Origin of the sequence: Atopobium sp. oral taxon 199 str. F0494 (genome assembly GCF_000411555.1) — a bacterium.
Lineage (GTDB): Bacteria > Actinomycetota > Coriobacteriia > Coriobacteriales > Atopobiaceae > Lancefieldella.
In genome coordinates, this window is record NZ_KE150487.1 from 56,386 (window position 1) to 114,056 (window position 57,671).

Genomic DNA, 57,671 nt, shown 5'->3' on the forward strand with positions numbered 1-57,671 from the left:
TATCGAAATACACACTTCTTATCTGCGTATTTACTACTTATTTTTAAATCGTTTCACAAAATCGGTACCGTTCACGTAATACCTCTTTTGTATTCTTTCCAACGGAAATAATAGAGGTGTAGTTTTTAGACAGCAAATGAATCATATTGCTTTACTAAGTCCCTAAATTAAGGTTCTCGCACTTGATGTAACCCGGGACTGAAAGTGCAGACTCAACATAGGATTCGTTTGAAGATCTGCACAGTAACGATTGAGGGTACAAAAGACTATGCGTAAGTTAATTCTATATTGCTGGAATTCAATAAAGAACAAAGCAACGTATACAGGATATATGGCTCTAAAGTTGCTTAAAGCCCTTACAGATGCGTCCCTTCCTTTTATTACCGGGTGGGTTATTAATCTACTTGTTGCCCAAACGAGCTTCTACGAAACTTTTGTTCCCTGTGCCCTCATTGCTTTTTTGGGAGTATTGTCAGCTCTTTTGGAATACTTTTCTGACCTTATATATACCTATCTACAGTCAGACTCATCATTTGTGCTAGAAGCTGATGCTATTAAAAGGATACAGTACACGAGGCAAGACTTTTTCTCTTCCTATGATCCTGCTTACTATCATCGCAGTGTTAACAACGATGCAAGTACCATATCAATTTTCTTTTTAATATCCGGTTCGCAAGTCATAACAAGCACAGTAACTGTTGTGGTCATTATTGGAATAGTTGCCTCAATCAATATCCTTCTCGCCTTCGTTTGTTGTCTTCTGACGCTTTCAGTGGGATTTGTATACAGTTATTTCCATAATGAGATTTTTAAAAAGAACTATGAGTGCAAAGAAGAGCTTTCTAAATATGCTTCTTGTGAGTTCAGCCAATTTAGCCAAGTTGATTTCATTAGGCGCCATGTATTATTTAGCCACTTCGCCCATGCACTCAAAAAAACCTATCAGAAACTTCGCACCGCTGTTTACAGCAGCAATAAGTTGATTGCAAAAGTTAAGGCCCAAAATGGTGCATTAACCGCCTTTTTCCAAGCAATACTGTTTGCACTAGGAGTCTACCAAATTTCTTTAGGGAATATGCAGGTAGGATATCTTGCTACTATAGCCAGCTACTATTCAATGCTTACCTCTGCCGCAATGTATTTCACGGAATTCGGTCTTGAATATCAAAGCAGCCTCGTGAGCTACGAGCGTCTTATGAAAATTTCCACACTGCCGACAGAACCAAGCGGAATGCAGGTACTTGATACTAAGATCGAATCTCTTGTTTGTACAGACGTAAGCTTTACCTATCCCAATAATACAAAGCCAGTTCTTACCAAAACAAACGCTGCCTTTGAACCGGGAAAATTATATGCACTCACGGGTCACAATGGCTGTGGAAAATCTACTCTACTTAAACTTATAGATGCTGAATGGAGCGGACTATACGATGGAGCAATAGATTACAATTCGACCGAACTAAGTAAGCTTGATCATTATGTACTCAGAGAGGACATAGTTGGATTCACCGAGCAAGAACCGATGATTCTTGAAGATACAATCTGGAATAATCTTACGCTTCTTTGCAAAGATGAGCCCTCTAAAGAGAAGGTCGTGAGCCTTGTTGAGCAGTTAAATCTCAATCATCTGATAGATTCTGCTCCTCAGGGATTTAATACGATACTTGATGATTCCCATCCAAGTCTTTCAGGTGGCGAGAAACAAAAAGTTGCCATTATTCGTATGATATTGAAGAACCCACAGGTAATGCTCCTTGATGAACCAACTTCGGCTTTGGATAAAAAGAGCGTAGGGCAGCTTATTTCGTTACTCAATAATCTCAAACAAAATCATATCGTTATCGTAGTTACACATGATCAAAGGCTACTAGATTCTTGTGATTCCATTGTTGAGTTTCCTGTGAAGAAAGCTTAAGACTCCAAAATCACAACTGCCCAGGCGGCGATTCCCTCGCCTGCGCCGACAAAACCAAGCCCTTCGGTGGTGGTGGCCTTCACACCCACACACGCCTTGGATACCTCCAAAGCCTCAGCCATCCGCGAACGCATGGCATCACGATATGGCATAAGCTTTGGTGCCTGAGCAGCGACTGTACAGTCGCAATCCACAATATGATAGCCTGCTTTTCTCACCCGCCGGGCAACAGCAGCGAGAAGATCCATGGAATCCGCACCCGCATACGCGGGGTCGCTGTCAGGAAAAAGCTGGCCGATATCACTCTCACGAAGTGCTCCCAAAAGCGCGTCCATCAGAGCGTGCGCAAGGACATCTGCATCCGAATGACCCAAAAGTCCCCGCTCAAAGGGTATCTCTACACCGCCCAGCACGAGCTTTCGCTCCGGCACAAGTCGATGCACATCATATCCGTGTCCAATGTGAAGTGCCACCTTATGCCTCCCCGCCGTCAAACAAAATACAGGAGTCGGCACCATCCATGAGATGCTTGCCGAGAAGCGCTTCACAGATGGTAAGGTCAGAAGGATAGGTTACCTTGATGTTGTCATTTGATGACTCCACCACTTCAACCACGCCACCCAAATGCTCAACAAGCGAAGAATCATCCGTTGCCGCTATCCGTTCTTGAAGAGCTCTTTCATGGGCTTCAATCAAAATCTTCTTGCGAAAAACCTGCGGTGTTTGAGCAGCCCACAAAAACGAACGGTCAGGCGTACTTACAATGGTAGAACCTTCAACGCGCTTGAGCGTATCCACGGCACGAGTCGCACAAATAGCTCCTGCAAGAGCAGCATCTGAGCGCACGCGAGAAATAACGCGTTCAATGGTCTCCACTTCAATGAGCGGACGTACCGCATCGTGTACGGCCACCAAATCAAAGCCGCGTGGAGTTGCCTTAAGCGCAGAATATACCGATGCTTGGCGCGTCTTTCCTGATGCAGCAAAGGTAATTGGCTTATGCAGCTTAAGGCCTGAAAGCACTGACTCTCGCACGGCATCCGCTTTTTCCGGAGAACATGCAATGACCACGTACGCAATACTCGGCGCATGATCAAACGCCAAAATGGACCAGCTCATCAAAGGCAGTCCGCAAAGGTCAATGAACTGTTTACCACCCGGATAGCCAAAGCGCTCACCGATACCGCCGGCAACAATCACGGCCACGGTATCGGGGCCATTGTTCTTCTCGACAACTTGGGCGCAAGAATTCTTGGTTTGTGTGCAGGCGCCTGAAATGTTCATTCGGACTTACCCCACATGCGACGGAGCGCATTTGCCAGAGCGCCGGGATTTTCTATACCCAAATCACCAAGGCGGTTGGGATTGGTTTCAGCGACGTTCAGAAGCTCCTGCAAAGAATCGTATTCGTCAACGATCTTTGCTGCCATATCGTCTCTGACCATCGAGACACGCGAAAGCGTTCGAAGTCCCAAAGGAACCATAGCCGCATCGGTTGGAAGATCCTCGCTGTAGCCAAGAATATGGCCTACAACCTGAGATGATCTGAGCTCCGTGTTCTCTGTTTCATGGAACGCACGGCGTATCGCCCGCGCGTTTTCAACCGAGGAGTCCTTAGCATAGTCACGAATCATAAGGTCATACGCTTCGTTCACACCGCCCAGGTATTCTTCACGCTGCATGGACGTTATCTTGCCCTCGGTACCAAGCTCAAGAATACGCGCATCGAGCTGCTCCGCCACTTTCATGAGCACCTCAAAGAGATAAAATGTCTCGGCGACATCTCCAAGTGTTACATAATTGTCCAACTCAAGAGCGGTAAGACGCAAAAGTTCACGGTCAAGCGCTTGGCGCGTGTTTTGCATGGCAACCGAAAGCTGGCTGACGGCCGTCATAATCGCAGGAACAGCCTTTAGTTGAATGGCGCGACCATCAACGTAAACCGTAATCAGTGAGCGACGAGAAGAAACGGCCACCACAATCGATTTGGTCAGCAGGCTCATGCGAGCCGCTGTGCGATGCCTTGTGCCTGTTTCGGCAGTTGGCAGCGAGGCGTCCGGGTTCAGGTGAAAATTGGCGCGCACGATGCGGGTAAGGTCCTTATCGATGACCACGGCACCGTCCATCTTGCAGAGCTCAAACAGGCGGTTTGCGGTAAATGAAACGTCCAGAGCGAAGCCGTCACTGCCCGCCGCAAGCACGTTCTCACGATCCCCCACGCAAATGAGAGCGCCGAGATGTCCCGCGAGAATCATGTCAAGCGCCATGCGCAGCGCCGTTCCCGGAGCGGTCATCTTGATAGCAAGCGCCTGCCGAGCGTCCGTATCATCAAGTGTTTGTGTAAGCTGTGAAGACTCCATAACGCTCTCCCGTATGAAAGCCGGCTCCGAAGAGCCGGCAGTCCGTCACAGTAAAGTATACGGGTTTTTATCAATCACGCCGCGAGAAGTGCAGGCCGCTTGGACATCAGGTTCTTCTCGCGCCCCGTCAAAGCGCTTCTCGCCGTATGTTTAGTCGGCAGACGATGCCAGACCGGAACCTTGCGCAGGCGTCTTTGGCTCGGGCATTGCAGGAAGGTTGAACGTATCCTCAACGCGCGCCATGCTTTCACGCTTGCGCGGCGCGGGAATCTCTCCTTTGGTCTTCACAAACGAGAGGCTTTCCCCCGTATCGTCCACATCAACCAGTACGATATCGCCGGCCTGCCACTTTCCTTCAAGCAGCTCTTCTGAAAGAGGGTCTTCAATCATTGCCTGAATGGCGCGGCGAAGCGGACGAGCTCCGTAGACGGGGTCGGTTCCGTTTTTAGCGATAAGGTCCGCAGCGGCATCGGTAAGCTCAATGGACATGCCGTTCGCAATCAAACGATCGCGGAGCTCAAGAACCATCAGGTCAACAATGCTACGAAGCTGTTCTTTCGTAAGCGACTTAAAGACCACAATCTCGTCCACGCGGTTCAAAAACTCAGGACGGAAACTACGCTTGAGCTCACCCATCACGCGACTTGAAATCTCTTTATCGGAAAGACCACCGGAGCCTTCAGCCGAGAAGCCCATGGTGTTGGTCTTTGCGATTTCTCGCGCGCCGATGTTGGACGTCATGATAACGACCGTGTTAGAAAAGTCCACATGGCGGCCTTGACCATCCGTCAGACGACCCTCGTCCAAAATCTGGAGCAGTACATTGAACACATCGGGATGAGCCTTTTCAATCTCGTCAAAAAGGAGAACGGAGTACGGACGACGACGCACCGCTTTAGTAAGCTCGCCGCCTTCGTCGTATCCCACATATCCTGGAGGCGCGCCCACGAGCTTAGCCACGGTATGGCGCTCCATATATTCAGACATATCAAAGGATATGAGCGTATCCTCGCTACCGAAGAGGAACTCCGCCAGCGATTTTGCAAGCTCCGTCTTGCCAACGCCCGATGGCCCCAAGAAGATGAACGAACCGCCGGGACGGCGCGGATCCTTGAGCGGACTGCGGGAACGCCTGATTGCCTTGGCAACCTTTGCCACGGCTTCTTCCTGACCAATAACGCGCTTGTGCAGGATATCTTCCGTGCGCAGCAGGCGCGAAGCTTCGGTTTCAGTCAAGCTCGACACCGGAACGCCTGTGATGCTGGAGACTACTTTGGCTATATCATCTTCATCAACGGTTACGATATGCTCATCAAGCTCCGCACGCCAATTCTTCTCAAGTTCGTCACGTTGAGCGAGAAGCTTTTTTTCTTCATCGCGGAGCTGCGCTGCGCGTTCAAATTCCTGAACGGAAGCGGCTTTTGCCTTGTCTTTGCTCACGCGCTCAAGATCGGCGTCTACCTGAGCAATTTCAGGCGGCAGCGACATCTTGTGAATGCGGGCGCGGGCGCCAGCCTCATCCAAGACATCAATAGCTTTATCAGGCAGGAAACGATCTTGAATGTAGCGATGGGAAAGCATGACCGCCGCGTTGATAGCGGCTTCGGTATAGCGCACATGGTGATGCTTCTCATAACGATCCTGCAGACCGTAGATGATGCTGATGGTGTCGTCCGTACTCGGCTCACCGATGTTCACAGGTTGGAAACGGCGCTCGAAGGCCGCATCCTTCTCGATATGCTTGCGATATTCTTCCGCTGTAGTTGCGCCTATGACCTGAATCTCTCCGCGCGAAAGAGGCGGCTTCAAAATTGAAGCAGCATCAATGGAGCCTTCCGCTGAACCGGCACCGATAACGGTATGAATCTCATCTATAAAGAGAATGTCGTTTTGAGATTGCTCCAGCTCCGCGACGACCTTCTTCATGCGGTCCTCAAACTCACCACGATATTTGGAGCCTGCTACGAGACTGGCAAGGTCAAGCGTCCATACCTGCTTACCGCGAAGAATATCTGGCACATTACCTGAGGCGATAAGCTGCGCTAACCCTTCAACAATGGCCGTCTTGCCTACTCCCGGGTCGCCAAGGATAAGCGGATTGTTCTTTTGGCGGCGCGCCAACACCTGCATAACGCGCTCAATCTCGCGGTCGCGGCCGATTACGGGATCAAGCTTTTCGTCTGACGCAAGTTTGGTCAAGTTGCGGCCAAACTGTTCAAGCATAGAACCATCACCGGAACTGGAAGTAGCACGCTGGGGTCCTCCAACAGGCATGCCAAAAATGCTCGGATCCATGCGAACATCTTGTATGGCCGGACCTGACCCGTCAGGTGCGCCGGACTCAATCAGATTTTCAACGGCGGTACGCACGGCATCACCGGAAACGCCCATCGTACGCAGGGCGTCCATAGCGCGGCCGTTGCCCTCGGATACGATGCCTAAAAGGAGGTGCTCGGTGCCGATATAGGTTTGCCCATGCGTCATGGTCTCACGATACGCGTCTTCAAGTACGCGTTTAGTGCGCGGAGTAAAGGGAATGTGTCCTCCGGGAACAGGATCGCCCGAACCTGTGGTCAGCTCTTTTACCGTTGCAAGGGTCTCCTCGTACGTCACGTCAAGCTTGGCGAGCGCTTGAGCCGCAATACCCTCACCCTCTTTTATCAGAGCAAGAAGCAGGTGCTCCGTACCAACATACAGCTGGTCAAGATTGCGCGCCTCATCTTGCGCAAGACTCATGACCTTACGGGCTTTGTCTGTGAATTTATCAAACATTGCAGATAAACCTCTCTGTCGCTTTTCGGAGGTTTATGTACCCAGTATCGTCGGATGCAAACATAGCGCCGGTTGTCGGGTCAGGTTAGGTCAGTTCCACTTCCTGGTATCCCATACGCTTCAGCTTCTGTTGTAGTTTCTGTTTCAGTTCTGCGCACATTGAGCTTCTACTTCAGTCCTGCGCACATTGGCTCACACCGCCCGCGTATCATTTTCCGCTGCATCGTATTCTTGGTGCAGCTGCTCCCAGGTAGGCATCATGTTTCGCAGCTGATCAAAGGTTGTCATGGCAAAGGACGGGTTCTGCTCCCGTAGCCTATTAAATTCCTGATCCAAAAACTGCATTTCTGTGACAGCATTCCTGCAATGGTCGCTGGCGGCAAGATCTCCAAACTTCGTTTTAGCGGCAATCCACATGACCGCCGTTAGCAGCAATCCACGTATTCCGGAAAAATTCCGATCCTCATGTTTAGGACGAATTGTAGTTCCGATAGACTTCAAAAAATCATACGCTTCCGCTCCGGCGCGGATGTATGCTTTCGTATCGCGGTAGGTACAGGTTCGCAGATTGCAATGATGCAGATAACAAAGGTATGCAATTGGAAGAACGAATGCCACATGGCAGCGATACCAGCTTTGCATATCGTTCATAAACGTTACCTTCATGTCGGAGGTGGCAAATATCTGCTGAAAGAACTCTTTTTCTTTGCCACTTACATCACTGCTTACATGACCAATGGTTAGTTCCGGAGTACCGAAGGTAATTACCTCCGTATAGTCTTCATGGCGCACGCCCGCACTGGTCTGAAAACCAAATATAATTTGATTCGCATTCCAGCCGTAATCAATCAGCCGCTGCTGCATTTTTTCACTCTGCAGATTGTTTCCTACAAGCACAACATACTTTGCCTGAACACGAGCTAGTGTATCCACTATTTCGGTCTGCTGCTGATTTTGCATGATGGAAAAAACAACATCATAGGTATTTCCATCGTACTCACCCAGCACCTCGGGATAATCTATCCACTCTTTGTTACCAGAATATGCATGAATTCGAAGTCCCTGTTGCTCCAGAACCTCTTTCCACCGACCTCTTGCGATAACCGTAACCTCATTTCCAGCGCGGCAAAGCTCATGCGCTGTTAATGAACCGATTACACCAACGCCATAGAGTAAGACCTTCATAGCCTGCCTCCTCTGGTACAAGTTTGATGCGCCTCTGTCGGATTAGTACAGTTTGGCGCCTGCCGGAATGCGGTTATCCACCATCAGAAGATGCAGTTCTTCCTCGCCGTTTCGCTCGTTCACGGCAGAAAGCAGCATGCCACAAGAATCAATACCCATCATGGCTCTGGGCGGGAGGTTTGTGATAGCAATCAAAGTCTTTCCAACCAATTCGTCCGGCTCGTAATAAACGTGAATTCCGCTTAAAATCACGCGGTCCGTATCCGTTCCATCATCCAAGACGAACTTGAGGAGCTTCTTACTCTTTGGTACAGCCGAGCATTCCTTGACCTTGACGGCGCGGAAATCACTTTTGCTGAACGTATCAAAATCCACAAAATCAGTGAACAACGGTTCAATTTTCACTCCGGAGAAGTCAATCTTCTCGTTTGGCGCGAAGAAGCCGCTTGCCTCAGAAGCAGTCTCTGCCGCGACCTCAGACGTGGCCTCAGACGCGGTTTCAGATGCGCCCTCTTCTTTGGCTCCTGCATCCTCATGCACTTCTGTATTGTTCGGCCTTGAGGGTCTCATTTGCGGGAAGAGCAGAACGTCGCGAATCGAAGGCTGATCACAGAAGAGCATAATCATGCGATCGATTCCGTAACCGACACCGCCTGCGGGGGGCATACCGTACTCAAGAGCGCGGATGAAGTCGTAATCGTACTCCATGGCCTCATCATCACCCTGACGCTTGGCCTCCATTTGAGCGGCAAAACGCTCTTCCTGATCCACGGGGTCATTAAGCTCAGAATAGGCGTTTGCATATTCAGCGCCCTTAATAACCAGCTCAAAACGGTCAGTCAGACGAGGGTCATCTTCCTTGCGCTTGGTCAAAGGAGAGACCTCCGCCGGATAATCACAGACAAACGTTGGGTTTACGATACTCTTCTCGCCAAGCTCGTCATAGATTTCAAAGAGGAGCTTGCCTGCCCCCCACTCAGCATTCCACTCAATGTCATGGTTGTCGAGCACAGCGCGCAACTTCTCAACGGGGGTGTCAATGGAGAGATCCTCACCCGTAACCTCAGACGCTATCTCTGAAAGAGGCGCCACACGCCACTCACCCGACAGGTCAATCTCGGTACCCTGGAAGGTAATAACCTCGTGACCAGCTTCGCAGCCGCAGGCACGGCGAGCGATATCCTGGAAAAGCTCTTGAGAAAGTTTGCGCATACCGGCCAAATCAGAGTAGGCAGCATACGCTTCCATGGAGGTAAACTCGGGGTTGTGCGTAAGATCCATACCCTCGTTTCTGAATTGACGACCAATCTCAAAGACGCGCTCAAGGCCGCCAACAATCAGACGCTTGAGCGGTAGCTCGGTAGCAATGCGCAGATAGTTTTCGGTGTTTAAGGCGTTGTAGTGCGTGATAAACGGCTTGGCATTAGCGCCACCGAGAATCTCCTGCAAAACGGGAGTCTCTACCTCCATATAACCATCGTCTTCCATATGCTGGCGGATGATGGAAATGATTTGAGAGCGCTTACGAAATACCTCACGTACCTCAGGATTCATAATAAGATCAACGTAGCGCTGGCGATAACGGACTTCGCGATCAGTAAGACCGTGGAATTTCTCTGGCAGCGGGTGCAGCGACTTAGACAACAACCTCAGGTGAACAGGCGCGATGGAAAGCTGGCCGCGGCGAGTGCGCATCACCGTACCGGTGGCACCGATAATATCGCCCAAATCAAGCATGCCGAGAAGATCCCAACTTGCTTCATCGAGATTATTGATACGGCAGAACAGCTGCAGCTGACCGGTATGGTCTTCGATAACGACAAAGGCAATCTTGCCCTGATTGCGAATAGCGCGGACGCGGCCCGCAACAGCGTATTCGTCTTCAGTGCTCTCGCCGTTCTCAAGCGCGGCGTAGCGTTCTTCCAGTTTGGAAACGTGCGCGGTAACCTCAGACTGTATAGGATACGGATTGATCCCGGCGTCAAGTAAGGCTTGGCGGCGAGCCCTGCGCTGGGCGCGCTCGTCATTGACTGACACTTCAGCGCTGTTTTTCTCGGCGGCATTGTTCTGCTCGGCAACACCATTCTTTTCGACAGCGTTTTGCGCGTTTTCCGACATGCATCCTCCTGGGATTTCAATAAATAAGCCCCGCGCCGGACAGACACGGGGCAAACTCTTGTATGTTCCGGCCGGTCTAGCGGGTAATTGCGGTAATGGTGTATTTCTTCACCTTGCCGTTTGGCGTGGTGAATTCTACCTTGTCGCCCTTTTTATGGCCGATAAGCGCCTCTCCTGCGGGTGATTCGTTTGAAATCTTATGTTCAAGCGAATTGGTCTCGGTGGTGCCCACGATAATGTACTTTGCCGTCTTTCCCTTTGCGTCTTCAAGCTCAACGGTAGTGCCAATGGCTACCGTGATTCTGCGCTTGCTGCCGCCTTCAACGACTTTCGCGACAGAGAGAATCTGACGGATCTCATTGATGCGGGATTCGTTGTGCGACTGCTCTTCCTTGGCGGCGTCGTACTCGGAGTTTTCGGAAAGGTCACCAAAGCCGCGGGCTTCCTTGATGCGTTCTACAATCTCGTCATGCTTTTCGCCCTCGCGATACGCGAGCTCTTCAACAAGCTTTTGACGACCTTCGGGGGTAAGTACAATCTCTTTGCTGGTATCCATCGGATTCTTTCTGTTAATAGGACTGGTGCAGGGTTGACTGGATGTGGTCTGGCGTTGCGCGAGAAGCGCGTTTACTCGGCCTTCTTCTCGTCCTCGACGATTTCCACATCAACGTCATCGTCCTCCTTCTTGGAAGACTTCTTGGCGTCTTTGTCGTCGTCAATATCTTCTTCCATACCCTCGCGAACAGACTTGACTGTCTGACCTAACGACTTGCCGAGCTTCGGAAGGTTCTTCGGCCCAAAAATCACAAGAACGACCACGAGAATAATGAGGATCTCAGGAATGCCAAGACCAAGAATCATAGGAACTACCTCCGTGACAATTTAAGTGTATATCGCTCATTCACGCGTACGCGCGATGTCGCATCCGCTAGTATAACCGAGAAAGCAACGGAATAACAAGGAATTAGTATGCTCACATCTGATCTACAAGCGCTTCTACTTTGGTCGCTCATCATTTGTCTTGCGATTATCGGTATTTACCTGCTGTTTTTATGGGTTCTTCGACTTCGCGGCATTTATGTCACGCGTACGAAATTTGGCGTCACAATGGTGTTTGACTCCGTCGACGCCGACAACACTCCCGTGCGCCTTCTGAATGTCAACGGAACGTACCAGTCGGTAAGCTACACACCCAAACAGCTCCGCGCCGAGCTGGCAGTTGAGTATCATCGCCTTATGGCACGCTTGATTGAGGAGGTCACCGCCACGCCGCGAGAAGAGCCGCGCGACCGTGTGCTCGTCTTGGGAGGCGGTGGATTTTCGCTCCCGAAATATCTCATCGCTCACTGCCCTCAGCTGGATATCACTGCCGTAGAGATTGATCCCAAGATTGTCGCAATTGCACATGAGCGTTTCTTTCTTGATGAAGCGCTCGCTCAAAGCAACGCTGATCACGGTGGCAGAGTGCATATCATCACGGACGACGCCTGGAAGGTTCTTCAAAACGAGAAAGCTGACTCGCTCGCTGTTATCGTAAACGAGGTGTTTGCAGGTAAAAAACCTCTTGGCCCCATGGAGACCGCTCAAGGAGCGGCGCTGGTACATGAGCGGCTGCGCAAGGGTGGCCTTTACCTGGCAGACATCCGCTGCCCTTTGGAAGGCCCCACGTCAGCGCCGCTTGCTGAAGTCGCTAAGGAATTTGGAAGCGTTTTTGCCCATGTAGTCTACATTCCGGAATGGCCCAGCACGCCAAAGACCGCGGGAAACAACGTATTTCTCGCTACAGACGCGGATATCGCGTATCCAAAAGGTACTATTGTTGTGAAATAAAACCGACGTCGGGAGGCATCATGAAGCGCGGCCTTGACCTTTTGAACGACCCTTTTCTGAACAAGGGAACAGCTTTTACAGCTGAAGAGCGCGCAAAGTACAACCTTGTGGGACTTTTGCCTCCACATATTCAAACCATTGAGGAGCAGGTCAGACAAGCCTATGAGAACTATTCGACAAAGGCTGATAGTGAGGCTAAACGCCACTATCTGATGCGTTTGTTCTCAAAGAACCGGACTCTGTTCTATAACCTCTTCTCCAAGCATCTTGAGGAATTCATGCCCGTGGTGTATGACCCCACCATCGCGCCCGATATCGAGAAGTACTCTGAGCGCTACGTCGATTCGCAATATGCCTGCTTCCTGTCTGCTGACCATCCCGAAAGCATCGAGGCGTCGCTGGTCAATGCCGCCGCCGGCCGCGATATCGACCTCATTGTGGTTACCGACGCCGAAGCAATTCTCGGCATCGGCGACTGGGGCACAAACGGCGTTGAAATCTCCGTTGGCAAGCTCATGGTATATACCGCGGCCGCCGGTCTTGACCCTAGCCGCGTCCTTCCAGTTGTTATCGACGCGGGCACTCATCGCCAAGAACTTTTGGACAGCGATCTTTATCTTGGCGAGCGTCACGGACGCTTTGATGACGAGAAGTACTACGAGTTTGTTGACCGCTTTGTCACCTGCGCTGAACAGCTGTTCCCCAACCTCTATCTGCACTTTGAGGATTTCGGGCGCAGTCATGCGACCGTATTGCTCGACAAATACAAAAATACCTATCCCGTGTTTAATGATGACGTTCAAGGCACCGGCATTGTTACCCTTGCTGGTATTTTAGGCGGTCTGAATATCACCGGCGAAAAGCTCGCCGACCAGATCTATCTCTGTTTTGGCGCCGGCACCGCAGGCTGCGGCATCGCTAATCGTATTCTGCAAGAGTTTGTGGACCAGGGTATGGACCGAGAAGAAGCACGCACGCATTTTTACCTGGTAGACCGCCAGGGGTTGCTTTTTGACGATATGAATTCCTTGACGCCTGAACAGCGTCCCTTCGCCCGCAAACGCTCCGAGTTTGAAGACGACGCTGACCTTACAACGCTTCTGGACGTAGTACGCGCCGTTCATCCCACCATTATGGTAGGAACGTCTACCGTCCACGGGGCTTTTACCGAAGACGTTGTCAGAGAAATGGCCGCTCACTGCAAGCGTCCTATGATTTTCCCGCTCTCTAACCCCACAAAGTTAGCCGAAGCCACAGCCTTTAATGTGCTTACGTGGACCGAAGGACGCGCGCTGGTAGCCACCGGAGTTCCATCCGATGATGTCACGGTCAACGGCGTCACCTACCAGATTGGTCAGGCAAATAACGCCCTTATCTACCCCGGTCTTGGTCTTGGCGTTCTCGCCTCAAAAGCACGTCTTCTAACCGATCAGATGATTTCTTTGGCAGCTCACTCCCTGGGCGGCATTGTCGACACTACACAACCTGGAGCCGCAGTTTTGCCTCCCGTTTCCCGCATCACCGAGTTCTCGGAACGTATCGCCACAGGCGTTGCTAAAGAGGCTGTCAAGCAGGGGTTGAACCGCAAGCCAATCACGGATGCCTCAGCTGCCGTCCATAACCTCAAATGGGTTCCGGTCTATCAGGAACTTGAGGTGCACTTGTTGAGCTGACCGTCTATCTGCCTGTATTTACGCAGCGTACCCATTACCTCAAATCCGCGCGACGTACTCCGAGCGCAAGCGTGTAAAGATTGATCGCCCTCCTATGGTCAGCATGAACAATGAGCTGCAGGAAAACTTCCGTGGCACAATCACAATGGCTCAGCGAAGCCCTTGACCTTTGCAGAGTATATCGCTACGCTACTGCCAGAAATGGCTTATGGACGCGTTGTCTTTATGCATCGATTATCAGGTAGTTTTAGGCAGTTTGATCTCCCGTATAAGGAGGTGCTTTATGTCCGATCACAGTCGAAGTCCCCGTTCAAGCGCGGAGCCCCGTCTTTACGCGTTGTGGCTTTCCTTCGGCATAAAGCGCTGCGAAACTTGCCGCGTTCTTCTCGCCCGCCAGTCCTTCGTTTCTTACCGATAAGAACGACACAACTTATGTGAAGCATATGTTCCGCGCCAGGTTCTCACCCACCGGCCGACGCCGACACGCTCGGCATGACTCCGAAACGGAGGTGCGCAATGTCTTCAACCAGGCGCGCAATTCACAACCACAGCAACCGTACGCTCACGAGCGGAGACCTCGGAACTCTGCTGACCTTTGCTGCCGCCCACTCCGAACGCAGCGTCTGTCACAAAGCACACACTACGCCCCAGGGGCTGCCGATTGACATCGCTCAGGCCAAGCTTGACCTCAATGGTCCCAACGCTATCTCGGAGGCCGTTGAGGATCCAGCGGTTATTCGATTTATCAAAAGCTTTGCAAGCCCCTTTACACTCATTTTGGTAGTGCTCGCCGCAATCTCCTATGTCACCAACGTTATGCTGGCGCCACCCGGAGAAAAAGATCCCTCTACGGTCATCATCATTGCCGTTATGGTGCTCATCTCAGGCATCATTGATTTCGTGCAAAGTTCAAAAGGCGCTTCTGCAGCCGCGGCGCTCTCAAAGATGGTTACCGCCACCACATGCGTAATCCGCCAGCCAATCAGCTTTGACAGCTTCGATGATGAGGCTGCAGCTGCCAAAGACAGCAACGGCTCCGGCAATCATACTGAAGCCGCCGGAGATAACGACAGCTTTAGCACGGAAATCCCTTTTGCTGAGGTAGTCGTTGGAGACGTAGTGCTTCTCGCCAGCGGAGACATGGTACCTGCCGACTGCCGCGTGCTTGACGCCAAGGATCTCTTTGTAAACGAAGCTGCCCTGACCGGAGAATCCGAGCCTGTCGAAAAGCTGACGGGTGTTGTTCACGCGCGGCGGCGAGCCGATGGAACACGCTATCCGCTTTCCCTCTCTGAGTGCACAAATCTGCTGCTCGCAGGTACCACCGTACAATCAGGCAGCGCTCGCGCCGTTATAGTGGCCACAGGAGACGAGACCTATGTAGGGCGCATTTCAAAGGCGCTCAGGCAGCCGCCTGCCGAGACAAGCTTCGATGCGGGTTTGAAATCGGTCTCTAAGGTTCTTGTCGTCTTTATGCTGGTCATGTGCCCGATTGTGCTGCTTGTCAATGGCATCATGAAAGGAGACTGGCTGGACGCACTTTTGTTCAGCGTCTCGGTTGCCGTCGGCATTACGCCGCAGATGTTGCCCGTCATTGTCACCACCTGTCTCTCACGCGGAGCCACGCGGATGGCAAAACAAGATGTCATCGTCAAGAGCCCTTCTGCCATTCAAAATCTCGGCGCCATCGATATCCTCTGCACCGACAAGACCGGCACCATCACGGCAGACGAGGTCATACTTGAGCGTCATCTGAACGTTCTCGGCGAGGAGGACGAATCCGTTTTACGCCATGCTTTTTTGAACAGCTATTTTCAGACAGGGCTTCGCAATCTCATCGATAAGGCCATCATCAAAGCTACTAGGCGCCTTACTGATATAGACCATCTGACCGGCGATTACCTCAAAATCGATGAGGTTCCCTTTGATTTTGAGCGTCGCCGTATGAGCGTGGTGGTCAAGGACGACTCGGGCAGAACCCAGATGATTACCAAGGGCGCCGTCGAGGAAATTCTCACCGTCTGCACCTCCGTTGATCTTGGCAGCGAGGTGTCTCCCTTGACCGAAGCGCAGCGCCGCGAAGTGCTTCGACGCGTGCAACATCTCAACGCCGAAGGCATGCGTGTCATAGCGGTAGCGCAGAAGAACGACCCGCGGCCGGTAGGTGAATTTGGCGTCGATGATGAGTCCGAGATGACTCTCATTGGCTATCTGGCATTTCTTGATCCGCCTAAAGCAAGCGCTGCTGAAGCTGTCAAAAAGCTTGGCGAGAGGGGCGTCAGCGTCAAAGTCCTTACGGGCGATAATGAAGGCGTCGCGGCGGCCGTTTGCGAAAAAGTCGGCATCAAAGTCGACGTGCTTCTTTTGGGCGAAGAAATTGAAACTCTCTCCGATCAGACGCTCCGTAAGCGGGTTGAAGAGACGCAACTCTTTGCCAAACTTTCTCCCATGCAGAAAGCGCGTGTTGTTGAAGCGCTCCGCCGAAATGGCCATATCGTAGGCTTTATGGGCGACGGCATCAATGACGCAGCTGCCATGCGTGCTTCTGACGTCGGCATCTCTGTGGATACTGCCGTTGATGTAGCGAAGGAATCAGCTGACATCATCCTGCTGCAGAAGGATCTTCTCGTCCTTGAAAGCGGTGTTGAGGAAGGCCGGCGTACCTATGGCAATACAATCAAATACATCAAGGCAACCGCCAGTTCAAACTTCGGAAATGTTCTTTCGGTTATGGTTGCCAGTATTCTGCTTCCGTTTTTGCCTATGTCCGCGCTCCAGCTCTTGCTCTTGGGACTTGCTTATACGCTGACCTGCATCGCAATTCCCTGGGATACGGTTGATGAGAGCTTTTTGGCAAAGCCCCGCTCATGGGAAGCCCGCTCCATTACAGGCTTTATGCTCTGGATAGGACCGGTAAGTTCCATCTTTGACATACTCACCTTCGCGCTCATGTTCTTTATCATCTCCCCGGCCCTTTCAGGTGGCACCTGGGCAGAACTGACCGCCTCCGGCGCTCTCGCCGCCCAAACTCTTTTTATCGCGTCATTTCAGACAGGCTGGTTCATAGAATCCATGTGGACCCAGACGTTTGTCCTGCACGCTTTACGCACCGAGAAACTGCCTTTCATTCAAAGCCGCCCCTCTGCAGCCCTGACAGCGCTTACGATTATTGGCATCGCAGCGGTCAGTGCACTGCCTTTCCTGCCTGTAGTATCTACTGCCCTCGGTCTAGTTCGTCTACCGGTAGTCTTTTTCGGCTGGCTTTTAGCGCTTATGCTTGGCTATCTGATTCTTATCAGCATCGTCAAGACAATATACATACGACGGCATGGCTCACTGCTGTAACCCATGTATATCATCAAAACTTTGCACACCGAGAAACTGCCTTTCACTAAAACTGATGCCTGCAAGCACGCTTACTTGCAGGCATCGTCTTAACCGAAATCCTATCCTTCGCCAATCTTTAGGCAATCTTCCAGCCGACGGTCTTCTCGCGCATATTGACAAAGTCAGCGTAGAGGCCACCTTCCGCCATAAGCGATTCATGGGTACCGCGCTGCACGATATGTCCATGGTCAAGCACCAGTATTTGGTCGGCGTTGCGCACTGTCTTTAAACGGTGAGCAATCATGATGACCGTTTTTGACTGCGTAAGCTCAGCAATGGCGCGCTGAAGCTCCAGCTCATTTTCAGGATCAACATTGGCTGTTGCCTCATCAAGCACCACAATCGGCGCATCCTTCAGAATGGCGCGAGCGATGGAAAGACGCTGACGCTCACCACCGGAAAGCGAAGAGCCACTCTCTCCCAGCCGCGTCTCATAGCCGTTGGGCAACGCCTGTATAAACTCCTCACAACAGGCACGGCGAGCGGCTTCTACCACCTGCTCATGCGTCGCCTCAGGGCTACCAAACTTGATATTGTTTTCAATAGTGTCGTCAAACAGGAAAACGCCTTGGAAAACGGTGGAGAAATTCTGCAACAGCGAATCAACCTTGTAGTCACGCACATCGTGTCCTCCCAAGGTGACTTTGCCGGAATCTACATCCCAAAAACGCTCAATCAGACGGGCTAGCGTTGTTTTACCGGACCCGCTAGGACCCACGATAGCACATGAAGTGCCTGCAGGAATAGAAAGACTTACGCCATCGAGGATGCGGCGGTCATCATAGCCAAAGGTAATATCGGACACTTCGATGTCAAAGGCATCGGCCTTCTCGATGGCCGCGCCCTCATCCATGGGAGGCGTGGCGAGAAGTTCATTTGTCTGCTCCATAGCAATTTCGATATTGCGAAGAATCGCCGAAAAGCGTCCGGCCGCCTCTAGGCGACTGAACAGCATAAACGATACCACCACTACGGTCAGGCAGGTAGCCGTAGCGAGGCTGCCGGAGAGCCACAGCCATACAGACATCAGGCACATGACAACGCTTGTGGCCTTAGAAACCACCATCTGCAAAATCGAGAAGCGCAGCGCCTTAAACTCAAGGGCTAAAGCCTGGGCTCGGCAATCATCAACGGTATGCGCAAGTTTGCCTTCCGCATCGTCCACAAGAGAAAACGCGCGCACTACGCTGATACCACGCACATATTCAAGCACCGCGCTTACAAGAGCGGTGTTGGCTGCAGAAAATTTTTCAGCCGTCACGCGTACATAGCTTTGCAAAAGTTCCATGCTCAGACAAAAGAGCGCCAGCGTCACGGCAGCCATAAGGCCAAGGCGCCAGTCAAGCGCGCACAAAAAGATGACAACAATCAGGGAAAACACCAAGCCACCAACGATGGTCATATACAAAAGGCCACCAAGATTTTGCATAGCGTCAAGCTGGTTGGTCATAATTGACGTCACTTCACCAAGGCTGTTCTCGTTGAAATAACCCATGGGCAAATGGCGCAGCGTATCCCCGACCTCGGCGCGTTTTTTACCTGCCATGCTGAAGTTGGCGTCGCAAAAATTCTCGCTCTTGAAGTGCGAACACACAAAGGTCCCCGCAATGCTGATGCCCATAACTCCTAGGGCGAGAAGAGCTGTCTGACCCGAAAGCGTCCCGGCAGTCAACGCGCTAAAGACTATCCAGAGCGCGGTTATCTGCAGGCCCTCAAACAGGCAGCACAAAATGGTAAACAGGAGGCCCTTGTAGAGCCTGTCACGATACGCACTTCCAAATTGGAAGTACATTTTCAAAACAGAAAGCATCGGCAGCCCCTTTCGTTAAGCCTCGTCAAGTGCGCCCATATGTGCGCGGTACATAGTCGCATAGAGCGGACAGGTATCCATCAGCTGGTCATGAGTGCCTTGAGCCTCGATGCGTCCGTCGTTGACAACCACGATCTTGTCGGCGTTTTGCACAGTCGAAAGGCGATGCGCAATGACTACGAGCGTTTTGCCAGCTACAAGTTTTGCTACCGCAGACTCGACTTCAGCTTCCGACTCGGGGTCCGCATACGCCGTAGCCTCGTCAAGTAAGATGATTGGTGCGTTTTTGAGCATCGCACGCGCGATAGCTACGCGCTGGCGCTCGCCGCCCGACAGATGACCACCCGAGCCTCCTACAACTGTTTGATAGCCGTCAGGAAGCGACTGTATAAAGTTGTGACACCCGGATGCCTTAGCGCACGCGATAACCTCATCGTCCGTAGCGCCTTTGCGGCCCATCCGGATGTTGTCCATAATAGTTTCATCAAAAAGGTAACTGTCTTGATCAACATAGGCCACAAGGTCAGCAAGCTGGGACGCTGCCAGCATGCGGATATCCTTTCCTCCGATAGAAACCGAACCTTCAGTGGGATCCCAGAATCCCGCAACAAGGCGCGCGAGGGTCGACTTACCGGAACCGCTGGGGCCAACGAATGCCGTTACCTGGCCGGATGCAACCGTAAGATCGATGCCGTGAATGACCTCATCGGTATCGTAGGCAAAATGAACATCAGTGAGCACAATGTCAGTACCTTCAAGCGCGCAGGGCTTCTCGGCACGCTTTTGGTCGGGGTAGTTCAGTACCTCTGAAATCTCCTCAACGATTGTTCCAACCTGGGCAAGCGAATCGCCAAAGCTCATCGCGGCATACAAAGGTTGAAAGACGCCAAGCGACAACACCGCGCACATAACAAACGTTGAAGGCGAAAGCGTACCCTGCATAACAAAGAGGCATCCCAGCGGCAGTACCGTCACCAATGTCGCGGGAGCGACAGAAAGCATAGCGTCCTGCCAAATTTGGCAGTGGCTCATCCAGTCGATAAAAGCATGTGCGGAAGCGTACACCGCCTTTGAGAACTTTTCGTAGGAACTTGCCGACTGGCCGAACGCCTTAATGACCTCAATGCCCGAAACATACTCAACCGAGGCGTTGTTCATCTCTTTGCCGGTGGTAATGGTATTTTGATACCAGAACGCGTAGTCTTTCATCATGCCTGCCAGGCAGCCCAAGCCCACGACGATAGTCAGCAGCGTGGCAAGAGCCAGGCGCCAGTCAAGAATCGCCAGATATATAAAGACCGCAAGAACAACGGTGAGGTTTGACGTCAGCTCGGGAACGGCATGAGCAAGCGTTGTTTCAATACTGTCTATTTTCTCAACAAGCAAGCGCTTAAGCGTGCCTGACGGAGTATCCAGCACGTATCCCATAGGAACACGTGTGAGCTTCTGCGCAAGACGAACGCGCAGATTTGCGATAGTAGCAAACGTCGCAATGTGGGAAACCGTTGTCGAAAAATGATGGAAGATAATCTGCACGATATAGCCTACGGCAGCGATAAGACCCCACTGCAGGTAAAATGACCAATCCCGAACGCCGTTAAAAATGCCGACCACCATAGTGCCGGCAACGACATACGGCACCATGCTCCCCATAACGCCAATAATGGCGAGAAGAACGGAGAACGCGTAGGTACCCTTTCTGTCTGACCACTCAAGCAGTACGGCTACGGGATTTACTTGAGGCTGCTGATTTGCAGTCTCTTCCTTCTGCTGTCCGGAATTTTGTTGGGGGTTTTGCACAGTCTCCCCCTGCACAACCTCTTGTGCATCCATATTGCCTCCCTGCAACCGGTTTCAACATCAAACGTCTGTCTTTATGGCAGTCATTGACAGACACTGCGATTCTGAAGCCGACTATCAAAAGTTAGCCAATGATAACTATTTGATAGTGTCATACCGCTTCGAGAAGAAGGCAAGTAATATCTTCAAAAATCGGTAAAAGCTACAAAACATCCAACTCATTGAGTCCATAGCTTTTATGTATGGCTTGCTCCAGGTGCTCTAAAGGGGCTCTCACGGCGCGTCGACAAGCTCAGCTATGCGCCCTTACGCGTACCTCTGAAGGCAAAGTCACGTCCGGCGGCATGAACAATACCTTCGATAGTGTCGCCTCGCACACGGCCTCCGCAGGTAAATACAACAGGCCCCACAAAGGTCGCTACGTTTCCGCCAAAGGTAAACGAATCGCCTTGCACGCGGCCGTTCTCAATAGCAAGTTCCATACCAAGAGCACTCATAGTTCCCGTAAGAGTTTCATCCTCAGCATGCAAAATCGCGGTGCCCGTCTTCGGACCCATGGGAGTTTCGGCCGTTATGTCATATGTTCCGTCAATCATGTTGCCTCCGTCATTTTTGGTACACGTTTCGTTGAGCTGTTTCATTTAACTGTTTCGTTGAACAAAAGCGTGACAGCAAGCAGCCGACATGTCAATTTCTAAGGGGCTTCTCGCCGCGTCAGCCCTGCCGTTCACGTTTGTTACTATCACGGTCGCGGAATACCTTCGCAGAATCTGACTTTTCAGACTCTCATGGGGTATATGAGAACGAACGTAAGACATCGTCTCTTCAAGGGAGGAAGGACAGTCCGATGGATATTTCAAACGTAAAAAAGGTAACTGTTGCCGGCGGAGGCGTCCTTGGCAGCCAAATCGCTTTTCAGACGGCATACATGGGATACGACACCACCATTTGGCTTCGCACCGACGCGTCGATTGGTCGCGCGCAGCCCAAGATTGATCGTCTTAAGGAGATTTATCTGAATACCCTTGAGGCTCTCAAAACCAATCCAAGCGCGTACGCGTACGGTCTTGTCGCTCAGGAAGAGATTACTGCAGAGAAACTCGATGAGCTTAAGGAGCAGGTTGAAAAGGTATACGCTCATCTGAAGCTTACCGTTGACTGGAACGAAGCATTCAACGATGCCGATTTTGTCATTGAATCCGTCGCCGAAGAGCCAAAGCAGAAAATCGCGTTTTATACCGAGCTCGCAAAGCATCTGCCCGAGAAGACCGTTGTCGCGACAAACAGCTCAACCATGATTCCCAGCATGTTTTCAACATACACTGGCCGTCCAGAAAAGTACCTCGCGCTGCACTTTGCCAACGAAATCTGGAAGAACCCGCTTGCGGAAGTCATGGGACACGCAGATACCGCACAGGAAAATTTCGATCTGGTGGTAGCGTTTGCCGCAAGCATCCGTATGATTCCTGTCAAAGTATTGAAAGAGCAGCCTGGCTATCTCTTGAATTCAATGCTCGTTCCCTTGCTATCAGCAGCCGAGGGTCTTTGGGCAGGTGGCGTAGGTTCGCCGGAGGACATCGACAAGGCATGGATGATTGGTACCGGCGCTCCGGCAGGACCGTTCAGGATTTTAGACATCATCGGCCTTACGACCGCTTATAACGTTGGTATGCTCAATCCTAAGGCTCAGCAGGAAGGCACACTCGAAAACCGCATTGTTACACTTCTTAAAGAGAAGATTGATGCAGGAGAGCTGGGCATTAACGCCGGCAAGGGCTTCTATTCGTACAAAAAGTAGGCCCACGGCGCAACGCAAACGTTACCGAGCGCACATGTGAACTGCTTGACAACAACACCCCGAGAAGGTCGACCTTCTCGGGGTGTTTTCTCTCGCGTCTCTTGTAATCTACATCCTCAGCCTACAGGCGTATCTTGTAGAATTCAGACCCATGAAACACTCTGAGGACTACCGCATACCCTTCCACAACGCTGTAGATGCAGACATACTCATCGCAGAACAACTTGCGGTATCCGAGCCGGCGCAAATCAGCATCGTGATGAAGAGGCCCAAGTAAGGGGTTTTCCTCTAAAAGACCCATAGTATCCAGCAGCTTTTTCATGAACTTCTTGGCAGACGCTGGTCCGACTGCTTTGCTTCTATAGCTCACAAGAAAACCGTGAGAGAATTATTATGCAAGCTTAATCAAGTCTCAAGAATTGGTTAAGCTTACTAGGTCACCATGAAGCAAGACGAAGACGAAGGGCGTCTTCGTGTCGTCGGAAGGACGATCATCATGGAGAAACTAGAAAAAGTAGAGTTCATTCGCGAGAAGTGCGCTGTGAGCTATGGGGATGCCAAGGCAGCTCTTGATGCCTGCGGTGACAACGTACTCGACGCTATCATCTGGCTTGAAAAACAGGGCAAGACGGCTCAGCAAGCAACGAGCTACACCACCGAAGCCAATGCGCAACCGGAGGTCTCACCGGAGATGAAAGAGGCGCAAGCGGCCTACCAGGCATCCAGCAAAAAATCAGAGTTTTCTCAGCATGTAGACTCAGCTTGGGGAGGTTTCAAAAAACTGCTGAACAAAGGTGTCGAAACCAAATTTATTGCTACGCGCCATGGCGAGCAAATCATAACCATGCCTGTCATTATCCCCATCATCGGCCTCTTTATTTGGGGATTCACCATTTGGCTGCTCATCATCGGCCTCTTTTTTGATATGCGCTATCACATCAAGGGAGCGCATCCGGTCACGGTCGATGTCAACGACGCCATGGACAAAGTAGCCGACGCCGCTGAAACCATTAAGAAAGACGTTACCGTAAACGACTAGGAAGGCGTGGCGCCCGAGGGGGTTACAATGGCAAAAACAAATCGGGACATCTAGGTGCTTATATGACCAGGATACTTATCGTTGAGGATGAAGAAAAGATCGCCCGTTTCATAGAACTCGAACTAACGCATGAGGACTATGAGGTGGATAAGGCGCTGGACGGCAGAACCGGCGTTGAAATGGCGCTCTCAACCGAGTATGACCTCATCCTGCTTGATATTCTTCTTCCCCAGCTTAACGGTCTTGAAGTCCTGAGGCGGATTCGCCGCGAGAAGAACACGCCCACCATCATGCTGACCGCACGTGATTCTGTCATGGACAAAGTTGCCGGACTGGACGCGGGCGCTGACGATTACCTCACAAAGCCTTTTGCCATTGAGGAACTTCTCGCCCGCATTCGTGTAGCGCTCAAACACCATGACGCGACTAGCGATTCCTCTCATTCAGCGCCTGAGGCTCCGGCAACCAACTCCTTTACGATGAGGGGAGTTACCCTCGATGTGGATCGCCGTGAGGTATGCGTGGGCCACGATTCCGTAGAACTTACCAACAAAGAGTTTGAAGTTCTGCACATGCTTATGGAGCATGCCGGCGTTGTTATGAGCCGCGAGCGCATCGCGTCCGGCGCCCTGGGCTACGATTTTATAGGCGATACCAACAACGTTGACGTACATATCGCCCACCTGCGCGCCAAGCTTGACGACCGCTACAACATCAAACTCATCAGCACTGTCCGCGGAGTGGGATATGTCATCAGAGAAACGTAAGCGGATAGGAAAATGGGCAAAGAACCTGGTGAAGACGCGCTCAACCAGCCGCTCCGAATCTTCAACCGCTCGTTCCATCAGCTGGGGTTTTTGGTGGCGCAAACTGCTCAATTACCTCTTCTTTAACCTGCTGCTTTTTGCCTGTGTGGCGCTCATCCTCGTGTATTCGTATAACAAGAGCCTGCCGCAAGATACCTTTACCTTCGGATTTTTTCCCGCGCGCTATCACGCGATCTCCCTTACCTTCCCCAACACGCTCAGTAGCTTTTCCACTGTCCGCTATATCGTCCACGGTCCTGACTCAAGCGTTACAGCGTTTGAGCTTGGAAAAGATCTCATTGCCCTCTGGCCTCTTTACGCAGCCGTTCTTATCTGGGAACTCTTGGATCTCCTGCACTATTTCAATGACACGCGCCGCGTCAAACGAGCCCTGCTCCCCTTAAACACCCTTGCGCTCAAAGCAGAAAAGCTCGGCAACGCCGATCTTCTCGCCAGCGTTCACCCCAACGCTTCGACAGACGGCGCTTCGCTCAGCCACGGTAAAATGGAAAGCCTGGAACAGGCTATCGAACGGGCAAGTGTTGATTCGCCCCAAATTCACACCGGCAATGAAGACCTGGCCAGCATTGAAATCGCTCTCAATAAACTCCTGCACCAGATGCAGGAGGCGAAACTTCAGCAGATGCGCTTCGTCAACGACGCCAGCCATGAACTGCGCACGCCTATCGCGGTTATCCGAGGGTATACCGACATGCTTGACCGATGGGGCAAGACCGACGAAGCCGTGCTGGACGAATCAATCGCCGCGCTCAAATCGGAAAGCGAACACATGCACGACCTTGTCGAGCAGCTGCTCTTCCTTGCACGCGGCGACGCGGGCAGAAATACGCTTACCAGGGTTCCCTTGAATTTCGCGCAGCTTGCCTTTGAGGTATGGGAAGAATCAGACATGATTGACGCCAGCCATCACTATGTACTGGGGTTTGACAAATCAGCGCTTGCCGACAACCGCTACCAAACAGTCGGCGACATCGCGATGCTCAAACAGTCTCTGCGTATCATTGTTCAAAACGCCGCCCGTTATTCACCCGCCAAAACGCCCATTACCTTTAATATCTCCTATGACGAGAAGAACGTGCAGGTATCGATAGAAGATGAGGGCATGGGCATATCTGAAGCGGCAGTCGCTCACATTTTCGAGCGATTCTGGCGAGCCGATAATGCCCGTGCTAAAAGCAACGATGGTTCCGGCCTCGGATTATCTATTGCAAAGTGGATTGTCGACAGTCATGACGGCTCTATTGACGTGCTTTCGCGAGAAGGTGTAGGAACTCGTTTTAGCATTGCTATACCTCGCGTCGCGCTACGGTAAAAAACGAGAAGTAGTCCGGCCGGTGCCTTGACTGCGTAAACTCAAACATTCTGCCATAGCTGTCAAATGTCTGCCCTGTCACAACCGCAAGATAATCAGTGCTGTCAAGGTCAAGAAAACGCCGATCTTCCGCTGTCACCCGCTCCACGGTAACGGTTCGTTTGCTAGTTGCGATTTGCATGTCGAGTTCATTTTCGAGGTATTCATAGATAGAGCGTCTCGCCTTATCCTCCGTAAGGTTGGCTGCAAGCTCGGCAAGAAAGTAGTTGTAGTCCAAAATCAGAGCCTTACCGTTAATTATCCGGACACGAACCACATAGTAGAGATTGGCTCCTTCTTCAAAACCGGTACGTGCCGCCAGCTCGGCATCAGCCGTAACGCGCTCAAACGTCACTACCTTTGTTTTGGCATCAAGATCGTTGCGCTGAGCGGCTTCTTTGAAAGTTTCTATACCACCCAGCTCAAACAAGGCGCGCGGCCGTTTCTGATAAATAACGCGAACTCCCTTGCCATGCACTGGCTGCAGCGCTCCCTGTTGGCTCAAAAGGGCGATCGCTTTTCTCAAGGTATTATGCGAGCAGGCATATTCCTTGGTCAGAGTGGCCTCAGAAGGAATCAGCGACTGATAGGGATATACTCCTTGCTCAATCTTTGTTAAAAGATCGCGATAAATTTCATCATAAATTGTTCTCATACATATCCCCAATGCTATTTAGTTGCAGTTCTTTCAGACTTGCGCATGCGGTAAACAGCATAGCACCTACTTATCCAAATAATCTGCATAAGACGCTGAGGGGCGATTTTGCAACGCTTACAGTATCGAGTCTTTCAATTTTTTATTTTCAGACAGAGAAGCGCTACGATGTTCTTACTTATTTGCATAAGTTTGTGATGCGCTTGAGCGAAAAAGACCTGGCGGGTCTCAGTAAAAACAGACCCCCAGTAAACTACATTTCGGCTCCTTCGTATTCACAATACGTGCGAGGAAAAGAGGAAAAATGGCAAAGTACGACCATGATGCTCGGGAGCTCCTCAAGCTCGTTGGCGGCAAGGATAACATCGCGGCGGCTTCGCATTGCATGACCCGCATACGTTTTGCCCTCAAGGATCCTTCTAAGGCCGATGTTCCTGCTATTGAAAAACTTGCATTGGTGAAAGGCAGTTTCACGCAGGCAGGCCAATTCCAGGTCATTATCGGTAACGACGTTGCAGACTTTTACGACGTCTTCGTCGGCATTTCCGGCATAAGCGAGGCTTCAAAGCAAGATGTCAAATCCGCTGCTCTTGGAAATACCAACATCCTGCAGCAAGCTATGGGAGCCATTGCTGAAGTATTTGCTCCTCTTATCCCCGCCATCATTACCGGCGGTCTTATCTTGGGTTTCCGCAACGTCCTTGGCGAGATGCCCTACTTCGGACCTGAAGGCAACCAGACGCTAGCGTCGCTTTCCGTCTTTTGGACTGGCGTGTACAACTTCCTCTGGCTGATTGGCGAAGCAGTCTTCCACGCCGGCATCCCCGTTGGAATCTGCTGGTCAATTACGAGGAAGATGGGCGGCACCCCGATGCTTGGCATCGTGCTCGGCCTTACCCTCATCTCCGGCCAGCTGATGAACGCCTACGCCGTTCCGGGAGCAACCGCCGCCGATTGGGCCACCCATACCTGGGATTTTGACTTTGCTCAGGTTCGTATGATTGGCTATCAGGCGCAGGTCATCCCCGCTATTCTCGCCGCTATCACCTTCAACTACCTCGAACGCTTCTTCAAAAAGATCACTCCGTCCGTCATTCAGATGATTGTGGTGCCGTTCTGCTCGCTTCTGCTTGCCGTCATGGCCGCCCACTTTGTACTCGGCCCCATTGGCTGGACCCTCGGTTCTTGGATTGGCAATATCGTTCTTGCCGGCATCACAAGCCCGCTTGCCTGGCTCTTTGGCCTTGTTTTTGGCGCCGTATACGCTCCCCTTGTCATCACCGGCCTGCACCATATGTCCAACGCCGTTGACATGCAGCTCATCGCAAGCTCCAACAATTACGGCACACCACTGTGGCCCATGATCGCGCTTTCCAACATTGCTCAGGGCTCATCAGTTCTTGCCATGTCAATACTTCAGAAGCATGACGAGAATGCCCAGCAGGTCAATATTCCCTCTATTATCTCCTGCTACCTGGGCGTTACCGAACCTGCAATGTTCGGCGTCAACCTCAAGTATGGCTTCCCCTTCGTATGCGCCATGATCGGCAGCTCCATCGCGGGAGGCGTTTGTACCGCTTTCGGCGTCAACGCCCTCTCCATCGGTGTCGGCGGCCTGCCAGGCGTCCTCTCGATTCGTCCCGAATTTATCGGTATCTTTGCTGTCTGCATGATCATTGCCGTAATCATTCCTTTTGTCCTCACCTTTATGGTCGGCAAGCGTCAAGGTATCGATAAGAACGAGGAAGTCGCTGACGGCAGCGCTATAAGCACCAACGGTACTGACAATGACAAGAGCGCCAACGCCGCTGTCGCAAGCGCAGCAGTCGCCGAAAATCTTGCCGCCGCGGCCGATCTTGTCGCTGACGGCACCATTAAAGCCTGCGTCAACGGAGCGGCTCTCACGCTTGCTGAAGTCAACGATGGCGTCTTTTCTGCCGGCATGATGGGAGACGGTCTTGCAATCGCACCGTCCGATGGCAGCGTTTTGGCACCCTGCGACGGCGTAGTGTCCGTCATGATGGAAGAAACAGGCCACGCTGTCGGGCTCAAGCTTCCCAATGACCTTGAACTGCTGATTCATATTGGCCTTGATACCGTCGAGATGAAAGGAGAAGGTTTCTCCTGCCATGTCCATCAGGGAGATATTGTTCGCAGCGGTCAACCGCTGGTAACATTCGACCGCAATAAAGTGGCCGCAGCAGGACACAAAGATACCGTCCTTATGATCGTGACCGAGCCGGGTCAGGCGACCGATTTAGCGTACGTCACCTCCGGACAAGTCAAAGCGAACGAGACCGACGTCATTACGTACTAAAGTTGCGTCCTAAGCGTAACTACAATTGTCGCACGCCATTATCGCGAGACCTGCCGAGCCCGATGGGTTTGACAGGTCTCGCGCAACCGCATCTAAAACCACACATGAAAGAAGCGACTATGTCAGAGCAGTCACCCAAAACAACAGCCGCCCCTGAGATCACGAGCGCACGCGCCGAATTTCTCGGTACCAAGGTCGCCTACCAGATCTATGTCCGCTCCTTTCAGGACTCAAACGGCGACGGTATAGGAGATCTCCGTGGCATCACGCAGCGTCTTGACTACCTGCAAAAACTTGGTATCGATTACCTTTGGATTACGCCGTTTTTTGTTTCTCCGCAACATGACAATGGCTACGATGTCGCAGATTATCGCAACATCGAATCTCTCTTTGGTACTATGGCAGACTTTGACGAGCTCTCGGCCGAGGCAAAAAAGCATGGCATCAAGCTGATGCTCGATATGGTCTTCAATCACACCTCGACCGATCACATATGGTTTCAGCGAGCGCTTGCCGGCGATTCCAAATATCTTGCCTACTACAAGTTCGTCGATGGCGAACCTGACACGCCGCCAACCAACTGGCAATCCAAGTTCGGGGGAAGCGCCTGGGAGTGGGTCCCCTCACTTCACAAGTGGTACCTGCATCTCTATGACACTTCACAGGCCGATCTCAACTGGGACAATCCGGAGGTCCGCGCAGAGCTCGCTGACGTAGTGCGCTTTTGGCGCGATAAGGGCGTTGACGGTTTTCGCTTCGACGTAATTAATGTTATTTCCAAGCCGGATATCCTTGAAGATGACACCTTGGGAGACGGCCGACGTTTTTATACGGACGGCCCGCATGTCCATGAATACCTGCAGGAACTTGTGGAGAAAAGCGGCATCGATGGACTGATGACCGTCGGGGAAATGAGCTCCACCTCTATTGAAAACTGTATTCGCTATTCTAATCCTGCCGATCATGAACTTGCCATGGTATTTTCGTTTCATCATCTTAAGGTTGATTATCTCAACGGCGAAAAGTGGGCACTCAAGGAGCCGGACATCAACGAGCTGCGCAATCTGCTGAAATCATGGCAGGAGCACATGACAGCTGGCGGAGGCTGGAACGCACTTTTCTGGGCCAATCATGACCAGCCGCGACCAAATTCTCGCTTTGGCGATACCGTGCACTACTGGGAAAAATCCAGCAAGCTGCTTGCTGTCACCACACACCTTCTGCGCGGAACTCCCTATATCTACCAGGGAGAAGAGTTAGGCATGACGAATGCGGACTTCACTACTATCGAACAGTATCGCGATGTGGAGTCTCTTAATTACTTTACGATTCTTCAGAACCAGGGATACTCACCCGAGGAAGCGCTTCATATCGTCTCCGAGCGCTCCCGCGACAACAGTCGCACCCCGGTTCAGTGGGACGCGACAAAAACCGCGGGGTTCACTTCCGGAACACCATGGATTGGAATTCCTGAAAACCATACGACCATTAACGCCGCCGCGGAAGTTGATGACCCCGACTCGGTATTCTCCTTCTACCGGCAGCTCATTGCCATCAGGAAAGCCCATCCCGTCATCAGCGAGGGTGATGTTCACTTCATCGATACTGCCGGCGAGAACATCATCGCCTATGAACGCACTCTGAACGACTGCCGTGTATTGGTTTTTGCAAACTTCTCTGATCAAGAGGTCAGTTCCGTGTCGACCGATCTATTCAACGGCTTTGATGTTCTTATCGGTAACTACCCCGATACTGCTACTGACGCACACTCACTGCTACTGCGACCTTTTGAGGCACGAGCATTCATTAGGTCTTCACATGCAAAATAGCCGCTACGATGCTTTGATGGGATACACGGGCTTTATCAAACAAAGATAAGCGACGAGGACGCCCTTGTGTGGGCGTCCTCAAGCGGTGATTAAACGTGCGGAGCCAAGATCTGGGTACTCGCACCTTTGTCTTTATGCCAGGTCCTGCACGATCACTAGCTATTCCTTCTCTTCAGGCGAAGAACACTTGTTGTTGTGATAAGCGCAGTTCCTGCTATACCAAGGCTAAGAGGGATGAGGAGATTTGTGGAGTCAGAGGTCTGAGGGAGATTACCTTTGCCGCTCCTACGAGATCCAGACCTGCGGTTGTTACCCTGTCTAGGATCAGTGTTGTTCTGGTTCTGACCTTGGTTATTCTGATCTTGTCCTGAGTCGGAGTCCTGTCCTGCGGAGTTGCTAACAGTAACAGTAGCGCTTCTAGAGACGGCTGTGAGACCTGAGGCGTTATTAGTGGCAACACAGTAATAACGAGCAGTGCCTACTTCTGAGGTATTTACAGTAAGAGTTTGACCTGTACCAACAGAGACGTCAGCGGCAGGAGCATTGCTGTTCTCAGTACTGGCAGGCTCGGCAACTCTGAACCACTCGTAGGTCAACTGTGAATTGCTGCCCTCAACGCCATCAGGAAGGTTTGCCTCAGCGCTCAGTGTAACAGCATTGCCCTTCTCGACACTTACATCTTGGGGCTCAGAGGTGAATACGGGAGTGACAAAGGCTGTTGCATAGCTGATAGGAGTCCTTGCAAGTCCAGTGGCTACGTCGTAGTCGCTTGGGACAAAGGGTGCTGACTGGTCTCCCTTAAGATAGTTGCGCATTTCATCCAGCAAAGCCTTAGTTTTTGCGTACACCTCGGCGCTCGCTTGCTTATGGAGCTTGTTTGCGAGTTTTGTGCGTTCAGAGGTCGGTGTCTGCTGCATAATCTTGTCGACTACTTCCTGCTGGGCAATAAGCTGCTTTTGCAGGGCGTCGAGATATGCGCGGGTATTGGCGGCGAGTTTGTCTCGATTGTTGTAGGCGAGCGTATTGATGTCCATGAGAACATAATCGAGCGATCCATTGTCGGTGCTGGCATCCATAGCAGCGTCTACGCTATCTACGTTTTCTCTAGGACCTGTGTGAGCCTCATTCCAACTATCTACAGGCGGATACAAAGTGGTATCTACCTCGGTGAGAAGGGCTGAGTAGCTAGGAATTGCAATGCTGAATTCGGAGCGAGAGAGAGCTACCCACTGAATGGTTGCGATGTCAGCACTCATACCCGGGCGAATTTGATACATGTGCGCCTCAACCGTGCGATTATTACCAATGGCGTAGAGGCCTGCATTGGTATTAGCGTTGAGGGTGCTATCCTGCTCACCCCGGGCGGCGAAGGAGCGCAGCATGGTGAAGAGATCAACCTGGCTGACACCAGGGGTGAAGAGGAGCTGAGGGTCATTTACAGAGGCCACGCCATGCGCCCCCATGGTGTAGCTTCCCTCGGCGAGCGGAGCGCCAAAGTAGGCACGACCCTGCGCAAGGCGGGTATATTGTGAAGCGCCAGGCTGAGGATTGCCGTAGGAAGTAGCAACGTCAAGAGTGCCATCTTCAAAATACGTGGCACTACCAGCGTTTACTGCTGTTTCTTCAAGCCGCTCTGAGTGTAGACAGACATTCTCGTTGTTAAGATCGATTTGGTATTTGAGTTGTCCAATGTTCGGATTGACCGAGGCCTTGTTGGGATATGCGCCAGTAAGATTGATGGCAATCCACTGATGACCTGAGAGCTGAGTAAAGAGCCAAGTTTCAGTGTTGTCAGCAATGACAATCTGATTGCAATCGTAGTTGCCGTACTGATCGATAAGCCTACCAAGGAGCTTAACGCCTTCACGTGCTGTAGGGCTGCAGGCCAGTACGATATCGGCAATAGTGTACTCACCGAGGCCACTGGGCGTTGCGCTTCCGTTGCCACAGGGATCAACAGCCTTGACTTGATTGTTATAGTCTGTAGTGAGAGTAGCAGAGACGCTCACGCCCATCTCGTTAGTGCCGGCCTCAGAGTAAGCATCATTGCGCCCGTCCCAACCTGAAGGAAGATCGCGCACGTAGGTGTAACGATAGCTTGTTCCAGCATATGTCCACCTGAAGTTTGACTCATCCGACGAGAACTCGGGGTTCTGACGAGCCTCTTGGATCCCAAATGCCTTGGGATGACGCTGCGCGTAATCTTCTGCACGGCCAACGTAGACATCGCCGGTGCGTGTGAGCTGTGGCCCCACATAGATCTGCGTACAGGCAAGCGCATCTTTTGGCAGCGCCAAAAAGAAGGACAGCGTCACAGCGACCACTGAGCTAATAATCCCCCAAAGGCGCCTCTTGTGTGATGTTTTTATTCCGCTCATAACATACATCAACCTCTCAAAAATGAAACGTGATTGTATTGCTTTCAGGATTCCCTGATGAATCTGACCATCAGCTTGAATTATATAGACTCGACGATTCCAGATGCATCACAAAAGAGGAGAGTAGGGTGAACGGAAAGCGAACGGAAATCCACAGTTCCTTAAGCTATGTTCCAGTACCCATTGTTTGCGAAGAGAGCGCTTGTTCGCTACACGAGAGACGCTTGCAATGAGAGCAACACTTGCAGTGAGGATGACTGTTTTATACGGTAATACGTCTTTTTAGACCGACACTAACGCTATCTCTTCTCTGCAAACCACAGGTAGCTCTCCCAACTGTGGTCTTCGTGGTTGTACTATACTACCAGCAGACATGACCTGTGATTATACAAGTGCAATCTCACCGCACTAAGAAGGGATACTCATGAGCCAAAAGAAGGACCCCAAAGACACCTGCGTACTTATCACCGGAGGCGCCGGTTTTATTGGCAGCCATACCGTAGTTGAATTGCTCAATAAGGGCTATGAGGCAATCATCGTTGACGATCTTTCCAATGCGTCGGAAAAAGTTATCGACCGCATCAAGACCATCGTGGGCGAGAAAAACGCCGAACGCCTCACGTTCTACGAGGCCGATGTCAACGATCGCCCTAACCTTGACCATATCTTTACCGAGCACGCCGTCGACCGCGTTATCCATTTTGCCGGCTTCAAAGCTGTCGGCGAGTCGGTTACCAAACCAATTGAGTACTACGCCAACAACCTTGGCTCCACGCTTACCCTTCTGGATGTTATGCGCACCCACGGCTGCAAGTCCATCATCTTCTCCAGCTCGGCCACCGTCTACGGCGATCCCGATTCATTGCCGCTGACCGAAGAGAGCCCCAAAAAACCTGCGACCAACCCCTATGGCTGGACCAAGTGGATGATTGAACAGATCCTGACCGACGTCCACACCGCCGATCCTGAATGGAACGTCGTTCTGCTTCGCTACTTTAACCCCATCGGCGCCCACCAGTCCGGCCTTATCGGCGAGGATCCCACGGGCATCCCCAATAACCTCGTGCCGTATGTGGCGCAAACGGCCATCGGCAAGCGTGAGGCCATTCATGTCTTTGGCAATGACTACCAGACTCCTGACGGTACTGGCGTCCGCGACTACATCCACGTCTGCGATTTGGGATCCGGTCATGTCGCCGCTCTCGACTGGATGAACGGCCGCACAGGCGTTGAGATTTTCAACCTCGGCACCGGCGTAGGCAGCTCCGTCCTTGACGTCATCAAAGCGTTCTCAAAGGCATGCGGCAAAGAGCTCCCCTACGTTATTGAACCTCGCCGCGCGGGAGATGTGGACGCCAACTACGCCGATTGCTCTAAGGCGGCCAGAGAGCTCGGATGGAGCGCTCAGTACGACCTCGACGACATGTGCCGCGACTCCTGGAAGTGGCAGTCCATGAACCCCGACGGCTACCGCAGTTAGCGCCTGCTTGTCCGGCGCACCAAGGAGCCATCGTGAACTTTGCCGATTATCTTGCCTTAGTCAGGCCTCGTATCGAGAAGGACCTCAAAGCTGGACTTCCTTCTGTCACAGGCGATGCCAACGAACCTGAAGCGGTCTCCGCGCACGCAACCGATGACTTGAACGCCTACCTCTACGAGCCGTTGCGCCAATTTAGCGCGCAAGGAGGCAAACGCGTACGGCCGGCGCTCGCTCTGCTTGGAGCCGAAGCTGTCGGAGGCAATCCTCAAGAGGCGTTCCCCATCGCAAGCGCCATCGAAGATTTTCAGTCGGCGGCGCTTATCCATGACGACATCGCTGACGGTTCAAAATTACGACGCGGCAATCCCTGTCTTTATCGCACTCTTGGCGTTGGCCTTGCCATTAACGTAGGAGACGCGGCGCTGGTCAACGTTGTATCACGTATTGCCCGCAGCGATACGTATAACAACGATGTCAAAATCCGCCTTATCGATGCCCTTCTTTTGATGCAGGAGCATACTCTGGAAGGCCAGGCGCTCGATCTCGGCTGGACCCGAGAAAATCGATGGGACATCACATCCGATGACTATCTTTTTATGGCGACGTCAAAAACGGCCTACTATTCCGCCGCTTGCCCGCTGGTAGCCGGCGCCATTGTAGGTGGTGGCAGCCAAAGGCAGCAGTCGGCGCTCAGATCCTTCGGCATGAAAGCCGGGCTCGCCTTCCAGCTTCAAGACGATCTCTTGAACCTCGTCGGCGATGGCACAGCGCAAGGCAAGGACTTCCGCTCCGACATCACCGAAGGCAAACGTACGCTTTTAGTGGTCCGGGCTTTAGAGGCGCTGCTCGCCTCCACGCAAGAGGGCGAGACGCAAACGGCTTCTGAGCAAAGCGACATCCACGTCACCAACGCAGCTCTTTCCGCTGATGTTCGAGGCGAGCTCATTTCTCTTTTGTCGTCAAAGACAAATGACCCTATACTGTTAGAGCGCGCCGTTGCGCTCATCGAGTCCTCCGGCGCTCTTGACTTCGTCCGCTTGCGGGCCCAAAGCCTTATAGCTGAGGCCAAGGAACATCTCAATGGGGCAGAGTTCGACGCTGAAGCACGTGACACGCTGCTGTCGATGGCTGACTTTTTTGTGGATCGGAAGAGGTAACAAGAAATTATGGACCCTATCACGCCCGGCAGCACCGGCGCTGCCGTTGAGGATATTCAGGAACGTCTGGTAAAGCTCGATTACGATATTGATGCTACAGAGCGCGAGAAGCACTCCTTTGGCCGCACGACCGCCAACGCCGTTGCGCGCTTTCGGCTTGACCATGATCTTTCGCTCGGCGAAGACGTTGACATCGCCACATGGGTGTTGCTCGTTGACGAAAGCTACGAGCTGGGAGACCGCACACTGTACCTGCGTCTGCCAAACTTCCATGGACACGATGTACGTCAGCTTCAGGAGCGCCTGAATATCTTGGGATTTTCCTGTGGAGAGCCGGACGGCCAGTACGGCGTTCACACCGAGGCCGCGGTAAAGCTCTTCCAGGAAAGTGTCGGTGAGCTTGCTGACGGCATGGCGTTTCAAGATACGCTCGACGCCATTGAGCGTCTGCGTCACGTATGGTCCGGCAAGCAGGCAAAAGGGCCCCATCCCCAGGGCGGCATGGGATTTGCACGTGCGGCGAACGTGTTGGAAACCATCGCGCTTGCCATCACGGGCGAAGATCCCATTGCCCGAAATGTCGCCGGACGCGTGGCCAATCTTGCCAGAGCGACTTCCGAGGCGTCCGGCATCGAGCTTGTTGACTCCATCGATACTCCCACAAGCTGCACGGCCATTCTCGCCATCACGTCAAGCCCAGCGCCAGTTAAGCCCGCCCGCGGCAAGACGGTTATCGGCAGCGTCACCATGGACGAAAACGAGACGCTTCCTATGCGCCTGCGGACAGCCTTTCAGTCGGCGGAGGGTTCGCCTCAGATCGTGCGCATCTCGCTGCCCGAAAGAAGCTCGGTAGAAGGTTCGTTTACCCTCGCGGACGCACAAACTCTTGCAGTTCTTGTATTAGATGCAATTTGCGGCGCATTTATCGGCCGTAGCTGATACACTCATAGAGCATTCATTTTCAAGCATGTATGCCGGCGACCAACGTAGTGATTACATTGGGGTATCGTCCAATGGTTAGGACACGGGTTTTTGGTGCCTGTAATGTGGGTTCGAATCCTACTACCCCAGCCATGCCTGCTTGAGTATGATGAGTATGTAAGGGACTTGACGCGGCATTCCGCGTCAACGCACAGTTCGCTTGGAGGCTTTTCACATGCCACTTACTGCGATTGTCCTCGCTGCCGGCGAGGGAACGCGCATGAAGTCCCGCCACCCCAAGGTAGTGCACAATCTACTTGATAAACCCATCGTTTGGTGGACCGTCCGCGCCGCGCAGGCTGCCGGTGTCGAACGCACCATCGTTGTCGTGGGCAATCATGCAGACGAAATCAAGGCTGCGCTATCCGATTTCGATGGAATCGAATATGTCGAGCAGACCGATCGGCTTGGCACCGGTCATGCGGTTCGCGTAGTCCGCGATGCTCTTGGTGGCTTTAATGGACCTGTCGTTGTCATTAACGGCGACGCTCCCCTCATGCGCTCAGAAACAATCAAAGCTCTTGTTGATGAAACGCGCGCGCACCACAACGCCTGTACCTTATTGACCATGACGCCTCCGGATCCCACGGGATATGGGCGCGTTATTTTTTCAGACGGGCACGTCGCCGGCATTGTTGAGCATAAGGACGCCACCCCTGAACAGCGCAAACACGAACGCGAATGTAACGTAGGCGTGTATTGCTTCTGTGGCGGCCGTCTTACCGCAAACATTGACCTTATCGCCAACGACAATACGCAAGGCGAATACTACCTCACCGATATGGTTGGCATATACGTCGGCCAGGGAGAGCCAGTATCCGCCGTTCATGTCGATGACTACCATGAAGCGCTGGGCGTCAATTCCCGCTCACAGCTCGCCGACGCCACCCGCATCATGCAGGAGCGCATCAACGAGCACCTGATGGCGGAAGGCGTTACAATGCTCGATCCGACCACGGTCTGGGTCGGCGCGGACGTCACCGTGGGTCAGGATACTGAGATTCTTCCGATGACCATGCTCTACGGCGCAACGCATATCGGGTCTGACTGCGTTATCGGACCGAATACGCGCCTGACCGACACGACTATCGGTGACGGCTGCGTTGTCGATGAAACCGTCGCTCTTTCCGCGGTTGTCGAGGACGGCGCCACCTGTGGTCCCCGCGCCTATCTGCGACCTGGCGCTCACCTCATGCCGCACGCCAAGGCCGGCACACACGTTGAGATTAAAAATTCAACCATCGGCGCAGGTTCCAAAGTTCCGCATCTTTCCTATATCGGTGACACCACTATGGGCGAAGGCGTCAATGTTGGTGCCGGATCGATTACCTGCAACTATGACGGCTACCACAAGTTCCCTACCACCATCGGAGATCATGTGTTTATCGGCTCGGACACCATGATGGTGGCCCCGGTCACTATCGGTGATGGCGCACTGGTAGGCGCAAGCTCCTGCATCACTCAGGATGTTCCCGCGGACGCTCTTGCTCTTGAGCGCAGCGAACAGCGTATTGTTGAAGGATATGCCGCTACAAGGCGCGCAAAGCTTGAGAAAGAGGATTAAATGTTTGAGCAACTGTGTCAGCCACTTAACGTCGAGAAGAACATCAAACTGTATTGTGGTACGGGTAACCCTGAACTTGCCCGCAAAGTTGCTGAAATCCTCCACCTTGAACTTTCCGGTCTGCTGCTGGAAAAGTTTGCCAACGGCGAGATATACGCTCGCTTTGATGAGTCCGTCCGCGGCAATGAAGTCTTTTTCATTCAGACACTAGCCGGGAAAAACGTTAATGACCTGGTTATGGAAACGCTTATCGTCGCCGATGCCGCCAAGCGGGCGTCCGCGAAGAACTTTACGGCCGTTATTCCCCACTACGCGTATGCGCGCCAGGATCGCAAGGCCGCTGCCCGCGAGCCCATCACCGCGCGCCTCATGGCCAATCTGCTTGAAGAGGCCGGCGTTGACCGCGTTATCACCCTTGATTTACACCAGGGTCAGATCCAGGGCTTCTTCGATGTTCCCGTTTCACACCTGACAGCGCTGTACCTCTTGGGCGACTACTTTAAGAAAAAGCCATTCAACTGGGAAAATACTGTTGTCGTTTCCCCGGATATGGGTCGCGCAAAAGCAGCCAAAAAGCTTTCCGATTATCTTGACTGCGGTTTGGCCATTGCCCACAAGAGCCGTCCCCGTCATAACGAGTCGGCCGTTATGGGCATCATCGGTAACATCACCGGTAAGACCTGCATCGTCAACGATGACATGATTGATACCGCAGGTACCCTTTGCGCTTCCGTTCTCAAGCTCAAGGAAATGGGAGCAGGCGACATCTACGTCTGCGCTACGCACGGCATCTTCTCCGGCCCTGCCATTGAGCGCCTGAATGAAGCTCCGATTGAAGAATGCGTGGTCACCGATGGCATTCCTTGTGCCGCAGCCAATCAACTAGGCTCAAAGATCAAGACCATTACCGTTGCAAACGAGCTCGCAGAGGCGATTTACGCCGTCTACACGGATCGCCCCGTTTCCGACATCTTTGGCGGCGACCTCAACCTGTAAAAACAATTTGCAGGAACAACGCCTGTAGCAATAACATAAGCCATCCCTGATGCAAAAGCGAGAAGACCTTGGAACTCAAAGCTCCAAGGTCTTCTCGTCTCTACACACCCATGAGCGACGACGTTGTGAACAGCGACTAGTGGGTAGTGCCAAAAGTTGCGTCCACGATGTCGGTCTGATGCTCTACAGCGGCAGTCAAAGCGAGCTCAAGGCCGCGTGTCATTATTTCAAGAGGAAGACTGGGTGTATTCCCCGGCTGCTTGGTGGCCTGCTCGGTTGCAAAGGGAACGTGCAGGAAAGCGCCGCGCGCCTCGGGATGCTTGGTGGCAAGCGCGTGCAGCATGGAATACATCACGTCGTTGCAGACGTACGTTCCGGCCGTGTATGATACGGTCGCCGGAATACCTGCCTCATTCATGGCCGCAACCATCGCACGAACAGGAAGCGTTGCAAAGTAAGCGTCAGGGCCGTCTTCGACGATCTTCTCGGCAAGCGGCTGATTGCCATCATTGTCGGCAATGCGCGCGTCTCGGTAATTGATGCCAACAAATTCCGGCGTAATCTTCGCGCGGCCACCCGCCTGGCCGACGCAAAGCACAATGTCAGGATCAATATGATCAATTGCGGCCGAAACCGCATCTGCTCCGGCGCCAAAAACCACCGGAACCTCCAGCTTTACCACGTCAGCGCCGGCTATGGTATCGGGAAGCGCACGGACGGCTTCCCAAGCAGGATTGATTTTCTCGCCACCAAAGGGCTGAAAACCGGTTACCAAAATTGTTGCCACGATGACCTCCTATCAAAGCGTTGTAAAAGTCGCACCTTTTTAGAGTGCTACCAGTACAATCATCATAACGATTTGCACCGTAAGCATAAAGATGGCAGGAACGACTTGTTTCTTGATAACGCCATACTCATCGTCCATCTCAAGAATCGCCACGGGAACAATATTGAAGTTTGCCGCCATTGGCGTCATAAGCGTACCGCAGAAACCACAGGTCAGAGCAAGCGCGCCAACAACGGTGGGATCCGCTCCGAGCGAAAGCACAAACGGAGCTCCGATACCCACGGTAAGCACGGTAATTGCCGCGAAGGCGTTACCCATAATGGCGGTAAAGAGCGCCATTCCTACGCAGTAGACGACAATACCGACAATCAAATTACCCTCGGGAATAACGCCTCCCACAAGGTGAGAAATGACTTCACCCACGCCGGCAGCCGTAAAGGTCGCGCCAAGAATCGAAAGGAGTGTAGGTAGCATAACCAGCGGCCCTACAATATCAAGCATGCGCCTTGAGTCATCAAGAAAGAGCTTGGGAGTATTCACGCCGGGCCGCATACATAAAAGAATGCCGCAGCCTACAAAAACGCCTACCGTAAGTCCTACAAGCGTTGAAATCTTAGGGAAGAGGAAGGCGAAAATCAGCGCAAAAACACCGATGCTGAACGACGCTAAAAAGATTTTGTTGCCGATGCTCGAATACGCCACGGCCATCTCTTCTTCGGTGGGCTTTGTCGTATCTTCTCCGCGCCCAACTTGTTTGAAGACCGCGGGAAGCAGCATGATGATAAGACCGATGCCGGTCAGCTCGGAGGGAATCCATTTTCCTACAATAAAAAGCAGGCCGAGCATGGTCCAAAAAATCCCGGTACCGATACGCTTAACGTTGGTTTTGTCGCGGAAATTTGAAACGCCTGCGTACATCGCCACGAGACCAATAAGCACAAAGACAATTTCAAGTAATTTTGCCGAAAGCGTAATTTTCGGATCGGTGGAAGTGTAAAAAGCGATAAGAGCGTCCATTACGCCTCACCTCCTGTCTCAGTGGTGGCATCGCCCGTTGCAACGACGGCCGTATTTCCGGCCTTATCCGCGGCGGCCTCGATGTCGCGCTTTTGATATCGGCGGTCGAGGAATATATAGTATGCCGAGGTAAATGCAACGGCAATGAGAGCTACCGGAAGCTCGATAGCCGCAAGATGCGAAAGTTCAACGGCGTATCCAAGCTCCTTAAGCGTGCTTTGCACCAGCAGCATGCCTGACGAACCCACAAAGAGCACTTGACCGAAGAACCACGCGACATTTTCCATGCCGGACGCCATGCCCTTAAGATCATCGCGGTGACGAGGTGTCATCAGCGTCGCGTCAGGATCGTCCGCCGCCTCAGCCATAGGCATAACCACGGGCTTAATAAACCCGGCGACGCCGCCAAAGCCAACGTTAAACGCGGCGAAAATGAGGCGGAAAACGCCATAGGCCGCCATGATAATGCCGCCGCTGGCGCCCTTGACGCGGCGCATGAGCTCACGAGCCGCATTGCGAAGGCCGTTTCGTTCAAGCGTGCCCGTCAGTACAAAAACTACCACGCAAATAAGCATGGTACGCGTTGAGACAAAGCTCTTTCCCAGCGTCTGCAAAAATACAATCGGGTCCATGCCGGCAATCACCGCGGTAACGCATGCCGCTATGAGAATCGTAAGAATCGAATCCCACTTAAACGCGAAGCCAACCACGACTACCAGGATGCCAAGCAGTTTGACCAACTCGGTTATATCCATACCGCCTCCTCTAGGTTTACTACATCACGGTACAGAATTGCACACATCGCCCTTGCTGTGCGCGTAAAGGACGAAATTTTAAGCAATATGTTACATTGCGTATACAAAGACGGCCCAAACCGGTAAGGGAATCTTGATGAAAGCAAACAGACAGCCACAGACCATCTACGCATCTCTCAAGGCTCCTTCTCTTGTGTGCGGTCTCGGCAACCCTGGCGAGAAGTACGCGCACACCAGGCATAACGTCGGCTTTGCTGTAATTGACGCGCTTGCCGAACGCTATGACGCGCGCTACTGGAAGCATGAAGCGGGCTGTCTGGTTGCCACCATCATAGTCATGGATGCAGACGCGCAACGGCGAGAGGTTCTTCTCGCCAAACCGCAGGATTTTATGAACACCAGCGGAGGGCCTCTCTCAAAGCTCGCTCAGACAAGGCGCATCTCTCCTGCCGACATACTTGTCGTTCATGATGAAGTTGATCTTGCAGCCGGAAGCGTACGAACACGAGCCGGCGGCGGACTTAATGCCCATAACGGCCTGCGCTCCATTGCAGACAAGTTTGGCACCCACGATTTCATGCGCCTGCAGTGCGGCATCGGGCGCCCGCCTGGTCGGATGAAGGTCGCTGACTACGTCTTGAAAGAGCTCAAAGGCGCCGCTCTTGAAGAGTTTCTTGTCACCGTTGAGGTGGCGGCCGATGAGGCGGAGAAACTGTTCAAGGCACCTCTGACAAAACCTGTCCTCAAGGGTTTTCTCGCCACATGAGCGCGCTAAGCGTTATACAATAACGTTTGCACATTTTTTCGGCCGAACCCAGACGCGCCGTTTAAATGATTTGCAGGTCGAGCGTAGGCTCGACTTACTGCACGAGGATATCCGGTTCGGGAGAGGAGTACCGCTGAATGTATAAGATCCTCGAAAAGACGCAGTTCTCTGAAAAGGTTTTCAAGTTTCGCATTGAGGCACCTGAGATGGCCAGGCACGCACATGCCGGCCAGTTCCTCATGGTGCGCGCCAATGAGACCGGTGAGCGTGTTCCCTTCACGTTTGCCGACTGGAATCCTGAAGAAGGCTGGGTCGAATTCATTTTCATGGTAATCGGTAAAACCACGGAGATGCTCTCTACCTATGAGGCAGGCGACGCTATCCAAGACGTTACCGGTCCGCTTGGCCAACCCACTGAAATGGGCGAAGGCAGATGGGCGGTTATCGGAGGCGGCGTTGGCTTGGCCATTGCCTTCCCTGTCGCCCGCCAACTCAAGGCTACCGGCCACGAAGTTCACGCCATCATGGGCGCCCGCACCAAGGACCTGCTGCTCCTTGAGGAGCAATTCCGCAGCGTGCTTGATGACGAGCATCTCCATATCACCACCGACGACGGCTCCTACGGCGAGAAGGGCGTTGTCACCGCTCCGCTTGAGCGCCTGCTTCAGGAGAAAAAGGTTGACCATGTATTCTGTGTCGGCCCCGTTCCTATGATGAAGTTCTCAGCGCTCACGGCCGAGAAGTACAACACGCCCATCATTGCCTCCCTCAACCCCATCATGGTTGACGGAACCGGCATGTGCGGCTGCTGCCGTGTCGAGGTTGGCGGCGAGACCAAATTCGCCTGCGTTGACGGCCCTGACTTTGATGCCACCAAGGTTGACTGGAACGACCTCCGCGCACGTCAGGCGGCATATCTTACGGAAGAGGGTCAATCGCTGAAGGCGTATGAGGAGACGAGGTGCGCATGCCACAGGTAAATGGTCGTTACATTCCTAATGTAAAAGCTCCTCGTACTGCCGATAACGAAGAGCCAGCTGATGTCCGCGCAAAGGACTTCCGTCCGGTAGACAAGGGCTTCACCAAAGAGATGGCAATCGCGGAGGCCAACCGCTGCCTTGACTGCAAGAACCCGCTTTGTGTACAGGGCTGCCCGGTCAGCATTAACATCCCTCGCTTCATTGAGGCTATCCGTGCCGAAGAATTTGGCCGTGGTCTTGATATCATCCATGAGGCGTCCATGCTTCCCGCTGTCTGCGGCCGTGTATGTCCGCAGGAAAACCAGTGCGAAGGCGTCTGCGTCATGGACAAACGCAGTGAACCAGTAGCCATCGGCCAGCTGGAACGCTTCCTTGGAGACCAGCCCGAGCTTGCCTCCGAAACCAAGGTTGCTCCCAGAAACGGCAAGAAGGTTGCCGTTGTCGGCTCCGGTCCCTCCGGCATCGCCTGCGCCGGTGAGCTTGCGCGCAATGGCTTTGATGTTACAGTATTTGAAGCATTCTTCACAGGCGGCGGCGTGCTGGTATACGGCATCCCCGAGTTCCGTCTGCCAAAGGCTGTTGTCAAGCGCGAGATTGACGGTCTTAAAGATCTCGGCGTGAAATTTGAGTACAACTCAGTTGTAGGCCGCATTACCGATGCCGATGAGCTCTTTGAGAAGGGTTTCGACGCCATCTATATCGCCACCGGTGCCGGCCTGCCGAAGCTCTTGAACATCCCCGGAGAGAACCTTCCCAACGTCTTCTTCGCAAACGAATACCTTACGCGCGTGAACCTTATGAAGGCAAACCAGTTCCCCGAGTATGACACCCCCACCAAACACGGCAAGTCCGTTATCGTCTTCGGCGGCGGCAATGTTGCCATGGATGCGGTCCGCACGGCAAAGCGCCTGGGCGCCGATCGCGCAATTATCGCATACCGTCGTACCGAAGAAGAGATGCCTGCTCGCCGCGCCGAGCTGCACCATGCCAAGGCTGAAGGTGTCGAGGTTATGCCGCTGGTTTCTCCGCTTGAGTTCATTGCCGGAGAAGGCGGCACCGTATGCGCTGTACGTGTTCAAAAAATGGAACTTGGCGAGCCCGATGACTCCGGTCGTCGTCGCCCCGTACCTATTGAAGGTGCCATTGAGGAGATCCCTTGTGACGTTGCCATCTCTGCTATCGGCACCAATGCCAACCCCTTCGCCAAGATGATTGGTGACATCAAGCTCAATAAATGGGGTTACATTGAGGCCGATGATGAAGGTCGTACATCGGATCCGCGTATCTGGGCTGGTGGCGATATTGTCACCGGCGCGGCTACCGTTATTTTGGCTATGGGGGCTGGCAAAGCCGCCGCGGCTTCAATCACCAAGCACCTCGCATAGGCGCCGCTACAACGCGTTTTTGTCGATACGCCGCAACTTTTGGTCATCAAGAAGTTGACCTCAAACAACGTAACCCCGACTGTCTCTTTGACAGCCGGGGTTTTGACAGCCGTGGTTTCTTCTCGCTTCACAGGTACTTCTCGCACGCAGACATAAGTGTCGCCAGATTCGCTACACTAGGAGATACCATCCACGCTACCCACATAGGAGAAGAGATGATAGATGTAACCGAAGCGAAGGCGCTTGTTGAAAAAGCCGTTCCCGGCAGAGACCGCGCGGAGGCTGACACCCTCTCCGCAGCGGCTATCGATTGGGCTATTAAAAATCTCATTGGGCGCACCGAGGCACGTATTCGCACCTACGCAATGTACGGCAAAACAGCTATCGCCGTCAAGATTGCCCCGGGCGTTAAAGACAGGGAGGGAAGCGGCAATTCGTTTTACAGTGATTTGGTTGCGGAGAGCAATACCGAGGTTGCCGATGCCATTGCTGATCTCATCAACGGCCGTGAACAAACACTTCTCTCGCCTATCCAAACCGCTCGAATCCTCAATACCTACAATGCGCGCACGGTAAAATTTGTACGGTCACTCAGGCAGTTGGGATTTACCGTTAAAACAGGTGATGAGCCGTGCGGTAATGCTCGACTTGACAACAGTACTATCGTCGTCATGTGGGAGTAAAACGGCAAAGGTAAACGGCAGAAATAAAGCGGCGCCCGCAGATGCAGACGCCGCTTATCAGAGCTTACCGGAGTTGCCTTATCGAAGCGTTGTTTACAATCGATGGCTATCCCCGTCAAACGATTATGCCAAACAATTACGCCTCGTCGCCGATAACCAGCGGTACAAATTGGAACGTATCAGTGTCTACATAGCCACGGTTGGTAAGGCGCAGGCTCGGAATGCACGCCAGCGACAGCAAGCCCATGGTCATAAACGGAGAAGGCATGGTGCAGCCCATGTTCGCCCACGCCGCTTCAATGGTATCGACGTCAGCTGCGACCTTTTCAACATGCTCAGGACTCATCAGGCCACAGATAGGAAGCTTCACAAGACCGAGAATCTTTCCATCTTGAACGGCAACCTCGCCGCCGCCGCACTCCACCAGTGTCTTTGCGGCCAACGTCATATCAGCGTCATTGTCGCCGACAACAAGCAGATTATGAGCATCATGAGCAACCGTTTGGGCAAGGGCGCCATGGATGCCAAAACCCTTTACAAAGCCGTACGCGTACGTACCGGTATTGTGATGACGCTCAAAGACGAGAACTTTCAAAAGATCTTGTGACGGATCGGCGGTAAGGCAGCCGTCAACAATTGGCGCCAGGGCCTCGGTGCTACCGGTAATGGTGGAACCGGGAGCGACTACCATAGACCTTACGGTAGCAGAGGAGCCGGAAAGAGCCTGGCCGTTTGCGTCAACAGCGGGAATACGGAAGGTATTCTCGTCAATGTCTACGGACACATGCATGGTATCGGTCATCCATGAAGGATACACATAGCCGCCCGCCTCAAAAAGAGCCTTGCCGTCTTCGGCCACTATCTCGCCGTCAATAATGGTACGCGTCACGTGGAAGTCCTTAAGATCCTCAAGGAAGACGAGGTCGGCGCACTTTCCGGGGGTGACGGAACCCATGTCCTCGCCTACCTGGAAGTAGGTGGCGACGTTGATGGTAACCATCTGGATAGCGGTAACAGGATCAATGCCCTCACGGACGGCCATCCGCAAAATACGGTCAAGATGCCCGTCGGAAACCAGCGTGTTGGGGTGGTTGTCGTCAGAAACAAGGTTGCACAGGCGCGTATCAATCTTGCCGCTTGCAACAGCGGGGGCAAGGTCATGGAGATTCTGCCATGCGGAACCTTCGCGAATCTGAGCGTACATACCCAGACGCAACTTAGCAAGGACATCTTCCGCCCTGATGGACTCATGGCAAGAAGAGACGCCGGAGGCAATATAGGCGTTAAGACCGCGATCCGTCTCGCAGACGCTGTAGTGGCCGGTAGCAGTACGACCCGCCTTCAGCGTTGCGTTCACCTCTTCAATGGCATTGTCCTGGCAGGAAAGGATGCCGGGGTAGTTCATCATTTCGCCGAGAGCGACAACACCATCCCAGCTCATGGTTTCCTCAACGCCCGCGGCATCAACGCTTGCGCCGGTGTCCTCAAAGCCCGGGACGGCGGGAACGCAGGAAGGCGTTGTAATCATTGCTTTCAGCGGAACCTTCGCAGCAACCTTGGCGACCTCAGCAACGCCCTCAAGACCGGTCACGTTGCAAAGCTCGTGGGGATCCCAATAGATGCCTGTGGTGCCGTGGGGTACGACGGCACGCGCATACTCATCCACTCCAACCATAGAACTCTCAACGTGGATGTGTCCGTCCATAAAGCCTGGCGCCACAAGCGAGCCTTGAGCGTCAATGACGCGAGTCTTCTCGCCAATGCAGTGTTCTGCCGTGTAGGGAGCAATGCCCAGATACGCCACACGCCCGCAGGCAATGGCAATATCGGTATCCTCAAGAATTTCATGCGTGGTGACGCTGATCAGGCGGGCATGGCGGATAACCAGCTCGGCAGGTTCCTGCCCCTGCGCAACCCGGATGAGAGTCCTGTTGCATTCCCACAAAGGCATCTTGCAAAACTTGTTAAGCATATCGGTCTCCTTTCGGTGTGACCATGAGTGATGCTAAAAACATCAGTAGTCATTATTGAAGAACAAACAAAGACTTTGGAACAGGTTCAATCGGACAAACGGTTACACAAAGAAATACTTGACAATAAACAGCAGCGCGATGACGTACATAGCAACGCTGACCTTTTTGCGGCGCCCTTTTCCTCCCAAAGCATTGATGACCACATATGAGATGAAGCCTGTCGCCATACCCTCAACGATGCTATAGGTAAACGGAATGGTAAAAAGACAAATAAACGCCGGCATTGCTTCTGACATGTCAGAAAAGTCAATACTCAACAACGAAGATATCATCAAGAATCCCACAATAACTAAGGCAGGAGCCGTCGCAAATGAGGGGATTGCCAAAAAGATTGGCGAGAGGAACAACGCAATGCCAAACATGATTGCCGTTACCAGTGAAGTGAGCCCCGTTCTTCCGCCGGCCGCAATGCCCGCGGCGCACTCGACGACAGCAGTGGTTGCAGATGTGCCGGTAGCGGCTGCGGTCATGCAGGAAACAGATTGGGAAACGAGGGCGTTCTTAAAGCGCGGGAATTTGCCGTTATCGTCAAGAACGCCGACCTTGGTAGCAGAACCCACAAGTGCGCCGAAGGTCTCAGAGATATTGGTGAACAGGTACGCAATCACAATGGTGGCAAAGCCAACGCTGAATATCTGTGAGAAGTCCATCTTGAGGAAGGTAGGCGCCATGGATGGAATGGCAAGACCACGAGAAAAATCAGGAATGAGACTGCCATATCCTGCCGCAGGATCAGGAACGTATAGACCGCTCAGTTGGCAGATAAGACCCAAACCCCAGGTAATAAGGATGCCAAGCAGAATGTTGCCCTTAACGTTATAGATCATAAGGAGCGCCGTGATAACGATGCCTGCAAGTCCTAAGATGGCGGAAATGCCACCGGTAGAGAACGTACCCGCCTCGATACTGCCATGGAACGGGAAAATGGTCACCAGCGTAGAAGGGCTATCAACGACGATTCCTGCACTCTTGAGACCAATAAACGTAATAAAAAGTCCAATACCGGCAGTAATGGCAAGCTTCAGGCTGTGCGGAATTGCATCGAGAACCACTTCGCGAATCTTGGTAAGCGAAATGATGAGGAAAATAAAACCCTCAACAAAAAACGCTGCAAGAGCCACTTGCCAACTGTATCCCATGCTCAAAACGACCGTATAGATCATGAATGCATTCAATCCCATGCCCGGCGTAATGATGAAAGGATAATTTGTCGACAGCGCCATAAGAAGCGTTCCCAAGGCAGATGTCACCGCCGTTGCCGTAAAGACCGCGCCACTGTCCATGCCTCCGGCACTGAGGATTGACGGGTTTACTACAAGAATATACGCAATAGTGACAAATGTGGTAATACCAGCGATTACCTCGGTTTGAATATTGGTATTGTGCTCTTTTAATTTAAAAAATGACTCAATCGTATCCTTCATGAGCACACCCCTCCTAACTACTCGGTTTCCATACCTTTTTGACTTGGCTTTTGTATCCTCGCCTCCTTCTCGCCAAAAGACATGTTTTGGCAAGCATGTCTGTATACATCACTCCTTGCACATACAACAAATCCCAAAACAATGGCCGCATGCGCTCAACAAAAACATGACAAACTGGGTGAAACAAACATGCGAAACAGCTCTCAAAACCAAACAAATAGTTTGTAATGCAAACTAAAATACTGTTATGAATACAATACAGCTCCCCTTGAAAAAAGAGGAGCCGTATCGGTAATTGGTCAAAAAAGACAGGCGACCGGTAGTTTGTTCAAACCCTCTGTAGAACCTAGAAAATTCTGGCACCCGCAACATACTTCTGTGCGATAGTTCCACCTTCACTTGCAAGGTAGACATAACGCTCTACACGCTGCGCAATATCCAGCTCACGCACGCTGCGAATACCACTATCATCCAGTACAAGAGCATCGAACTCATATCCTTCGGCAAAGCTGCCAACCTTGCCAAAGAAGGAACCTCCGCCTAAAGTGGCCAGGTAGAATGCTTCTTGAATGGTCAGAGGAGCAAAGCTCTGATCCACACACCTCCAACGCAGCTTAGAAACACCTACGGCATCGGAAATAGCTCTGAACATGGAAAGATTTGCTCCGCCGGCAACGTCGGTACCAAGCCCAACGTTCAATCCTTCGTCCAAATACCTCTTGATAGGTGCGATTCCGGATGAAAGGAACATATTGGATTGCGGACAGTGGGCAATATAGGTTCCCGCCTGCTTCATAAGAGAAATCTCTTCATCGGTTGAATAGACACAGTGCGCCATCACAGTCTTGGTCAGACCGCCGAGAAGGCCAAAATGCTCATACGTCTGACCATAGCACGTTGACCAAGGGCATAATCCTTTGACCCAATCGATTTCTGAAAGGTTCTCCGAGAGATGGGATTGCACGGGCAGACCGTACTCTTGCACTAAATTGCCAAGACCCTCCATAAGCTCATCGCTGCAGGTTGGCGTAAAACGCGGTGTAAGAATAGGCTGCGTGTTAACATATGCGCCTTTTACATCTTCAAGCCACTTCCTTGTTGCCGTAAGGGAAGCCTTCGCGGAGCTCTCGCAAAGAAATTCGGGGCTGTTGCGATCCATATTGACTTTGCCCACATACGTCTTTAGACCTGTGTCTTCGAGTTTATCCATAAGAAGCTTCGTAGCAGGTACATGAAGCGTTGCAAAAATAGCAGCCCGGGTAGTTGAAGAATGTCTGAGATCATCCACGAACATGTCATACGCCTCAGAAGCGTACTTCAGGCCCTCATAGTTACTTTCTTCCGGAAAGGTATACGTATTAAGCCAGTCGAGCAACTCAAGATCCATGGCAATACCGCGGAAAGTGTACTGCGGAGCATGTACATGAATATCGTTTAAGCCCGGCGTAATGAGCATGTTGCCGCAATCAATGAGCGGCAGTCCTTGGTACTTCTCGGGAAGTTCGTCAAATACACCCTGAGAAACCCCGTCAACACAGACAACATACGCGTCTTTTCTGGTGTCAAATTGCGTAGGTGAGATGTTGTAGCATATGTCGCCCTTTAGGATAAAGGAACGGTCAGTCTTTGTATCCATCGTATCTCCTCAACGTCAACGTAAAGCGACGTTTTATCGTTACATCCCGCGCATCTTGCGGTACAGATTATCATCCTGCTTTTGTCGTGCTGTTATATGAGCAGGTACTTGACAAGAAAAGCAGCAGCCAGCACGTACATCATGGGGCTGATCTTTTTGCGCTTTTCCGGACCGCAGCACAGATTCACCACCACATATGAAATAACGCCGAGATACATGCCTTCGGCGATGCTGTAGGTAAAAGGCATTGCGATAACACAAAGAAAAGCGGGAATACCCTCGGTAATGTCGGTAAAGTCAACACCAAAAAGAGCACCCATCATAGAGAAGCCCACAACCACCAGCGCCGGCGCAGTTGCAAACAGAGGAATTGCCAAAAAGAATGGAGAAAGCAGCAAAGAAAGCAAAAAGAGTACTGCTGCAACCAGAGAGGAAAATCCGGTACGCCCTCCTTCCGTGATACCCGCTGCGCACTCAACGGGAACGCATGTAGGTGAAATACCCAGAGCTGCAGAGAGCATCGTAGTTACGGACTGTGTCACAAGAGCCCCTTTGGCTTTACGGAGGCTGCCATCATCCTCAAGAAGATTCGCCTTTGAGGCAAGGCCCAAAACAGTGCCGATGGTATCAAAGAGCGACGTAAACAGAATTGCAAACACAACAGTTAAAAAGCCGACTTCGCCAATGTGCGAAAAGTCAAATTTGAACAGAATGGGAGACAGAGAAGGAATCGAGATTCCCTGAGAGAAATCAGGGATCAGACTCGCGTAGCCTGCGTCAGGCTGCGGAACATAAAGGCCGGCAAGCTGGCAGAGCAAACCCAAACCCCAGGTTATAAGGATGCCAAGTAAAATACTGCCCTTAACTCCTTTTGCCATAAGGATTGCCATTATCAGCACGCCGACAAGAGCGAGAACGGCTGAAATACCTGCCGTTGAGAAGGTTCCCTCGGCAAAACTCGTGTGGAAATTAATCATGCTGACCAGCGTTGCTGGATTACTGACGACAACGCCGGCTCCTTTAAGACCAATCAGCGCAATAAAAAGACCGATACCGGCCGTAATGGCAAGCTTAAGGCCAGACGGAATCGCGTCAATCACCATGTCGCGAAGCTTGGTCAGCGACAAGAGCAGGAAAACGGCGCCTTCCACAAATACGGCTGCCAACGCCGTCTGCCAGCTGTAACCCATGCCAAGCACTACGGTATAGGCGAAATACGCATTGAGACCGAGACCCGGTGCCAGAATAAAAGGATAGTTCGTTGTCAACGCCATGATGCAGGTGCCGAGAAACGAAGCTAAAGCCGATGCCGTAAAAACCGCTCCACTGTCAAGGCCTGCGGCCGAAAGCACGCTGGGATTGACCGCCAGGATATACGCGACCGTAACAAACGTTGTCATACCAGCAATAAGCTCAGTTTTAAGTGACGTTCCTCTCTCTTTGAGATGGAACCATTTCTCAATCATCGTTTCCATATGAAACAATCCTTTCAAAAGAACCTATCCTCATTCGCATTCAGCGAAAAACCCTTGATATCCCACGCTTGGGCTGTGCTTCGAAGGCACTAGACTTCAGGCTTTACGGCATCCTCGCCAACCATGCCGTTAACAAGATTGACGGCCTTCTCGACTGCATTAATAACATCCTGGTAACCCGTACAGCGGCACAGGTGTCCGGAAAGCATTTTTCTGATTTCGTCACGTGAGTACGTTTTTCCGGTGTTGACAATCTCCATGGTGCTCATAATGAGGCCAGGAATACAAAAACCGCACTGCACGGCGAACTCGTCAACAAAAGCCTGCTGAACCGGGTTGAGAGTGCCGTCAGCAGCCTGAAGGCCCTCAACTGTCAGGATATCCTTACCTTGTGCCCACTCAGTCAGGTAGAGGCAGGTATCGGTAGCTACACCATCAATAAGAACCGTGCAGGCGCCACATTCTCCTACCTCACAACCACGCTTGACACTGGTAAGGCCCAGTCTGTTGCGCAAAGTATCCAGAAGCGATTCACGCGGATCAAAACCAACCTGGACTTCTTTGCCGTTTACCGTACATTTGAGAATTTTGTGATCCATTACAGTTCAGCCCCTCCCCTGCGAGCCGCTTCAGCAAAGGAACGTTTCGACATTTCCTTGATCAGCTGAAGTCTGAATTCTTTTGATGCACGCCAACTGTCGCGCGGATTGGTGTCGCCGGCCGCAAGTTCGCCGATCTTCTCGACAGCCTCAACAACAGGCATACCACGCAGCGCCTCTTCAGTGGAAAGTGCACGCATCGGCGTTGGTCCCGCAACGCCAAAGGCAAGGCGAATATCATCAACGGTCTTTTTATCTGCGCTGAGCTTTACCAAACAGCAGCAGCCCATCGTAGCAATCTCAAGAGCCCTGCGTTTTCCATACTTAAAATAGTAGCCGGTAAATCCCTCATAGTGGCTCTTAGGAATCCTGATCTTAACCAGAATCTCATCGCGCTTTTTTGTAGAACGTCCAGGACCTGCATACCACTCTTCAATAGGAATGGTTCTTGCACCTTCAGGACCCTTAACATCGAGAAGCGCTCCGTAGGCATAGAGCGTGGATGCGGAATCGGCCGATGTGGCAGCATTGCAGACATTTCCCCCGATGGTACCTGAGACACGAAGCTGAGGACCTCCGGGAGTGTCGCAGGCCTCTCCCAACACCGGCACGGTCTCTTGGATAACCTTGCTTGTGGTTACATGATGGAACCACGTGATTGGTCCTATCTCAACGGTACCATCCGCGCCGAGACTGACACCGTCAAGCTCATCATGAAGCTCATGGATGGACACCAGATGGGCACCGGCAAATTTGCCTTCACGTATCTTTACCAAGACGTCAGTACCGCCGGCAACCACGATGGATTCAGGATCTTCCGAAAGAGCTCGGATTGCGTCGTCAACGCTGGTAGCGCTATACAATGATTCGATATCGTACATTTAAATCAGCCCCTCTCTCTTAAAGCCCTCGAACAAACGTTGAGGAGTCATGGGCTCTTCGTAGAACTTAACTCCGGTTGCATCCAGGATGGCGTCGCGGATAGCCGCAGCGGGAGAGATGGTCGGCGTCTCTCCTACAGCCTTGTTGCCATAAGGACCCGTAGGATCATCGGTCTCAACAAACTGAGCCTCAAGGTCCGGCACATCCATGGTCGTGGGGATCTTATAATCCAAAAGCGTAGGATTAAGAACGCGAGCGTTCTTCGGATCTACCAGGATTTCCTCGTAGAGAGCAAACCCGATAGATTGCGACATGCCGCCATGAACCTGCTGCTCCACAAGCTTTGGATTGATGAGCCTGCCGGAATCCTGTACGTTAATAATCTTGTTGATGGTGACCTGACCCAAGGGCATATCCACCGTAACGTCTGCAAAGCTGCAGCCGACAGCGATCGTGTTGGAGTGTATATTGATGGTGGCGCGCCCATAGAGCTGATCGTTGTGCTCCATGTTGTAGTACGCCTCAAGGGCAAGTTCGTCCAGATTACAAACCTTATCGCCAACCGAATCAAAGATTGCATGGTCATGCAAGTCAAGGGTTCCCTGTGCATTGGGAAATACATACGATGCAAATTCAAGAATCTTTGATCTGAGCTGCTCGCCCGCCTTCTTGACCGCCGTACCCGAGACATAGGTCTGGCGAGAAGCATACGCACCTGAGTCATACGGGGTTACATCGGTGTCTTGGAATGAAACGATATGCACGTCTTCACTATCCACTCCGATGGCCTCCGCTGCCATCTGTGTAAAGACCGTATCAGCGCCTTGGCCGATCTCGGTTGCCCCCATCTGCAGCTGAACGCTGCCGTCTTGGTTAAGCGTTACTGCAGCCGTAGCAGTCTCAAGCGCAAACGGTGCCACCGCCGTCTTATAGACAAAGCATGAAACACCAACGCCGTGACGGATGGGACCAGTCTCGTTTGCATACTCTTTCTTCTTTTTATCCCACTCGATATACGCCTTGCCCTTCTCGATACACTCAGGCAAACCGCAGGTATTTGCTGCAACATAATGTCCGGGACTGAACTCATCCACATAGCCTTTTTGAATAGCATTGGCCATACGGAATTCAATGCCATCCCAACCCATGTCATACGCGATATCGCTCATGAGACATTCTGCAGCCCAGTTACCTTCGGGAACGCCGTACGCACGCATAGCACCTGTATGAGGTCCATTGGTGTGAACGGTCCATGCCTCGCAGGAAATGGCATCCTCACACGTATGATAGAGCCAGCGGAACGTATTGACAGAATTCAAAATCAGGGCGTGACCGTGGTGGATATAGCCACCCGTATTAGACCATGCTTTGATGGAGCGAGCATGCAGGTGCATATCATCATCCACGCTTGCCTCAACATCAAAACTCTTGGGCTGACGGCCGCTTGTAGCATAAAAGAGCTCTTCACGGCTAAGCTCAAGTTTGACACACCTGCCGCCTACCTGGTGGCAGAGCCATGCATTCAAAGGCTCGTAATGAACGTCTTGTTTCGTACCAAATCCGCCACCGATATACGGCTTGATAACTCGAACCTTTCCCCAAGGAATACCCAGCGCCTGGCCAATCACACGGCGAACGATATGAGGAATCTGCGTTGATGAAACGCAGACAATCTTGTCATTTTCCTCATAACAGTACGAAACACAGGTTTCAATATGAGCCTGGCTTTGCTCGGCCGTGGTGAGATGGGCTGAAAAATGATGGTAGGCAGGATCGTGCAAGACCTCATCGACACTCTTGTAGCCCTTTTTAGCAAGATCTTCTTCGCTGGTCTGCACATGCGTATGTGCAACCACATTGTCAGGCTTTCCTTCTTGAATAGGATGCTCGGTACCTGCAAGAGCCTCCTTGGGGTCATAGACAACCGGCCACTCTTCATATTCAACTTTGATTTTGGCAAGAGCCCTGTCGCAGGCTACGGTGTCCTCGGCAACAACGGCGGCGATATTGTCTCCGTAAATGCGTACGCGCGCATCCAGAAGCTTACGATCGGGAAGATCGCGTTTCTCGGCACGCGAATCCGCATACCACGGGTGACCGGCCACAGGATAGGGATGTTCAGGTACGTCGAAGCACGTATAGACACCGACGACACCAGGCACCTTACAAGCCTCAGACGTATCGATAGATTTGACAATGCCGTTTCCTATGGTTGCATGCAAAATCTTCGCTTCAAGGCACGGTTTGGGACAGAGGTCATCGGTATAGTTAGCGCGACCGGTGACCTTGTCATACGCATCAACTCGTATGAGCGGTCTGCCAACTTCTTTTAATTTCTTCATTAAAACTTCCCTTCCTGCAAATAAAGTCTCGGTGCTCTTGCGTCAGGCAAAAGGGCGCCAATCCTATAGTCCGCACATCTTACAGACACGATATGTGCGATGACGCACGCACAGAGCTTTCAAGGTCAGACGCACCTACCTGTGCGCCTGACCTTTATGACGGCGTTTTACAACGGCGCCGATTCTTATACGAAAGAGCCGTCGGAGATCTTCTTGACAATCTCTTCATACTGCGACTTAACGTCAGCAGAAACAGCATCGGAATAGGTACCCACGGCCACACCACCGTTGGAGAGGTCTCCATATACGGTCTTCTTGCCAAACTTGCCGGCTTCAACGTCATCAAGAACCTCATTGGTCATCTTGACGTTATCGGTCACCACGGAACAAATGATGCAAGGGCTATCCTTGGTAATGTCTCCCGGCTGTCCGATATCGTAGCGATCGCTGCCGGCTGCAACCAAAGCTTCACGGGCACCCGTATCAACGATTGAAGCATCACCAAACATGACATCGATGTTCTGGGTGCTGATCATACCACTCGCAAGCTCCTTGCCCTTGGCGGCATCGGAGAACGATCCCGCGTAGGCGGTGGTTACCTGGATGCTCGAGTCCACCTTTTTAGCCGCCTCGGTATATCCCTTAATCTTGTTCTTGGTGGTGTCAAGCTCAACGCCACCAATAAAGCCGATGCTCTTGGTCTTTGACATAAGTCCGGCAAGGGCGCCTGCAAGCTGGCCTATCTGGATGGTGTTTGGAATGGTGCACTCAATGTTTGCAACATCGGAGACCTCATCGTTAAAAATGCAGAACTTGGCATCGGGATTGTCTTTTGCCACCTGTTTTACATCGGCGGTGTACTGATTTCCCGGAGCAACAATCAGATCGTAGCCCTGGTCAACGTAGTTCTGCATAGTGGAAACCCAGTCTGCCTGAGCAACGGACTCAGAATATGCTGTCTCCCAGCCATGCTGCTTTGCGGAGTCAACCATGGCACCATAGCAGCTTGCACCCCAACCACCGTCATTGACGGGGCCGTCTAAAAACATGGCAACTTTTTTGGTCTTCTTGGACGAATCCCCACCGCCCGATGAGGTTTCCTTGTCGTCACAACCCGCAAGGGATAGACCCGCGGTTGTTGCTGCTGCCGCTCCGAACAGACCCAAGAAACCACGACGACTCACGTTACGATAATCCATGACTTCCTCCATTCAATGTACCGGAGTCCTTTCCGGTACTTCTTTTATTTCAGCGACAGCACTTGTCGCACAAACCACACACCAACATATATACGTACAGAGCTAACGAGACTCCCGGTAGTACGGTTGGCCGTTAGCCTTAGGACCAATTTTTCCGGCTCCAAAAAACACAAGTGCCAAAATCGTAAAGACGTACGGGAGCATCTGGAAGAACTGGTATGGAACCTGTTGCGCAAAAATCTGCAAATTAATCTGGAATCCATCGAAGAAGCCAAAGAGAAGGCAGGCTCCCAAAATACCCTGCGGACTCCAACGACCAAAGATAACAGCAGCAAGGGCGATAAAACCACGGCCGGCTACAATACCATCAGCATAGGTAGAGGTATACACCAGCGTCAAAAATGATCCGCCAATTCCTGCCAAGGCACCACAAACAATACACGCCAGATATTTTGTCTTGATAACATTTACGCCAAGCGTCTCTGC

General features: G+C 52.1%; 45 protein-coding genes and 1 tRNA gene (1 of these 46 running past the window's edge). 20 read left to right on the forward strand and 26 right to left on the reverse strand.

Translation table 11 applies throughout. The features are described from left to right. The first annotated feature begins 268 nt into the window (after nucleotides 1-268). A complete protein-coding gene (locus HMPREF1527_RS06330; protein WP_016477864.1) occupies nucleotides 269-1,915 on the forward strand; it encodes an ABC transporter ATP-binding protein in 1,647 nt (548 codons plus the stop codon). Here HMPREF1527_RS06330 and ispF read toward each other — a convergent pair. The 8 genes from ispF to tatA all read right to left on the reverse strand — a co-directional run bounded on the left by ispF (nucleotide 1,912) and on the right by tatA (nucleotide 11,211). After that, nucleotides 1,912-2,388, reverse strand: coding sequence for a 2-C-methyl-D-erythritol 2,4-cyclodiphosphate synthase (ispF, locus tag HMPREF1527_RS06335; protein ID WP_016477865.1), 477 nt, complete (start codon nucleotides 2,386-2,388; stop codon nucleotides 1,912-1,914). The two genes, HMPREF1527_RS06330 and ispF, sit on opposite strands and share 4 nt — an antisense overlap. A gap of 1 nt (nucleotide 2,389) precedes the next feature. Further along, nucleotides 2,390-3,199, reverse strand: a complete 810-nt coding sequence (gene ispD / locus HMPREF1527_RS06340) for a 2-C-methyl-D-erythritol 4-phosphate cytidylyltransferase (RefSeq protein ID WP_016477866.1) — start codon at nucleotides 3,197-3,199, stop codon at nucleotides 2,390-2,392. After that, nucleotides 3,196-4,275 carry a DNA integrity scanning diadenylate cyclase DisA gene (disA, locus tag HMPREF1527_RS06345; protein ID WP_016477867.1) on the reverse strand — a complete coding sequence of 360 codons (1,080 nt, stop codon included), beginning with the start codon at nucleotides 4,273-4,275 and terminating at the stop codon, nucleotides 3,196-3,198. Before disA ends, ispD begins: the two co-directional genes overlap by 4 nt. 150 nt (nucleotides 4,276-4,425) lie before the next feature. Next, entirely contained in the window at nucleotides 4,426-7,047 is a 2,622-nt protein-coding gene (locus tag HMPREF1527_RS06350) for an ATP-dependent Clp protease ATP-binding subunit (RefSeq protein ID WP_016477868.1), read from the reverse strand. A gap of 192 nt (nucleotides 7,048-7,239) precedes the next feature. After that, on the reverse strand, nucleotides 7,240-8,232 hold the full coding sequence (locus tag HMPREF1527_RS06355) for a ketopantoate reductase family protein (RefSeq protein WP_016477869.1): 993 nt from the start codon (nucleotides 8,230-8,232) through the stop codon (nucleotides 7,240-7,242). A gap of 42 nt (nucleotides 8,233-8,274) precedes the next feature. Continuing rightward, on the reverse strand, nucleotides 8,275-10,350 hold the full coding sequence (gene lysS, locus HMPREF1527_RS06360; RefSeq protein WP_016477870.1) for a lysine--tRNA ligase: 2,076 nt from the start codon (nucleotides 10,348-10,350) through the stop codon (nucleotides 8,275-8,277). A gap of 76 nt (nucleotides 10,351-10,426) precedes the next feature. Continuing rightward, the gene (greA, locus tag HMPREF1527_RS06365) at nucleotides 10,427-10,906 is read right to left on the reverse strand and encodes a transcription elongation factor GreA (RefSeq protein WP_016477871.1); all 480 of its coding nucleotides are present in this window, start codon (nucleotides 10,904-10,906) and stop codon (nucleotides 10,427-10,429) included. Nucleotides 10,907-10,977: 71 nt separating this feature from the next. After that, nucleotides 10,978-11,211: a twin-arginine translocase TatA/TatE family subunit gene (tatA, locus tag HMPREF1527_RS06370; protein WP_016477872.1), complete on the reverse strand. Its 234-nt coding sequence runs from the start codon at nucleotides 11,209-11,211 to the stop codon at nucleotides 10,978-10,980. Nucleotides 11,212-11,319: 108 nt separating this feature from the next. Here tatA and HMPREF1527_RS06375 point away from each other — a divergent pair, with 108 nt between their 5' ends. From HMPREF1527_RS06375 to mgtA, 3 genes are all read left to right on the forward strand, one after another. Next, nucleotides 11,320-12,180: a spermidine synthase gene (locus tag HMPREF1527_RS06375; protein WP_016477873.1), complete on the forward strand. Its 861-nt coding sequence runs from the start codon at nucleotides 11,320-11,322 to the stop codon at nucleotides 12,178-12,180. A gap of 20 nt (nucleotides 12,181-12,200) precedes the next feature. Further along, nucleotides 12,201-13,853 (forward strand): malolactic enzyme, encoded by a 1,653-nt coding sequence (locus HMPREF1527_RS06380; protein WP_016477874.1) that lies wholly within the window; start codon nucleotides 12,201-12,203, stop codon nucleotides 13,851-13,853. A 516-nt stretch (nucleotides 13,854-14,369) separates the two neighbouring features. Beyond that, entirely contained in the window at nucleotides 14,370-17,198 is a 2,829-nt protein-coding gene (gene mgtA / locus HMPREF1527_RS06385) for a magnesium-translocating P-type ATPase (protein ID WP_016477876.1), read from the forward strand. Between the two features lie 118 nt (nucleotides 17,199-17,316). Here mgtA and HMPREF1527_RS06390 read toward each other — a convergent pair whose 3' ends face one another. From HMPREF1527_RS06390 to HMPREF1527_RS06400, 3 genes are all read right to left on the reverse strand, one after another. After that, nucleotides 17,317-19,050, reverse strand: a complete 1,734-nt coding sequence (locus HMPREF1527_RS06390; protein ID WP_016477877.1) for an ABC transporter ATP-binding protein — start codon at nucleotides 19,048-19,050, stop codon at nucleotides 17,317-17,319. A 15-nt stretch (nucleotides 19,051-19,065) separates the two neighbouring features. Continuing rightward, nucleotides 19,066-20,883 (reverse strand): ABC transporter ATP-binding protein, encoded by a 1,818-nt coding sequence (locus tag HMPREF1527_RS06395; RefSeq protein ID WP_016477878.1) that lies wholly within the window; start codon nucleotides 20,881-20,883, stop codon nucleotides 19,066-19,068. Between the two features lie 263 nt (nucleotides 20,884-21,146). Further along, nucleotides 21,147-21,446 (reverse strand): hypothetical protein, encoded by a 300-nt coding sequence (locus tag HMPREF1527_RS06400; RefSeq protein WP_016477879.1) that lies wholly within the window; start codon nucleotides 21,444-21,446, stop codon nucleotides 21,147-21,149. A 251-nt stretch (nucleotides 21,447-21,697) separates the two neighbouring features. Here HMPREF1527_RS06400 and HMPREF1527_RS06405 point away from each other — a divergent pair, with 251 nt between their 5' ends. Continuing rightward, complete coding sequence (locus HMPREF1527_RS06405; RefSeq protein WP_016477880.1) at nucleotides 21,698-22,648, forward strand: 3-hydroxyacyl-CoA dehydrogenase; 951 nt, start codon at nucleotides 21,698-21,700, stop codon at nucleotides 22,646-22,648. Between the two features lie 121 nt (nucleotides 22,649-22,769). Here HMPREF1527_RS06405 and HMPREF1527_RS06410 read toward each other — a convergent pair whose 3' ends face one another. Then, the gene (locus tag HMPREF1527_RS06410; protein ID WP_255344835.1) at nucleotides 22,770-23,018 is read right to left on the reverse strand and encodes a type II toxin-antitoxin system RelE/ParE family toxin; all 249 of its coding nucleotides are present in this window, start codon (nucleotides 23,016-23,018) and stop codon (nucleotides 22,770-22,772) included. Nucleotides 23,019-23,144: 126 nt separating this feature from the next. Here HMPREF1527_RS06410 and HMPREF1527_RS06415 point away from each other — a divergent pair, with 126 nt between their 5' ends. From HMPREF1527_RS06415 to HMPREF1527_RS06425, 3 genes are all read left to right on the forward strand, one after another. Then, nucleotides 23,145-23,687: a DUF4342 domain-containing protein gene (locus HMPREF1527_RS06415; RefSeq protein WP_035434169.1), complete on the forward strand. Its 543-nt coding sequence runs from the start codon at nucleotides 23,145-23,147 to the stop codon at nucleotides 23,685-23,687. A gap of 62 nt (nucleotides 23,688-23,749) precedes the next feature. After that, a complete protein-coding gene (locus HMPREF1527_RS06420; protein WP_016477882.1) occupies nucleotides 23,750-24,454 on the forward strand; it encodes a response regulator transcription factor in 705 nt (234 codons plus the stop codon). After that, nucleotides 24,435-25,826 carry a cell wall metabolism sensor histidine kinase WalK gene (locus HMPREF1527_RS06425; RefSeq protein ID WP_016477883.1) on the forward strand — a complete coding sequence of 464 codons (1,392 nt, stop codon included), beginning with the start codon at nucleotides 24,435-24,437 and terminating at the stop codon, nucleotides 25,824-25,826. The genes HMPREF1527_RS06420 and HMPREF1527_RS06425 overlap by 20 nt, the downstream gene beginning before the upstream one ends. Here the strand turns inward: HMPREF1527_RS06425 and treR are convergent. Continuing rightward, nucleotides 25,801-26,520 (reverse strand): trehalose operon repressor, encoded by a 720-nt coding sequence (gene treR, locus HMPREF1527_RS06430; protein ID WP_016477884.1) that lies wholly within the window; start codon nucleotides 26,518-26,520, stop codon nucleotides 25,801-25,803. The two genes, HMPREF1527_RS06425 and treR, sit on opposite strands and share 26 nt — an antisense overlap. A 304-nt stretch (nucleotides 26,521-26,824) precedes the next feature. Here treR and treP point away from each other — a divergent pair, with 304 nt between their 5' ends. Further along, nucleotides 26,825-28,837 (forward strand): PTS system trehalose-specific EIIBC component, encoded by a 2,013-nt coding sequence (treP, locus tag HMPREF1527_RS06435; RefSeq protein ID WP_016477885.1) that lies wholly within the window; start codon nucleotides 26,825-26,827, stop codon nucleotides 28,835-28,837. A gap of 119 nt (nucleotides 28,838-28,956) precedes the next feature. Beyond that, nucleotides 28,957-30,666, forward strand: coding sequence for an alpha,alpha-phosphotrehalase (treC, locus tag HMPREF1527_RS06440; RefSeq protein ID WP_016477886.1), 1,710 nt, complete (start codon nucleotides 28,957-28,959; stop codon nucleotides 30,664-30,666). A gap of 155 nt (nucleotides 30,667-30,821) precedes the next feature. On the opposite strand, the gene HMPREF1527_RS06445 is transcribed toward treC, so the two are convergent. Further along, nucleotides 30,822-33,044, reverse strand: a complete 2,223-nt coding sequence (locus HMPREF1527_RS06445; RefSeq protein ID WP_051113126.1) for a C69 family dipeptidase — start codon at nucleotides 33,042-33,044, stop codon at nucleotides 30,822-30,824. 424 nt (nucleotides 33,045-33,468) lie between these two features. On the opposite strand from HMPREF1527_RS06445, the gene galE reads away from it, so the two are divergent. The 6 genes from galE to HMPREF1527_RS06475 all read left to right on the forward strand — a co-directional run bounded on the left by galE (nucleotide 33,469) and on the right by HMPREF1527_RS06475 (nucleotide 39,222). After that, complete coding sequence (gene galE / locus HMPREF1527_RS06450; RefSeq protein WP_016477888.1) at nucleotides 33,469-34,524, forward strand: UDP-glucose 4-epimerase GalE; 1,056 nt, start codon at nucleotides 33,469-33,471, stop codon at nucleotides 34,522-34,524. A 32-nt stretch (nucleotides 34,525-34,556) separates the two neighbouring features. Continuing rightward, nucleotides 34,557-35,681, forward strand: coding sequence for a polyprenyl synthetase family protein (locus HMPREF1527_RS06455; RefSeq protein ID WP_016477889.1), 1,125 nt, complete (start codon nucleotides 34,557-34,559; stop codon nucleotides 35,679-35,681). Nucleotides 35,682-35,690: 9 nt separating this feature from the next. Beyond that, complete coding sequence (locus HMPREF1527_RS06460; protein ID WP_016477890.1) at nucleotides 35,691-36,620, forward strand: peptidoglycan-binding protein; 930 nt, start codon at nucleotides 35,691-35,693, stop codon at nucleotides 36,618-36,620. A gap of 60 nt (nucleotides 36,621-36,680) precedes the next feature. Further along, nucleotides 36,681-36,755 (forward strand) — tRNA-Gln (locus HMPREF1527_RS06465). An 82-nt stretch (nucleotides 36,756-36,837) separates the two neighbouring features. Next, nucleotides 36,838-38,226 carry a bifunctional UDP-N-acetylglucosamine diphosphorylase/glucosamine-1-phosphate N-acetyltransferase GlmU gene (glmU, locus tag HMPREF1527_RS06470; RefSeq protein WP_016477891.1) on the forward strand — a complete coding sequence of 463 codons (1,389 nt, stop codon included), beginning with the start codon at nucleotides 36,838-36,840 and terminating at the stop codon, nucleotides 38,224-38,226. Further along, the gene (locus HMPREF1527_RS06475) at nucleotides 38,227-39,222 is read left to right on the forward strand and encodes a ribose-phosphate pyrophosphokinase (RefSeq protein WP_016477892.1); all 996 of its coding nucleotides are present in this window, start codon (nucleotides 38,227-38,229) and stop codon (nucleotides 39,220-39,222) included. 136 nt (nucleotides 39,223-39,358) lie between these two features. Here the strand turns inward: HMPREF1527_RS06475 and pcp are convergent, their stop codons facing one another. The 3 genes from pcp to HMPREF1527_RS06490 are packed head-to-tail and all read right to left on the reverse strand — an operon-like array spanning nucleotide 39,359 to nucleotide 41,781. Then, a complete protein-coding gene (gene pcp / locus HMPREF1527_RS06480; protein ID WP_016477893.1) occupies nucleotides 39,359-40,009 on the reverse strand; it encodes a pyroglutamyl-peptidase I in 651 nt (216 codons plus the stop codon). A 39-nt stretch (nucleotides 40,010-40,048) separates the two neighbouring features. Beyond that, entirely contained in the window at nucleotides 40,049-41,026 is a 978-nt protein-coding gene (locus tag HMPREF1527_RS06485) for a DUF979 domain-containing protein (RefSeq protein WP_016477894.1), read from the reverse strand. Beyond that, nucleotides 41,026-41,781, reverse strand: coding sequence for a 5-oxoproline transporter, DUF969 family subunit (locus HMPREF1527_RS06490; protein WP_016477895.1), 756 nt, complete (start codon nucleotides 41,779-41,781; stop codon nucleotides 41,026-41,028). Before HMPREF1527_RS06490 ends, HMPREF1527_RS06485 begins: the two co-directional genes overlap by 1 nt. A gap of 136 nt (nucleotides 41,782-41,917) precedes the next feature. On the opposite strand from HMPREF1527_RS06490, the gene pth reads away from it, so the two are divergent. The 4 genes from pth (at nucleotide 41,918) to HMPREF1527_RS06510 (ending at nucleotide 45,595) form a co-directional block, all read left to right on the forward strand. Beyond that, nucleotides 41,918-42,547 (forward strand): aminoacyl-tRNA hydrolase, encoded by a 630-nt coding sequence (gene pth / locus HMPREF1527_RS06495; protein ID WP_016477896.1) that lies wholly within the window; start codon nucleotides 41,918-41,920, stop codon nucleotides 42,545-42,547. 137 nt (nucleotides 42,548-42,684) lie between these two features. Beyond that, a complete protein-coding gene (locus HMPREF1527_RS06500) occupies nucleotides 42,685-43,527 on the forward strand; it encodes a sulfide/dihydroorotate dehydrogenase-like FAD/NAD-binding protein (protein WP_016477897.1) in 843 nt (280 codons plus the stop codon). Beyond that, entirely contained in the window at nucleotides 43,515-44,912 is a 1,398-nt protein-coding gene (gene gltA, locus HMPREF1527_RS06505; protein WP_035434258.1) for an NADPH-dependent glutamate synthase, read from the forward strand. Before HMPREF1527_RS06500 ends, gltA begins: the two co-directional genes overlap by 13 nt. Nucleotides 44,913-45,127: 215 nt before the next feature. Next, nucleotides 45,128-45,595 (forward strand): hypothetical protein, encoded by a 468-nt coding sequence (locus HMPREF1527_RS06510; protein WP_016477899.1) that lies wholly within the window; start codon nucleotides 45,128-45,130, stop codon nucleotides 45,593-45,595. A gap of 136 nt (nucleotides 45,596-45,731) precedes the next feature. On the opposite strand, the gene ade is transcribed toward HMPREF1527_RS06510, so the two are convergent. From ade to HMPREF1527_RS06555, 9 genes are all read right to left on the reverse strand, one after another. Continuing rightward, on the reverse strand, nucleotides 45,732-47,567 hold the full coding sequence (ade, locus tag HMPREF1527_RS06515) for an adenine deaminase (RefSeq protein ID WP_016477900.1): 1,836 nt from the start codon (nucleotides 47,565-47,567) through the stop codon (nucleotides 45,732-45,734). 102 nt (nucleotides 47,568-47,669) lie between these two features. Next, entirely contained in the window at nucleotides 47,670-49,052 is a 1,383-nt protein-coding gene (locus tag HMPREF1527_RS06520; protein ID WP_016477901.1) for an NCS2 family permease, read from the reverse strand. 346 nt (nucleotides 49,053-49,398) lie between these two features. Continuing rightward, nucleotides 49,399-50,688, reverse strand: coding sequence for an amidohydrolase family protein (locus tag HMPREF1527_RS06525; protein ID WP_016477902.1), 1,290 nt, complete (start codon nucleotides 50,686-50,688; stop codon nucleotides 49,399-49,401). A 92-nt stretch (nucleotides 50,689-50,780) separates the two neighbouring features. Continuing rightward, nucleotides 50,781-52,163, reverse strand: coding sequence for an NCS2 family permease (locus tag HMPREF1527_RS06530; RefSeq protein WP_016477903.1), 1,383 nt, complete (start codon nucleotides 52,161-52,163; stop codon nucleotides 50,781-50,783). Between the two features lie 89 nt (nucleotides 52,164-52,252). Then, nucleotides 52,253-52,762: a xanthine dehydrogenase subunit XdhC gene (gene xdhC, locus HMPREF1527_RS06535; protein WP_016477904.1), complete on the reverse strand. Its 510-nt coding sequence runs from the start codon at nucleotides 52,760-52,762 to the stop codon at nucleotides 52,253-52,255. Continuing rightward, a complete protein-coding gene (gene xdhB / locus HMPREF1527_RS06540; protein WP_016477905.1) occupies nucleotides 52,762-53,643 on the reverse strand; it encodes a xanthine dehydrogenase subunit XdhB in 882 nt (293 codons plus the stop codon). Before xdhB ends, xdhC begins: the two co-directional genes overlap by 1 nt. Further along, the gene (xdhA, locus tag HMPREF1527_RS06545; protein ID WP_016477906.1) at nucleotides 53,644-55,986 is read right to left on the reverse strand and encodes a xanthine dehydrogenase subunit XdhA; all 2,343 of its coding nucleotides are present in this window, start codon (nucleotides 55,984-55,986) and stop codon (nucleotides 53,644-53,646) included. It lies immediately after the preceding gene. 185 nt (nucleotides 55,987-56,171) lie between these two features. Beyond that, entirely contained in the window at nucleotides 56,172-57,185 is a 1,014-nt protein-coding gene (locus HMPREF1527_RS06550) for a BMP family protein (RefSeq protein WP_016477907.1), read from the reverse strand. Nucleotides 57,186-57,287: 102 nt separating this feature from the next. After that, a protein-coding gene (locus tag HMPREF1527_RS06555; RefSeq protein ID WP_016477908.1) for an ABC transporter permease crosses the window boundary here: on the reverse strand, nucleotides 57,288-57,671 show its 3' end. Its footprint extends 552 nt past the window's final position; 384 of the gene's 936 nt are visible here — the last part of the coding sequence; its start codon lies off the right edge, out of view; its stop codon occupies nucleotides 57,288-57,290.

Coding starts and splice junctions, on each gene's coding strand:
- HMPREF1527_RS06525 (WP_016477902.1), bottom strand. CDS start 50,688: ATGGATACAAAGACTGACCGTTCCTTTATCCTAAAGGGCGACATATGC.
- treR (WP_016477884.1), bottom strand. CDS start 26,520: ATGAGAACAATTTATGATGAAATTTATCGCGATCTTTTAACAAAGATT.
- tatA (WP_016477872.1), bottom strand. CDS start 11,211: ATGATTCTTGGTCTTGGCATTCCTGAGATCCTCATTATTCTCGTGGTC.
- HMPREF1527_RS06380 (WP_016477874.1), top strand. CDS start 12,201: ATGAAGCGCGGCCTTGACCTTTTGAACGACCCTTTTCTGAACAAGGGA.
- HMPREF1527_RS06425 (WP_016477883.1), top strand. CDS start 24,435: ATGTCATCAGAGAAACGTAAGCGGATAGGAAAATGGGCAAAGAACCTG.
- HMPREF1527_RS06500 (WP_016477897.1), top strand. CDS start 42,685: ATGTATAAGATCCTCGAAAAGACGCAGTTCTCTGAAAAGGTTTTCAAG.
- mgtA (WP_016477876.1), top strand. CDS start 14,370: ATGTCTTCAACCAGGCGCGCAATTCACAACCACAGCAACCGTACGCTC.
- HMPREF1527_RS06460 (WP_016477890.1), top strand. CDS start 35,691: ATGGACCCTATCACGCCCGGCAGCACCGGCGCTGCCGTTGAGGATATT.
- pth (WP_016477896.1), top strand. CDS start 41,918: ATGAAAGCAAACAGACAGCCACAGACCATCTACGCATCTCTCAAGGCT.
- HMPREF1527_RS06395 (WP_016477878.1), bottom strand. CDS start 20,883: ATGGATGCACAAGAGGTTGTGCAGGGGGAGACTGTGCAAAACCCCCAA.
- HMPREF1527_RS06405 (WP_016477880.1), top strand. CDS start 21,698: ATGGATATTTCAAACGTAAAAAAGGTAACTGTTGCCGGCGGAGGCGTC.
- HMPREF1527_RS06355 (WP_016477869.1), bottom strand. CDS start 8,232: ATGAAGGTCTTACTCTATGGCGTTGGTGTAATCGGTTCATTAACAGCG.
- HMPREF1527_RS06475 (WP_016477892.1), top strand. CDS start 38,227: ATGTTTGAGCAACTGTGTCAGCCACTTAACGTCGAGAAGAACATCAAA.
- disA (WP_016477867.1), bottom strand. CDS start 4,275: ATGGAGTCTTCACAGCTTACACAAACACTTGATGATACGGACGCTCGG.
- HMPREF1527_RS06550 (WP_016477907.1), bottom strand. CDS start 57,185: ATGGATTATCGTAACGTGAGTCGTCGTGGTTTCTTGGGTCTGTTCGGA.
- HMPREF1527_RS06420 (WP_016477882.1), top strand. CDS start 23,750: ATGACCAGGATACTTATCGTTGAGGATGAAGAAAAGATCGCCCGTTTC.
- glmU (WP_016477891.1), top strand. CDS start 36,838: ATGCCACTTACTGCGATTGTCCTCGCTGCCGGCGAGGGAACGCGCATG.
- ade (WP_016477900.1), bottom strand. CDS start 47,567: ATGCTTAACAAGTTTTGCAAGATGCCTTTGTGGGAATGCAACAGGACT.
- HMPREF1527_RS06445 (WP_051113126.1), bottom strand. CDS start 33,044: ATGAGCGGAATAAAAACATCACACAAGAGGCGCCTTTGGGGGATTATT.
- xdhB (WP_016477905.1), bottom strand. CDS start 53,643: ATGTACGATATCGAATCATTGTATAGCGCTACCAGCGTTGACGACGCA.
- gltA (WP_035434258.1), top strand. CDS start 43,515: ATGCCACAGGTAAATGGTCGTTACATTCCTAATGTAAAAGCTCCTCGT.
- HMPREF1527_RS06390 (WP_016477877.1), bottom strand. CDS start 19,050: ATGCTTTCTGTTTTGAAAATGTACTTCCAATTTGGAAGTGCGTATCGT.
- HMPREF1527_RS06350 (WP_016477868.1), bottom strand. CDS start 7,047: ATGTTTGATAAATTCACAGACAAAGCCCGTAAGGTCATGAGTCTTGCG.
- HMPREF1527_RS06330 (WP_016477864.1), top strand. CDS start 269: ATGCGTAAGTTAATTCTATATTGCTGGAATTCAATAAAGAACAAAGCA.
- HMPREF1527_RS06415 (WP_035434169.1), top strand. CDS start 23,145: ATGGAGAAACTAGAAAAAGTAGAGTTCATTCGCGAGAAGTGCGCTGTG.
- xdhA (WP_016477906.1), bottom strand. CDS start 55,986: ATGAAGAAATTAAAAGAAGTTGGCAGACCGCTCATACGAGTTGATGCG.
- treP (WP_016477885.1), top strand. CDS start 26,825: ATGGCAAAGTACGACCATGATGCTCGGGAGCTCCTCAAGCTCGTTGGC.
- treC (WP_016477886.1), top strand. CDS start 28,957: ATGTCAGAGCAGTCACCCAAAACAACAGCCGCCCCTGAGATCACGAGC.
- ispD (WP_016477866.1), bottom strand. CDS start 3,199: ATGAACATTTCAGGCGCCTGCACACAAACCAAGAATTCTTGCGCCCAA.
- HMPREF1527_RS06375 (WP_016477873.1), top strand. CDS start 11,320: ATGCTCACATCTGATCTACAAGCGCTTCTACTTTGGTCGCTCATCATT.
- xdhC (WP_016477904.1), bottom strand. CDS start 52,762: ATGGATCACAAAATTCTCAAATGTACGGTAAACGGCAAAGAAGTCCAG.
- HMPREF1527_RS06520 (WP_016477901.1), bottom strand. CDS start 49,052: ATGAAGGATACGATTGAGTCATTTTTTAAATTAAAAGAGCACAATACC.
- HMPREF1527_RS06490 (WP_016477895.1), bottom strand. CDS start 41,781: ATGGATATAACCGAGTTGGTCAAACTGCTTGGCATCCTGGTAGTCGTG.
- lysS (WP_016477870.1), bottom strand. CDS start 10,350: ATGTCGGAAAACGCGCAAAACGCTGTCGAAAAGAATGGTGTTGCCGAG.
- HMPREF1527_RS06530 (WP_016477903.1), bottom strand. CDS start 52,163: ATGGAAACGATGATTGAGAAATGGTTCCATCTCAAAGAGAGAGGAACG.
- HMPREF1527_RS06485 (WP_016477894.1), bottom strand. CDS start 41,026: ATGGACGCTCTTATCGCTTTTTACACTTCCACCGATCCGAAAATTACG.
- galE (WP_016477888.1), top strand. CDS start 33,469: ATGAGCCAAAAGAAGGACCCCAAAGACACCTGCGTACTTATCACCGGA.
- greA (WP_016477871.1), bottom strand. CDS start 10,906: ATGGATACCAGCAAAGAGATTGTACTTACCCCCGAAGGTCGTCAAAAG.
- HMPREF1527_RS06510 (WP_016477899.1), top strand. CDS start 45,128: ATGATAGATGTAACCGAAGCGAAGGCGCTTGTTGAAAAAGCCGTTCCC.
- HMPREF1527_RS06400 (WP_016477879.1), bottom strand. CDS start 21,446: ATGATTGACGGAACATATGACATAACGGCCGAAACTCCCATGGGTCCG.